Source organism: Flindersiella endophytica, from assembly GCF_054779015.1.
In genome coordinates, this window is sequence record NZ_BAAGYY010000009.1 from 1 (window position 1) to 54177 (window position 54177).

Annotated in this window: 58 protein-coding genes, 1 pseudogene and 1 riboswitch (1 of these 60 only partly in view); of the genes and pseudogenes, 26 read left to right on the top strand and 33 right to left on the bottom strand. The window is 69.9% G+C overall.

Annotation, left to right across the window (positions count from 1 at the left end; all coding sequences use genetic code 11):
• Positions 1–100 precede the first annotated feature (100 nt).
• Together ACYVF6_RS05285 and ACYVF6_RS05290 are read right to left on the bottom strand one after the other, a co-directional pair.
• Positions 101–901: an META domain-containing protein gene (locus ACYVF6_RS05285; RefSeq protein ID WP_460516404.1), complete on the bottom strand. Its 801-nt coding sequence runs from the start codon at positions 899–901 to the stop codon at positions 101–103.
• Between the two features lie 413 nt (positions 902–1314).
• On the bottom strand, positions 1315–2361 hold the full coding sequence (locus ACYVF6_RS05290) for a lysylphosphatidylglycerol synthase transmembrane domain-containing protein (RefSeq protein WP_460516407.1): 1047 nt from the start codon (positions 2359–2361) through the stop codon (positions 1315–1317).
• A 179-nt stretch (positions 2362–2540) separates the two neighbouring features.
• Between ACYVF6_RS05290 and ACYVF6_RS05295 the strand changes: the two genes are divergently transcribed.
• The 3 genes from ACYVF6_RS05295 (at position 2541) to ACYVF6_RS05305 (ending at position 6391) form a co-directional block, all read left to right on the top strand.
• The gene (locus ACYVF6_RS05295; RefSeq protein ID WP_460516410.1) at positions 2541–4799 is read left to right on the top strand and encodes a helicase-associated domain-containing protein; all 2259 of its coding nucleotides are present in this window, start codon (positions 2541–2543) and stop codon (positions 4797–4799) included.
• Positions 4800–4902: 103 nt separating this feature from the next.
• Positions 4903–5814 (top strand): DUF3152 domain-containing protein, encoded by a 912-nt coding sequence (locus ACYVF6_RS05300; RefSeq protein WP_460516412.1) that lies wholly within the window; start codon positions 4903–4905, stop codon positions 5812–5814.
• Positions 5815–5824: 10 nt separating this feature from the next.
• Positions 5825–6391, top strand: coding sequence for a GNAT family N-acetyltransferase (locus ACYVF6_RS05305; RefSeq protein ID WP_460516415.1), 567 nt, complete (start codon positions 5825–5827; stop codon positions 6389–6391).
• A gap of 15 nt (positions 6392–6406) precedes the next feature.
• On the opposite strand, the gene ACYVF6_RS05310 is transcribed toward ACYVF6_RS05305, so the two are convergent.
• The 4 genes from ACYVF6_RS05310 to ACYVF6_RS05325 are packed head-to-tail and all read right to left on the bottom strand — an operon-like array spanning position 6407 to position 9468.
• A complete protein-coding gene (locus ACYVF6_RS05310) occupies positions 6407–6850 on the bottom strand; it encodes a CBS domain-containing protein (RefSeq protein WP_460516418.1) in 444 nt (147 codons plus the stop codon).
• A 28-nt stretch (positions 6851–6878) separates the two neighbouring features.
• Positions 6879–8081: a sialidase family protein gene (locus tag ACYVF6_RS05315; RefSeq protein ID WP_460516421.1), complete on the bottom strand. Its 1203-nt coding sequence runs from the start codon at positions 8079–8081 to the stop codon at positions 6879–6881.
• 56 nt (positions 8082–8137) lie between these two features.
• Positions 8138–8950, bottom strand: a complete 813-nt coding sequence (locus ACYVF6_RS05320; RefSeq protein WP_460516424.1) for an HAD-IIA family hydrolase — start codon at positions 8948–8950, stop codon at positions 8138–8140.
• Positions 8951–9003: 53 nt separating this feature from the next.
• Entirely contained in the window at positions 9004–9468 is a 465-nt protein-coding gene (locus tag ACYVF6_RS05325) for a carboxymuconolactone decarboxylase family protein (protein WP_460516427.1), read from the bottom strand.
• 47 nt (positions 9469–9515) lie between these two features.
• Between ACYVF6_RS05325 and pdxR the strand changes: the two genes are divergently transcribed.
• Positions 9516–10919 (top strand): aminotransferase-like domain-containing protein, encoded by a 1404-nt coding sequence (gene pdxR, locus ACYVF6_RS05330; protein ID WP_460516429.1) that lies wholly within the window; start codon positions 9516–9518, stop codon positions 10917–10919.
• 49 nt (positions 10920–10968) lie between these two features.
• Here the strand turns inward: pdxR and ACYVF6_RS05335 are convergent, their stop codons facing one another.
• Positions 10969–11493: a GNAT family N-acetyltransferase gene (locus ACYVF6_RS05335; protein WP_460516432.1), complete on the bottom strand. Its 525-nt coding sequence runs from the start codon at positions 11491–11493 to the stop codon at positions 10969–10971.
• Between the two features lie 5 nt (positions 11494–11498).
• Entirely contained in the window at positions 11499–12257 is a 759-nt protein-coding gene (locus tag ACYVF6_RS05340; protein WP_460516435.1) for a class I SAM-dependent methyltransferase, read from the bottom strand.
• 75 nt (positions 12258–12332) lie between these two features.
• On the opposite strand from ACYVF6_RS05340, the gene ACYVF6_RS05345 reads away from it, so the two are divergent.
• Both ACYVF6_RS05345 and ACYVF6_RS05350 read left to right on the top strand, forming a co-directional pair.
• Positions 12333–12965, top strand: a complete 633-nt coding sequence (locus tag ACYVF6_RS05345; protein WP_460516438.1) for a CGNR zinc finger domain-containing protein — start codon at positions 12333–12335, stop codon at positions 12963–12965.
• Between the two features lie 22 nt (positions 12966–12987).
• Positions 12988–14646 (top strand): DEAD/DEAH box helicase, encoded by a 1659-nt coding sequence (locus ACYVF6_RS05350; RefSeq protein ID WP_460516441.1) that lies wholly within the window; start codon positions 12988–12990, stop codon positions 14644–14646.
• An 82-nt stretch (positions 14647–14728) separates the two neighbouring features.
• On the opposite strand, the gene ACYVF6_RS05355 is transcribed toward ACYVF6_RS05350, so the two are convergent.
• Entirely contained in the window at positions 14729–16102 is a 1374-nt protein-coding gene (locus ACYVF6_RS05355) for a bifunctional transcriptional activator/DNA repair enzyme AdaA (RefSeq protein WP_460516444.1), read from the bottom strand.
• A gap of 102 nt (positions 16103–16204) precedes the next feature.
• Between ACYVF6_RS05355 and ACYVF6_RS05360 the strand changes: the two genes are divergently transcribed.
• Positions 16205–16822, top strand: coding sequence for an alpha-ketoglutarate-dependent dioxygenase AlkB family protein (locus ACYVF6_RS05360; protein ID WP_460516447.1), 618 nt, complete (start codon positions 16205–16207; stop codon positions 16820–16822).
• 2 nt (positions 16823–16824) lie between these two features.
• Here the strand turns inward: ACYVF6_RS05360 and ACYVF6_RS05365 are convergent, their stop codons facing one another.
• Positions 16825–17409, bottom strand: a complete 585-nt coding sequence (locus tag ACYVF6_RS05365; RefSeq protein WP_460516450.1) for a TIGR03086 family metal-binding protein — start codon at positions 17407–17409, stop codon at positions 16825–16827.
• Positions 17410–17460: 51 nt separating this feature from the next.
• Here ACYVF6_RS05365 and ACYVF6_RS05370 point away from each other — a divergent pair, with 51 nt between their 5' ends.
• On the top strand, positions 17461–18225 hold the full coding sequence (locus tag ACYVF6_RS05370; protein WP_460516453.1) for a DUF6597 domain-containing transcriptional factor: 765 nt from the start codon (positions 17461–17463) through the stop codon (positions 18223–18225).
• A gap of 13 nt (positions 18226–18238) precedes the next feature.
• On the opposite strand, the gene ACYVF6_RS05375 is transcribed toward ACYVF6_RS05370, so the two are convergent.
• Both ACYVF6_RS05375 and ACYVF6_RS05380 read right to left on the bottom strand, forming a co-directional pair.
• Positions 18239–20059 (bottom strand): glycoside hydrolase domain-containing protein, encoded by a 1821-nt coding sequence (locus ACYVF6_RS05375; RefSeq protein WP_460516456.1) that lies wholly within the window; start codon positions 20057–20059, stop codon positions 18239–18241.
• Between the two features lie 41 nt (positions 20060–20100).
• Entirely contained in the window at positions 20101–20739 is a 639-nt protein-coding gene (locus tag ACYVF6_RS05380) for a TetR/AcrR family transcriptional regulator (protein WP_460516459.1), read from the bottom strand.
• Between the two features lie 63 nt (positions 20740–20802).
• Between ACYVF6_RS05380 and ACYVF6_RS05385 the strand changes: the two genes are divergently transcribed.
• The 4 genes from ACYVF6_RS05385 to ACYVF6_RS05400 all read left to right on the top strand — a co-directional run bounded on the left by ACYVF6_RS05385 (position 20803) and on the right by ACYVF6_RS05400 (position 25537).
• A complete protein-coding gene (locus ACYVF6_RS05385) occupies positions 20803–21786 on the top strand; it encodes a hypothetical protein (protein WP_460516462.1) in 984 nt (327 codons plus the stop codon).
• On the top strand, positions 21779–22753 hold the full coding sequence (locus tag ACYVF6_RS05390) for a methyltransferase family protein (protein WP_460516465.1): 975 nt from the start codon (positions 21779–21781) through the stop codon (positions 22751–22753). The genes ACYVF6_RS05385 and ACYVF6_RS05390 overlap by 8 nt, the downstream gene beginning before the upstream one ends.
• 89 nt (positions 22754–22842) lie before the next feature.
• Complete coding sequence (locus ACYVF6_RS05395; protein ID WP_460516468.1) at positions 22843–24795, top strand: HelD family protein; 1953 nt, start codon at positions 22843–22845, stop codon at positions 24793–24795.
• Between the two features lie 52 nt (positions 24796–24847).
• On the top strand, positions 24848–25537 hold the full coding sequence (locus tag ACYVF6_RS05400) for a DinB family protein (protein WP_460516470.1): 690 nt from the start codon (positions 24848–24850) through the stop codon (positions 25535–25537).
• On the opposite strand, the gene ACYVF6_RS05405 is transcribed toward ACYVF6_RS05400, so the two are convergent.
• Complete coding sequence (locus tag ACYVF6_RS05405) at positions 25527–26393, bottom strand: RNA polymerase sigma-70 factor (protein WP_460516473.1); 867 nt, start codon at positions 26391–26393, stop codon at positions 25527–25529. The genes ACYVF6_RS05400 and ACYVF6_RS05405 overlap by 11 nt on opposite strands.
• Positions 26394–26533: 140 nt before the next feature.
• Here ACYVF6_RS05405 and ACYVF6_RS05410 point away from each other — a divergent pair, with 140 nt between their 5' ends.
• Positions 26534–27019, top strand: coding sequence for a carboxymuconolactone decarboxylase family protein (locus tag ACYVF6_RS05410; protein ID WP_460516476.1), 486 nt, complete (start codon positions 26534–26536; stop codon positions 27017–27019).
• A gap of 37 nt (positions 27020–27056) precedes the next feature.
• On the opposite strand, the gene ACYVF6_RS05415 is transcribed toward ACYVF6_RS05410, so the two are convergent.
• Genes ACYVF6_RS05415 through ACYVF6_RS05425 form a run of 3 tightly spaced genes read right to left on the bottom strand, consistent with a single transcriptional unit; the run spans position 27057 to position 28941 of the window.
• A complete protein-coding gene (locus tag ACYVF6_RS05415; protein ID WP_460516479.1) occupies positions 27057–27944 on the bottom strand; it encodes a sigma-70 family RNA polymerase sigma factor family protein in 888 nt (295 codons plus the stop codon).
• Between the two features lie 20 nt (positions 27945–27964).
• Positions 27965–28186, bottom strand: coding sequence for a hypothetical protein (locus ACYVF6_RS05420; RefSeq protein WP_460516482.1), 222 nt, complete (start codon positions 28184–28186; stop codon positions 27965–27967).
• Positions 28187–28188: 2 nt separating this feature from the next.
• Positions 28189–28941, bottom strand: coding sequence for an SDR family oxidoreductase (locus ACYVF6_RS05425; protein WP_460516485.1), 753 nt, complete (start codon positions 28939–28941; stop codon positions 28189–28191).
• Positions 28942–29072: 131 nt separating this feature from the next.
• Here ACYVF6_RS05425 and ACYVF6_RS05430 point away from each other — a divergent pair, with 131 nt between their 5' ends.
• From ACYVF6_RS05430 to ACYVF6_RS05440, 3 genes are read left to right on the top strand one after another with little or no spacing between them, the layout of a single operon-like run.
• Positions 29073–30623, top strand: a complete 1551-nt coding sequence (locus ACYVF6_RS05430) for a beta-N-acetylhexosaminidase (protein WP_460516488.1) — start codon at positions 29073–29075, stop codon at positions 30621–30623.
• Positions 30624–30654: 31 nt separating this feature from the next.
• Complete coding sequence (locus ACYVF6_RS05435) at positions 30655–30894, top strand: class I SAM-dependent methyltransferase (RefSeq protein WP_460516491.1); 240 nt, start codon at positions 30655–30657, stop codon at positions 30892–30894.
• Entirely contained in the window at positions 30821–31435 is a 615-nt protein-coding gene (locus ACYVF6_RS05440; RefSeq protein ID WP_460516494.1) for a class I SAM-dependent methyltransferase, read from the top strand. The genes ACYVF6_RS05435 and ACYVF6_RS05440 overlap by 74 nt, the downstream gene beginning before the upstream one ends.
• A gap of 25 nt (positions 31436–31460) precedes the next feature.
• Here ACYVF6_RS05440 and ACYVF6_RS05445 read toward each other — a convergent pair whose 3' ends face one another.
• Positions 31461–32177, bottom strand: a complete 717-nt coding sequence (locus tag ACYVF6_RS05445; RefSeq protein WP_460516497.1) for a copper homeostasis protein CutC — start codon at positions 32175–32177, stop codon at positions 31461–31463.
• A 30-nt stretch (positions 32178–32207) separates the two neighbouring features.
• Between ACYVF6_RS05445 and ACYVF6_RS05450 the strand changes: the two genes are divergently transcribed.
• The 3 genes from ACYVF6_RS05450 (at position 32208) to ACYVF6_RS05460 (ending at position 33774) form a co-directional block, all read left to right on the top strand.
• Positions 32208–32567, top strand: coding sequence for a hypothetical protein (locus ACYVF6_RS05450; RefSeq protein WP_460519384.1), 360 nt, complete (start codon positions 32208–32210; stop codon positions 32565–32567).
• A 77-nt stretch (positions 32568–32644) separates the two neighbouring features.
• Entirely contained in the window at positions 32645–33487 is an 843-nt protein-coding gene (locus ACYVF6_RS05455) for an SRPBCC family protein (protein WP_460516500.1), read from the top strand.
• A complete protein-coding gene (locus ACYVF6_RS05460; protein WP_460516501.1) occupies positions 33478–33774 on the top strand; it encodes a Uma2 family endonuclease in 297 nt (98 codons plus the stop codon). Before ACYVF6_RS05455 ends, ACYVF6_RS05460 begins: the two co-directional genes overlap by 10 nt.
• A gap of 136 nt (positions 33775–33910) precedes the next feature.
• Here the strand turns inward: ACYVF6_RS05460 and ACYVF6_RS05465 are convergent, their stop codons facing one another.
• The gene (locus tag ACYVF6_RS05465; RefSeq protein ID WP_460516504.1) at positions 33911–35038 is read right to left on the bottom strand and encodes a dipeptidase; all 1128 of its coding nucleotides are present in this window, start codon (positions 35036–35038) and stop codon (positions 33911–33913) included.
• Between the two features lie 18 nt (positions 35039–35056).
• On the opposite strand from ACYVF6_RS05465, the gene ACYVF6_RS05470 reads away from it, so the two are divergent.
• Genes ACYVF6_RS05470 through ACYVF6_RS05480 form a run of 3 tightly spaced genes read left to right on the top strand, consistent with a single transcriptional unit; the run spans position 35057 to position 36919 of the window.
• Positions 35057–35872: a helix-turn-helix domain-containing protein gene (locus tag ACYVF6_RS05470; RefSeq protein WP_460516507.1), complete on the top strand. Its 816-nt coding sequence runs from the start codon at positions 35057–35059 to the stop codon at positions 35870–35872.
• A 4-nt stretch (positions 35873–35876) separates the two neighbouring features.
• Positions 35877–36182: a hypothetical protein gene (locus tag ACYVF6_RS05475; RefSeq protein WP_460516510.1), complete on the top strand. Its 306-nt coding sequence runs from the start codon at positions 35877–35879 to the stop codon at positions 36180–36182.
• A complete protein-coding gene (locus ACYVF6_RS05480) occupies positions 36179–36919 on the top strand; it encodes an SAM-dependent methyltransferase (RefSeq protein WP_460516513.1) in 741 nt (246 codons plus the stop codon). Before ACYVF6_RS05475 ends, ACYVF6_RS05480 begins: the two co-directional genes overlap by 4 nt.
• A 287-nt stretch (positions 36920–37206) precedes the next feature.
• On the opposite strand, the gene ACYVF6_RS05485 is transcribed toward ACYVF6_RS05480, so the two are convergent.
• Positions 37207–37644 carry a MarR family winged helix-turn-helix transcriptional regulator gene (locus ACYVF6_RS05485; RefSeq protein WP_460516516.1) on the bottom strand — a complete coding sequence of 146 codons (438 nt, stop codon included), beginning with the start codon at positions 37642–37644 and terminating at the stop codon, positions 37207–37209.
• Between the two features lie 93 nt (positions 37645–37737).
• On the opposite strand from ACYVF6_RS05485, the gene ACYVF6_RS05490 reads away from it, so the two are divergent.
• On the top strand, positions 37738–38169 hold the full coding sequence (locus tag ACYVF6_RS05490; RefSeq protein WP_460516519.1) for a GlcG/HbpS family heme-binding protein: 432 nt from the start codon (positions 37738–37740) through the stop codon (positions 38167–38169).
• Positions 38170–38256: 87 nt separating this feature from the next.
• Here ACYVF6_RS05490 and ACYVF6_RS05495 read toward each other — a convergent pair.
• The 6 genes and pseudogenes from ACYVF6_RS05495 to thrC form a co-directional block, all read right to left on the bottom strand.
• A pseudogene (locus ACYVF6_RS05495) lies at positions 38257–38733 on the bottom strand (transposase); the annotation flags it as partial.
• Positions 38734–38901: 168 nt separating this feature from the next.
• Positions 38902–40533 carry a chaperonin GroEL gene (gene groL, locus ACYVF6_RS05500; protein ID WP_460516522.1) on the bottom strand — a complete coding sequence of 544 codons (1632 nt, stop codon included), beginning with the start codon at positions 40531–40533 and terminating at the stop codon, positions 38902–38904.
• Positions 40534–40819: 286 nt separating this feature from the next.
• Positions 40820–41020: a cold-shock protein gene (locus tag ACYVF6_RS05505; RefSeq protein WP_460516525.1), complete on the bottom strand. Its 201-nt coding sequence runs from the start codon at positions 41018–41020 to the stop codon at positions 40820–40822.
• 396 nt (positions 41021–41416) lie between these two features.
• Positions 41417–43006 carry an alpha-amylase family protein gene (locus ACYVF6_RS05510; RefSeq protein WP_460516528.1) on the bottom strand — a complete coding sequence of 530 codons (1590 nt, stop codon included), beginning with the start codon at positions 43004–43006 and terminating at the stop codon, positions 41417–41419.
• On the bottom strand, positions 43007–43282 hold the full coding sequence (locus ACYVF6_RS05515; RefSeq protein WP_460516531.1) for a ubiquitin family protein: 276 nt from the start codon (positions 43280–43282) through the stop codon (positions 43007–43009).
• A complete protein-coding gene (gene thrC, locus ACYVF6_RS05520) occupies positions 43279–44574 on the bottom strand; it encodes a threonine synthase (RefSeq protein WP_460516534.1) in 1296 nt (431 codons plus the stop codon). Before thrC ends, ACYVF6_RS05515 begins: the two co-directional genes overlap by 4 nt.
• 11 nt (positions 44575–44585) lie before the next feature.
• Positions 44586–44736, bottom strand: a riboswitch (SAM riboswitch).
• Between the two features lie 232 nt (positions 44737–44968).
• On the opposite strand from thrC, the gene ACYVF6_RS05525 reads away from it, so the two are divergent.
• Positions 44969–46492 (top strand): hypothetical protein, encoded by a 1524-nt coding sequence (locus ACYVF6_RS05525; RefSeq protein WP_460516537.1) that lies wholly within the window; start codon positions 44969–44971, stop codon positions 46490–46492.
• Between the two features lie 41 nt (positions 46493–46533).
• Here the strand turns inward: ACYVF6_RS05525 and ACYVF6_RS05530 are convergent, their stop codons facing one another.
• The 6 genes from ACYVF6_RS05530 to ACYVF6_RS05555 all read right to left on the bottom strand — a co-directional run bounded on the left by ACYVF6_RS05530 (position 46534) and on the right by ACYVF6_RS05555 (position 50720).
• On the bottom strand, positions 46534–47340 hold the full coding sequence (locus ACYVF6_RS05530) for a hypothetical protein (RefSeq protein ID WP_460516539.1): 807 nt from the start codon (positions 47338–47340) through the stop codon (positions 46534–46536).
• Positions 47340–47927 carry a DUF4352 domain-containing protein gene (locus tag ACYVF6_RS05535; protein WP_460516542.1) on the bottom strand — a complete coding sequence of 196 codons (588 nt, stop codon included), beginning with the start codon at positions 47925–47927 and terminating at the stop codon, positions 47340–47342. Before ACYVF6_RS05535 ends, ACYVF6_RS05530 begins: the two co-directional genes overlap by 1 nt.
• On the bottom strand, positions 47924–48586 hold the full coding sequence (locus tag ACYVF6_RS05540; protein WP_460516544.1) for a hypothetical protein: 663 nt from the start codon (positions 48584–48586) through the stop codon (positions 47924–47926). Before ACYVF6_RS05540 ends, ACYVF6_RS05535 begins: the two co-directional genes overlap by 4 nt.
• A gap of 373 nt (positions 48587–48959) precedes the next feature.
• Positions 48960–50141 carry a serine hydrolase domain-containing protein gene (locus tag ACYVF6_RS05545; RefSeq protein ID WP_460516547.1) on the bottom strand — a complete coding sequence of 394 codons (1182 nt, stop codon included), beginning with the start codon at positions 50139–50141 and terminating at the stop codon, positions 48960–48962.
• Complete coding sequence (locus ACYVF6_RS05550) at positions 50141–50539, bottom strand: hypothetical protein (RefSeq protein ID WP_460516550.1); 399 nt, start codon at positions 50537–50539, stop codon at positions 50141–50143. Before ACYVF6_RS05550 ends, ACYVF6_RS05545 begins: the two co-directional genes overlap by 1 nt.
• Entirely contained in the window at positions 50526–50720 is a 195-nt protein-coding gene (locus ACYVF6_RS05555) for a helix-turn-helix transcriptional regulator (RefSeq protein ID WP_460516553.1), read from the bottom strand. The genes ACYVF6_RS05550 and ACYVF6_RS05555 overlap by 14 nt, the downstream gene beginning before the upstream one ends.
• Positions 50721–50856: 136 nt before the next feature.
• Here ACYVF6_RS05555 and ACYVF6_RS05560 point away from each other — a divergent pair, with 136 nt between their 5' ends.
• Positions 50857–52332: an alpha,alpha-trehalose-phosphate synthase (UDP-forming) gene (locus ACYVF6_RS05560; protein ID WP_460516556.1), complete on the top strand. Its 1476-nt coding sequence runs from the start codon at positions 50857–50859 to the stop codon at positions 52330–52332.
• Between the two features lie 13 nt (positions 52333–52345).
• Here the strand turns inward: ACYVF6_RS05560 and otsB are convergent, their stop codons facing one another.
• A complete protein-coding gene (gene otsB / locus ACYVF6_RS05565) occupies positions 52346–53182 on the bottom strand; it encodes a trehalose-phosphatase (RefSeq protein WP_460516559.1) in 837 nt (278 codons plus the stop codon).
• Positions 53179–53460, bottom strand: a complete 282-nt coding sequence (locus ACYVF6_RS05570; RefSeq protein WP_460519387.1) for a DUF3263 domain-containing protein — start codon at positions 53458–53460, stop codon at positions 53179–53181. The genes otsB and ACYVF6_RS05570 overlap by 4 nt, the downstream gene beginning before the upstream one ends.
• Positions 53461–53615: 155 nt before the next feature.
• Here ACYVF6_RS05570 and ACYVF6_RS05575 point away from each other — a divergent pair, with 155 nt between their 5' ends.
• Positions 53616–54177 carry the 5' portion of an amidase gene (locus ACYVF6_RS05575; RefSeq protein ID WP_460516562.1) on the top strand. Its footprint extends 869 nt past the window's final position, so only the first 562 of its 1431 coding nucleotides appear in the window; the start codon lies at positions 53616–53618; its stop codon lies off the right edge, out of view.

The window sequence follows — 54177 nt, forward strand, 5'->3', positions numbered from 1 at the left end:
AGAATGTGTGAGTTGGCGCTTCACATCCTGCCGACGGAGACCCGCCCCACTCCCTAGACCCCGCTCACCCAGCCGACACCAACCTCACGAACCGCAACAGCTAGGCCTTGTCGAGCCCGAGCCCTTTGCCGTTCGGGTTCTTCAGCTCCAGTGAGTTCGCGGTGGCTTCGTAGGTCACCGTGCCGGTCAGGACGTCGAGGACGTGAGCCTCGTCCGCCGCGGCTTCCTTCTGCGTACACGCCATCTTCGTCGCCATGATCGGCCCGAACGTGATGCGGTCGCCCGTCACCTTCGCGGAGCCGGAGAACTGGTTGCATCCGGTCCAGCCCGTGACCTTGCCGCCCTTGAACGTGAGGTACGGCTGCTGCTTGGCGCCCGGCAGGTAGTCCTTGTGGCTGGCCGTCTCCTTGTCGACGTAGGTGAAGACGAGCCACTTGGTGCCCTCCACCGCGGCATCCGGCGTGGCGACCTCCTTGTCGAGCAGGACCAGCTCGGTCTTGCCCGACGTCACGACCAGGTGGCCGGCGTCGAGCCGCCACGACGGCCCGGCCTGGAGCAGCCCGGCCAGCCAGGTGTCCTGGTTGTGGCGCGGCTGGTCGCAGCCCATGTCGGTGATCGCGAGGTCGGAGAGCGCGAGCTTGCCGTCGCCAGTGTCAACCGGAGCTTGCATCGTATTGCAGCCCGCGTCGGCGATCAGCCGGCCGTCCTTGGTGAACTGCACACTGATCTTGGTGTTGGGCGCCAGCGCGCGTGGCTTGCCGGCCTCGGTCACCTTGGTCGAGACGAACGCCCGGCCCGGCAGGTCACCGCCTCCAGACGTCGGAGACGAGGTGGTCTGCGTCCGGTCGCCGCAGCCGGAGACCACGATCGCCAGGCCTGCGAGCAGTGCGAGAGCTCCCACCTTGGTCCTCATACCCATGGGACGGTTACGCCCCCGCTGCGGGTTGCCTTCGCCTTTCCCGGCAACCCGGCGTCAACCCTCACACCGTTCGCGCGTGGACGCGTGGCGGGGGGCCGCGAATGACCACGTTAACCACGTATTTACGTGGTTAACGTGGTCATTCGCGCTCCGCCACGCCAGCAGGTGCTCCGCCACGCCAGCAGGTGCTCCGCCACGCCAGCAGGTGCTCCGCCACGCCAGCAGGTGCTCCGCCACGCCAGCAGGTGCTCCGCCACGCCAGCAGGTGCTTCGCCACGTCCCGGGGCGTGGTTAACCCGCCAATTACGTGGTTAACGTGGTCATTCGCGACCGGGTGGCGGATCAGGTCACGGGGAGGACGTGCTCGCCCGAGACGGTGAAGGTAAGAGCTGGGCTCAGAGTTGGCCGCGCCGGCGCAGGATGCCCGCGCAGACCAGGCCGGCCGGCACCTGCAGCCACAGCGTCAGGATCCGGTGGAGTGCCACCGCGGGCAGCGCGACCGTCAAGTCCATGCCGGCCGCGACCAGGCCGGCGACGAACGCCGCGTCCATCGTTCCGACACCGCCGGGTACGGGGATCGCGTTGCCGGCGGTGCTGCCGAACAGCAGCACCACGGCCGCCGCGAGGATGCCGATGTCGCCGCCGAACGCGTGCACCGAGGACCACAGCGTGCCGATCAGCGCCGCGGAGATCGCGAACGCACCCGCCAGGCTGATCGCGGCCTGCTTCGGGCGGCGGGCCATCGTGCGGATCGAGGTCGCGAGCTCGGACAGCAGGACCCGGGCCCGCGCCTCCAGCACCGGCCGGCGGCGTACGACGATCACGGCGATCGTGCCGGCCACCGCGAGCACAGCGCCCACGCCGGCGACGATCCAGCCGGTACGGCCGGACACGCCGGGCAGGTGCATGCCGGCCAGGATCGCGATCGGCGGCAGGAAGACGAGAGCGGACACCAGTTGCACGGCCTGCGCGACCGAGACGGTGCCGACCGAGGCCGCGCCACCGACGCCGGCCCGGCGGAGGTACTGCACGTTGACAGCCGACCCACCGATCGCCGCCGGCGACACCAGCCGCGCGACCGTACCGGCGGCCTGGGCGGCGTACGTCGGCCAGAAGCGGAGCCGGACCGGGCTCGCGCCCATCAGGTTCCAGGCGTTGCCGGCGAGGGTCAGGGCCGACATCACGACGGCGAGCGCGGCCCAGCCGAAGTGCAGCCGGGCCGTCCAGAGCGAGGGGTCGAACGCCTCGCGGTTGAGGTAGGCCAGCACGCCGACGCCTGCCAGGACACCGGAGACCAGCACGAGCTGCCGCGGGCGCCAGCCCGGCTTGGCGGACCGGTCGGACCGCTTCGAAGGGGCGTCGACGGTCCGCACGCGCTGTGGCGCAACCTCGGCCTGCCGGGCGTTCGGTACGGCCGGCCTGGTCAGTGCATCCGTCGACATCGGGTTCCCTTCTCGTTCCGCGCCAGCTTCGGGCACACACCTACCTTCTCGAACGCCGCCCGCGAGCGACATCCGGGAACGACCTCGTAGCCCCCTGGTACGGCCCCTCAGGGAGGTCCCCTACTACTGGTACGACTTAGGTCGCACGCTCCTTGAGCCCGCGCCCTAGTCTTGAAGGGATGCCCACGTCCGCTCCGCGCGCGACCACCTTGTCAGAGACGTTGCGCGCGTTCTCCGATGCCGAGCTCGTCGAGCTGTTCCGCGCGCGCTCCGACGTGGTGACCCCTCTTCCGTCCCACCTCGAGCAGTTGGCGGCCCGGGCGACCACGCGCAGCTCGCTCGCCCGCATCCTCGACCGGCTCGACCAGCGCGAGCTGGCCGTGCTCGAGGCCCTGGTCATCGCCGGTCCGGAGGCGTCCTTCAAGCGGGTGGCCGAGCTGCTGCCGCTGTCCGGCGCCGAGCTGCGCCGCGTGCTGACCCGGCTGCGCGGGCTGGCGCTGATCTGGGGCGACGGCGACGCGCTGGTCTCACCGCGGCTGCTCTCCGACCTGCTCGGGCCGTACCCCGCGGGCCTTGGCCCCGACTCCGCCGACGCGCCGCCCGCCGACCGGATCGGCGCGCTGCTCGAGGAGGCCGGCCCGCAGGCCCGCGAGGCCGCCGAGCTGCTGGCGTCCTCCCGTCCGCCCGCGGGCCGGGTCGAGCACGCCAAGCGCGAGGTCACCGTCGAGAGCGCCCGGACGCCGGTCGAACGGCTGCTGGCCCGCGGCCTGCTGGTCGCGCTCGACAACCACACGGTCGCGCTGCCCCGGCAGGTCGGCCTGTTCCTGCGCGGCGGCCGGCTCTACGACAAGGCCGACCTCGCCGCGCCCGACGTGCCCGGCACCACCCGCGACGCCGCGTTGATCGACCGGACGGCGGCCGGCACCGCGATGGAGCTGGTTCGCCGCGTCGAGCAGGTGCTGGACGACTTCGGCCAGGACGGGCTGCCGATCCTGCGCGCCGGCGGCCTCGGCGTGCGTGACCTGCGCAGGATCGCCGGCCGGCTCGGCGTCGACGAGGCCACGACCGCGTTCTACATCGAGATCGCCTACGCCGCCGAGCTGCTGTCGGCCACCGACGAGGTGTGGCTGCCGACCGCCGCCTACGACCGCTGGCTCGACCAGCCGACCGCGCGCCGGTGGGCCGTACTGGCGGCCGCCTGGCTGGGCACCCCACGCGCGGCCGCGCTCACCGGCACCCGCGACGAGAAGGACAAGCTGCGCTCGGTGCTGTCGGCCGAGCTGTCCCGCCCGGCGGCGCCGGAGCTGCGCCGGCTGGTGCTGGCCGCGCTGGAGTCGGCGGGCGCCACCTCACCCGACCAGGCCGCGGTGCTGGAACGGGTGCGCTGGACCCGGCCGCGGCGGATGACCGGCTTCGTGCAGGACTTCGTGGGCTGGACGCTGACCGAGGCGGCCGAGCTCGGCGCCAGCGGGCTGGGCGGGCTGGCGTCCACCGGCCGTGCGTTGCTCGCCGGCAGCGACCCGGCCGAGGCGCTCGAGCCCATGTTGCCGGAGCCGGTCGCCCACGTCCTGCTGCAGGCCGACCTGACCGCGGTCGCGCCGGGCCCGCTCACCCGCGAGCTGGCCCGCTCACTGGCCGAGATGGCCGACCCCGAGTCGCACGGCGGCGCGGCGGTCTACCGCTTCAGCCAGTCGTCGGTACGCCGTGCGCTCGACGCCGGGCGTTCGGCCGCGGAGCTGCACCGGCTGCTCGAACGTTCGTCCGTGACCCCGGTGCCCCAGCCGCTGTCGTATCTCATCGATGACGTCGCGAGGCGGCACGGCCACCTGCGGGCGGGGATCGCGACCGCGTACCTGCGCTGTGACGATGTCGCCACACTGGACGCCGTACTCGCCGACAAGTCCACGGCACCGCTCGGGCTGCGCCGGATCGCGCCGACGGTCGTGGTCGCGTGTACTCCCGTACGCGCGCTGGTCGACGAGCTGCGCGCGCTCGGCTACGAGCCGGTCGCGGAGTCGTCCGACGGCGGGCTCGTGCTCGAGACGCCGCGCATGGTGCGGGCGCTGGAGCGCGAGCGAGGGCCGGCGCCGCTCCGGGAGCCGGACGCCGACCTGCTGACGGCGGCGGTGCGAGCCGTCCGAGCGGGTGATCGTGCGCGGGCCAGCCGCCCGGAGGGCGTTGCGGTAGGCCAGCTCCGGCGCACCGCCTCGACCGAAACCGTCGAGATCCTGCGCGATGCGGTCGCGGCACACCGATCGGTCTGGCTCGGATACGCCGATCAGCACGGCGGAATCAGCGATCGGATCGTCGATCCGGTGCGGATCGAAGCCGGCTGGCTGACGGCATATGACCACACATCGGGCGAATCACGCACTTTCGCCTTGCATCGGATAACGGGCGCGGCCCCGATGGAAGGCGACGCACACCGAACTCCGTGATTCCGCACGGCTTGGCAGGTTGCTGCCCGGCTGATTAACTCCCTGTTAGGGGTTGGCCCCGGGCATTGATCAATTCGCCCGCTACCTCTAAGGTTCTTGACCGATGAGCCATTCCAGGTCCCGACGTAGCAGGCCGTCGGCGACGTCTACTCATCGACGTCACCGCGCGGGAGCGTCACGTCGGCACGACCGCAGGCAGGCCCGGGCGGCTCGTTCCCGCCGGGTCGTCCGCCGTCTGGTCACTGGGCTGGCATCCACGCTGACGTTGGCCGGCGCGATGATCGCCGCCTGGCTCGGGCTGGGCACCACCGCCGTGGGCGACGACCTGACCGCACTGGACCAGTCGACCGCGGGCGGCCTGCAGCGAAGCGACGCTGAGCGCGGGTCGCGAGGTACGCCTCGGGAACCGGTTACCGAAACGCCCACACCCTCCGCCACGACGCCCGACACCACGGTCGCGCCCGAGATCGTCGTTCCCGACAAGGGTTCCGGCCAGACGCGGGTGGCCAACGGTGGTGGCGCGGAGTTCGGGCAGGGCCGGCACATCAAGTACCGCGTCGAGGTCGAGCGCGAAGTGCCGTTCGATCCCGTCGAGGTCGCGAGCATGGTCGACCAGACCCTGCAGGATCCACGCAGCTGGGCGGCGAACGGGCTCGCCACGTTCGAACGCGTTGACGACGACTCCGCTGATCTTCGGATCATCATCGCTACGCCGAAGACCACTGACCAGCTGTGCGCCCCACTCGACACCGGCGGCGAGGTTTCCTGCCGTAACGGCGACCACGTGGCGCTGAACGCGAAACGCTGGGCGTACGGCGCGGAGGCGTACGGCAAGGACATCGTCAACTACCGCCGCTATCTGGTCAACCACGAGGTCGGGCACTTCCTCGGCTACAACCACGTCGGCTGCCCGGGTGCCGACGAGCCCGCGCCTGTGATGATGCAGCAGACTAAGGGAATCGGCACCTGCCGTACCAACGCCTGGCCGCTGCCGTCCGAACTCGCCGAACACTAACGAGCAATCGATGCAGGTCCGTCCCGCAAAGCTGGACGACGCGCCGGAGATGGGCCGCGTGTTCGTCGACTCGTTCCGGACGGGACACCGGGGTCAGATGCCTGAACATCTGCTGATGGATCGCACGTACGAGAAGTCCACCCGCGGCTGGGCCCGCTCCCTGCGCGAGATCGATCGGGGAGAACTACCCGGCGTCCGGATCGCCGTGGCCGTGGACGACGACTCCGGCGCGTTGCTGGGCGTGGGCATGTGCGGCCCGCCGCACCCGTGGGACGACGACGGGCCGGCCCGCCTCGCCGTGCCGACGGGCGAGGTGTGGGCGCTGTACGTCGCGCCCGAACACCAGCGCTGCGGCGCCGGCCGGGCGCTGGTCGAGCATCTGGCGGAGTTCCTGGCGACGCAGGGCGTCCGCCGGCTGATCATCGGAGTGCTGGTCGCGAACACAGCGGCCCGCGCCTTCTACGAGTCGCTCGGCGGCCACTTCATCGGCGTCCGCGACCACGTGGACGAGGACGTGGTGCTCGACGAGGCCGTCTACGAATGGCGCGACCTCACGTTCGGCACCGGATCAGGCTGACGACGGGCATGGCGCTCAGTCGCCGAGGGCCTGGGCCAGCAGGTGGGAGGTTGTGACGACGCCGATGACCCGGCCGTCCTCCACGATCGCGACCAGGGGGCAGCGCATCCTTGCCATCAGGGCCGCCAGCTCGAGCGTGGTGTCGTCGCCCTTCAGGACGGGCAGCTCGTGCGGGGTGTCGGGGAGCAGGTCGCCCACCGTACGGCCGTCGAGCTCCTTGACGATGCGGTCGGCGGCCTTCTCGTCCAGCACGCGGGCCAGCGACGGGTCGTCCTGGACGTACTTCGGGATCACGAAGCGCAGCACCTGCGATGCCGGCAGGATCGCCTTCGGGGAGCCGTCCGGCTTGGTCACGACGAGGCCCGACAGGCGATGCCGCCCGATCAGGCGGACCGCCTCCAGGGCGTCGGTCTCGACCGTCACCGTGGGGTAGTCCTCGAGGAGATCACGCGCGAGCATGCCGCCAGCCTACGACGCCGTCGGCCGATCACTCCCCGAACTGCAGCCGGGACCACCCCACCCCGTCCTGCGAGGTGTAGAAGCCGCCGGTGCTGCGCGCGACGTACCGTCCATAGCTTCGCGGGAACCCCGCGAACTCCGGCACGTTCGGCAGGTCGGCGAACGTGCGCCCGCCATCCTCGCTGATCCGGGTGCCGGCGCCCAGTGTGCCGACCAGCAGACGGTCCGGGCCGAGCAGGACGCCGCCTGACACCGAGCCCGGCCGCTGGTTCGGGTCGGCTGCCGGCCGGACGGTCTGCCAGGTGCGCCCGCTGTCGTGGCTCACGTACATCCGGCCGGTCCCAGGCCGGGCGCCCTGTTTCGTCGGCAGCAACGTCACGAAGACGTACGCCTCCTGCCCGGACCGGGTCACGACGCTGACGGAGATCACCTGTCCGGACTCCGAGCCGAGCCGATGGACCTTCCAGCTGTGCCCGTTGTCGCGGGTGATCGCGAGCGCCGGCGTGCGGTCGTCGACCGCTCCGGCGATCCACCAGCCGCCCACGGTGTCGCCGTCGGGCGAGGCCCACCAGATCTTCTGCAACGTGGGCTGGCTCTGCAGCGGCGCCGAGACGCCGGTACGCGGATCGATCGCGTGCACGCCGCAGCCGCCGGACCCGCAGACGTTACGCAGCACCGCGCCCGCCGGAATCGTCGGATACGTCAACCCTGCTTCGGCTTCGACCGGACGCCAGGTCCGGCCGGCATCCGTGCTGAACCACGTCCGCCCGTTGTCCTCGAGCGAAACCGCCTCGGCCCCGAACACGAACATCGAAGCAGAGAAGCCCTCGCCCTGCTTCAACCCAGGCGTCGGCAGCTTGCGGTACGCCCAGGCCCTGCCCCCGTTCGACGTCGAACGCAGGCCGTACCAGCACTGCCCGCCACCCGGCGCGCACCCGCCGGTCAGCGCGAACCCGTGCGCGCCGTCGGCGAACTGCACGTCGAGGATCTGGCTCTCGGTCGCTTTGGTGGCGGGATCGACCCACGGCCGGCCCAGCGACATCGGCTGCGCCCGGGCGGCGTACGTGGCCTCCGCCTCGTGTGCGTGATCGCCCTGGTCGCTGCCGAACTGGCCGGCGACCAGCCAGCCGACGGCGCCGACACCCGCGATGACCAGGAGAGCGAGCAACAGTGTCCGGGCCGGGCGTCGGGCCGGCGCGGCGGTGACGTCCTCGGACTCGGGCTCAGGCATACCGGCTCCTCGCTTCGGAGAGATCACACCAAAGCGACCGGCCGGTATTTCGGCTTTCAGCCTAAGACAATCCCGGGCAGCTCACCCAGGCTTTCCAGTACGTACGTCGGGTTCTCCGCCGCCGACTCAGCCGACTCAGCCGGCTCAGCCGACTCCGCCATCGTCCGGCTCGTGATGCCGGTCAGCACCAGCGCGCTGTCGACCCCGCCCACCGAGCCCATCGCGATGTCGGTGCCGAGCCGGTCTCCGACGATCAGCACGTCGCGACCCGGCAGTCCCAGCCGGTGCAGCGCCGCGGCCAGCATGGCGGGCGACGGCTTGCCCATCACGGCCTCGACCGTACGACCGGTCGTGGCCTCCAGCGCGGCGATGATGCCACCACAGTCGGGGATCTCGCCGCCGTCGACCGGGCAGGTCGGATCGGGGTTGGTCGCGATGAACCGCGCGCCCGCACGGATCGCCCGGAACGCCTCGACCCACTTGTCGTAGGTGAACGTACGGTCGAACGACGCGATCACGACGTCGGCCTGCTCGGCCTTGTGCACCAGCTTCGCGCCGGCCGCTGACAGCTCCTCGGACAGGTTCGTCTCGCCGAGCGCGAGCACCGAGGCGCCGGGAGCATGCGTTCGTACCCAGTCCGCCGTCACCGTGCCGGACGTCAGCACGTCGTCCGGCGTCGTGGGAATCCCCAAGCCGGTAAGCCGTTCGGCGTACGACTGCGGGCTGCGCAGCGGGTTGTTCGAGACGAACAGCAGTCGTACGCCCGCGGCCCGCAGTCGTTCCAAAGCCTCGACCGCGCCCGGCAGCGGCTGGCCAGAGAGGTAGACCGTGCCGTCCAGGTCACAGATCAGTCCGAGGTATCGCGCCACAATTCCCAGACCGTACGGTACGAGCGCAACCTCTGGCTGCCTCAGGTTGTGCCTCAGGTGTGGACAGGCAGCTTGAGCCGGCTCGTCACCGCTGTCCGGTTCAGGGCGTTCATCGCCGCGATCGCGAGCACGAGGTGCGAGAGCTCCTCGGTCTCGAAGTGCTGCTCGGCCTGCTTCCACACCTCGTCCGACACGTCCTGGGTCCGCGGCAGCTGCGTCATCGCCTCGGCCAGCTCCAGCGCCGCGCGCTCCTTGGGCGTGAAGAACGGCGCCTCCCGCCACGCCGCGACGGTGTACAGCCGGCGCGCGTCCTCGCCCGCCGCGATCGCGTCCCGGCTGTGCTTGTCGACGCAGTAGGAGCAGCCGTTGATCTGCGAGATCCGCAGCTTGACCAGATCGTGCAGCAACGGGTCGAGTCCCTCGCCGACGGCCGTCGCGAAGCCGAGCATCGCGGAGTACGCCTCGGGGGCGCCGCGTCGCAGGTCGATGCGCTGTTCTGGAATCACGTAGTCGCTCACGTCGGTCGAACCTACGACTAGCTGGACCAAACGTATGATCCAGATCGATGCCGGAAACTTGGACCAGATCCGTACGCCTGCACCTGGAGCTCGACCCCGCGGTGCGGCCGGCCAGGGCGCTCACCCAGGCGCTACGCCAGGCGATCACGACCGGTGTGGTCGCGGCGGGTACGCCGCTGCCGTCGACCCGCACGCTGGCCGGCGAGCTGGGGCTGGCGCGCGGCACGGTCGTCGAGGCGTACGACCAGCTCGCGGCCGAGGGCTACCTGCTGACCCGGCCGCGGGCAGGCACGCGAGTCGCGGCCGGTGTGACCGCTCCCGTACCGGCGCCTGCGTTGCCCTCGCTCGGCAACCCGCCGCGCCACGACTTCCGGCCGGTCAGCTCGGACGCGTCCGCGTTCCCGCGTACGGCCTGGTCAGCAGCCATGCGCGCGGCGATCCGCGACGCCACCGACGACGACCTGCGCTACGGCGACCCGCGGGGGCATCCGGAGCTGCGGGCCGCGCTCGCTTCGTACCTCGGCCGGGTCCGGGGCGTACGCACCGAACCGGACCGGATCCTCGTCTGTGGCGGGTACGCGCACGGGCTCGCGTTGCTGTGCAGGGTCTATCGGCGCAACGGCTGGTCCCGGATCGCGATCGAGGACCCGGGGTTCACGCACAACCGCCGGAGCGCGGAGTACGCCGGCCTCACGACCGTGCCCGTACCCATGGACGGCGACGGCCTGCGCGTCGACGCTCTCCCCTCTTCGGTGGACGCGACGGTCGTGACGCCCGCCCACCACCTGCCGCTCGGCGTGACGCTGGCACCCGCCAGCCGTACCGCGCTGGTGCGCTGGGCGGGCGCGACCGGCGGGCTGATCTGGGAGGACGACTACGACGGCGAGCTGCGCTACGACCGCCAGCCGATCGGCGCGCTGCAGGGCCTGGCTCCGGAGCGAGTCGTCTACCTGGGTACGGCGAGCAAGTCGCTGGCGCCCGTCCTCCGGCTGGGCTGGCTCGTCCTGCCGGCCGCCCTGGTCGACGCGGTTGTGGAGGAACGCCGGCAGGACGACCGCCACGCGCCGACGTTCGACCAGCTGGCGCTGGCCCGCCTGATCACCTCCGGCGGCCTCGACCGCCACCTGCGGCGGATGCGCCCCCGGTACCGCCGGCGCCGCGACCTGCTGATCTCCGCCATCCGCGACCGCGTACCGGCCATCACCGTCGAAGGAGTCGCGGCCGGTTACCACGCCCTGCTGCGCCTCCCCGCCACCACCGACGAGTCCGCGACCGTCGCCGCCCTGGCCAGGGCGGGGGTCGCCGTGCCAGGCCTGAGCGAGTACACGGCGAGCGGGCGCGCAGCCGAACCCGGGCTCCTGGTGGGGTACGGAACGCCACCACAACACCGCTACGCCGAAGCCCTCGACGCCCTGACCAACACCCTCGCCACCACGGTCAGGCGTTCGTGAGCACGCGTGCCGCCTTGCGAGGCCGGACGTTCGCATTGCCCACCGCGAGCTAGAGCCGCCGCATCATGGATACGCCGTCACGGTCGTCGCCGGGGGCTACGCGGATGCAGTTGGGGAGGCGGCCGACCTCGACGAAGCCGAGCTTGGCGTAGAACTCGCCGAGACCGAGTCCTTCGCGGTAGTCGAGGGTCAGGAACTCCATCCCGTGGTCGCGCGCCACGTCGGCGATGCCGTCGAGCAGGACGCGGCCGAAGCCGTTGCCCTGCTGCGCCGGATGCACCATCAGCGCGATCACCGTGGCCCAGTGGGACTGCTGCACCATGTCGTTCCACACGAGGTAGCCGAAACCCGCCAGCCGGTCGTCCGAACGCAGCACGACCAGCAGCCGCTTGCCGTCGTGGGCGGCGGCGATGCTCTGGTCGAGCTTCGGCGCCACGATCTCCGGCGTCACCTGGCCGACGAACCCCACCGCGCCGCCGGCGTTGGTTGCCTCGACCCAGCAGTCGAGCATCTCGGCGCGCAGGCGGTCGTCGATCCGCTCGACCGCCTCGATCTTGGTCTCCGTACTTCCCACGGCATTCACCGTACGGCCCCGAACGCGGCGTCGGTCAGGCCGCGCCAGACCAGGCCGACCTCGGAGTAGCCCGCGGCCCGCAGGAACCCGAGATGCCCGGACGCCAGCGGGAACGAGTCGCCGTGGGACGGGCCGCCGAAGATCTGGTCGCGTTCGGCCACGGCGTCGGCGAGTTCGGGCGTCGCGCGGGCGGCTTCCCACCAGCCCTCCCAGGTCAGGGCCGCACCCGCCGCGTAGAGCCGTTCGCGGTAGGCCTTCTGGAACGCGTCGAGCCGCTCCGACAGCTCCGGCAGCCCGTCGTCGGCCAGGTGGTCGGCGTTGCAGAACACGCCTCCGGGCCGCAGCAGCTCGCGGACCTCGGCGTACAACACCGCCAGCCGGTCGGCCGGCAGCCAGTGCAGCGCGGTCGCGGTCAGCACGGCGTCGAACGGCTGGTCGCCGGCCTGCGCCCTGACCGCATCCTGCCAGCCGGGAGCGGACAAGTCGGCCCGCACGATCGTCACGCGGTCGTCGCTCTCGAACGTACCGGTGGCGATCCGCAGCAGCGCGGGGTCGAAATCGAGCGCGACGCTGCGCGCACCGGGCAGGCGGTCCAGCAGGCGCCGGCTGATCGAGCCCGTACCGCAGGCGAGATCGAGTACGTACGGCTTCGACCCGCACTGCGCTTCCACCACGTCGAGCAGCGCCGTGAAACGCTCCTCGCGGTCGGGGAGGTATGCGGCCTGCTGTACGTCCCAGCTCCGCTGCCACTGTTCCCAGTCCATCGCCGGCTCCTTGAGTAATAGACACTGTGCTCGAATAGTCATTACACCATAGGGCACGTCAGGTAAGGTGCACAAGTGGACTTCCTCCGTTACGCCGAGCGGGCCGCGGACCTGGTCAACACCCCGCTCGAGGACGAAGACGACCTGGCGAACTTCCTGGCCGGACGCCCCTGGCTGGCCAAACGGATCGTCGCAAGGGATCTGGTGGCGCTACGCCGGCTGCAGCGCGAGGTGCGGGCGGTGTTCGAGCTGGCCCAGGCCGACTCCGAGGCCGAGGTCGCTCAGGGTGAACCCGGCCCCGAAGCCAGCGCCGAGCCCGGTGGTGAGCCCGGCACGGAGCCCGGCCCTCGCGGGCTGACCAACGAGCAGGAGATCGTCCGCCGGCTCAACGAGTTGCTCAAGCTGCACCCGGTCTCACCGTTCATCTCCGGCCACGACAAGCAGACCTGGCACCTTCACGTCGCCGAGCGTGAGTCGTCGGTGGCCGAGACGCTGGCCGCCGAGGGCCTGATGGGCATGGCCACGGTCGTGTGCGACCTCGGCACCGACCGGTTCGGCGTCTGCGCGGCCGCCCGGTGCACGAATGTGTTCGTCGACACATCACCGAACAGATCTCGGAGGTACTGTTCAGAGCGGTGTTCTTCGCGCGCGAACGTCGCCGCGTTCCGCGCCCGCCGGAAGGCCCATGCCGCGGCAGCCTCCTCATAAGTTCCACAAAGGGATTTGATCTGTGAACGACGGACCGCTCATCGTCCAGTCCGACAAGACCCTGCTCCTCGAAGTCGCCCATGCCGACGCCGACGACGCGCGGAAGGCGATCGCGCCGTTCGCCGAGCTCGAGCGCGCGCCCGAACACATCCACACGTACCGCCTCACTCCGCTCGGCCTGTGGAACGCCCGCGCCGCCGGGCACGACGCCGAGCAGGTGGTCGACACCCTGCTGCGCTACAGCCGGTTCGCCGTGCCCCACGCGCTGCTGGTCGACATCGCCGACACCATGTCGCGCTACGGCCGGCTGCGGCTGGAGAAGCACCCGGTCCACGGCCTCGTGCTGGTCGCGACCGACCGGCCCGTCCTCGAAGAGGTGCTGCGCAGCGCCAAGCTCAAGCCGATGCTCGGGGCGCGGATCGACCCGGACACCGTTGCCGTACACCCGTCGGAGCGTGGGCACGTCAAACAGGCGCTGCTGAAGCTCGGCTGGCCCGCCGAGGACACCGCGGGCTACGTCGACGGCGAGGCGCACGCGATCTCGCTCGACGAGGAAAGCTGGTCGCTGCGGCCGTACCAGTCGCAGGCCGCCGACGCGTTCTGGCACGGCGGGTCCGGCGTCGTCGTTCTGCCTTGTGGCGCTGGTAAAACGCTGGTCGGTGCGGCCGCGATGGCGCACGCGCAGGCGACGACACTGATCATGGTCACCAACACGGTCGCCGCGCGGCAGTGGAAGGACGAGCTGATCCGGCGTACGTCGCTGACCGAGGACGAGATCGGCGAATACTCCGGCACCAAGAAGGAGATCCGGCCGGTCACGATCGCGACGTACCAGGTGATGACGACCCGCCGGAAGGGCGCCTACACCCACCTGGAGCTGTTCGACGCGCGCGACTGGGGCCTGATCGTCTACGACGAGGTCCACCTGCTGCCGGCGCCGATCTTCCGGATGACGGCCGACCTGCAGGCGCGCCGGCGGCTCGGCCTGACCGCGACGCTGGTCCGCGAGGACGGACGCGAGGGCGACGTGTTCTCGCTGATCGGCCCGAAGCGCTACGACGCGCCGTGGAAGGACATCGAGGCGCAGGGCTGGATCGCACCGGCCGACTGCGTAGAGGTTCGCGTGACTTTGACGGACGCCGAGCGCATCGCGTACGCCACGGCCGAGCCCGAGGACCGCTACCGCCTGGCGTCGACGACCGACACCAAGGCGCGCGTGGTCGAGTGCCTGGCGCACCAGCACCAGGGCGAGCCGACGCTGGTGATCGGGCAGTACATCGACCAGCTCGACGATCTCGCGGCCCGGCTCGGTGCGCCGATCATCAAGGGCGAGACCACTGTGAAGGAACGGCAGCGGCTGTTCGAGGCCTTCCGTACCGGCGAGATCTCACTGCTCGTGGTGTCCAAGGTCGCCAACTTCTCGGTCGACCTGCCGGAGGCCGCGGTCGCGGTCCAGGTGTCCGGGACGTTCGGCTCTCGGCAGGAAGAAGCCCAGCGACTGGGGAGGCTGCTCCGCCCGAAGCACGACGGCCGTTCGGCACGCTTCTACGCCGTGGTCTCGCGCGACACGGTGGACCAGGACTTCGCGGCGCACCGGCAGCGCTTCCTGGCCGAACAGGGTTACGCCTACCGCATCGTCGACGCCGACGACATCCTGTCGGGCGAGCTGCCGCCGCTCTAAGCACCGAGGCCTCCCGAGACGTGCGCGGCCAGGACGTCGCCGCACACGCCGGCGGCGACTTCCGGGCGAGGAAAGGACGCGGCTACCGCATCGTCGATGGTTGCGGCGTCGTGCCGGTCTGGGCGTTCGGTGCCGCCGCGTCGTTGGCAAGGAGGTGGACGGCGGCCAGCGAGCGCCACGGGCGCCAGGCCTCGGCTGCCGCTGCACCGGCCAAATCAGCCGGGAACGCGTCGGGCTCGCCGAGGCGGACGGCCAGGCGTTGGACGGTCGCCGGCGGGAGGTCGGTGGCCGCGCCTACCGATGCGGCGAGCTCGTCCAAGCTGGCGGATCCGTCGAGCATCAGCTCGCCACTTGCGATCGCGGTCGCCAGCCGGTTCAAGCCGCCAGCGACCTCGGGCGGCAGGCCGAGCGGCCCAAGGTCTGCTGCCGCGACCGCTTCGGCGGAAGGGAACGCGTGCGTCAACCCCGCCGGCAGCCCCGGCACCGAGGGCCCCGCCAGCTCCGCCAGCCGGCCGAGGATCGCACGGCAATCGCTGGCGTCGCAGGCCTGGAAGACAACCGCTCGGACGCAGGCCTCGAATGATCCCCAGCTGCCGAGCGCCCGCAGTCCCGGCCTGGCCCGGATCAACGGACCGATGACCGGATCGCTTGCCAGGCTGGTCTCCGTCGGGTCGATGTCGAGGCCGAACATCCGCCGCACCCGCTCGACGACGTGGATGAGCCCTTCCCAGTAAGGCAGATGGGCACGCAGCAGCAGGTGATCGGCATCCCAGCGGGTGATCTCGAGCAGGCCCGGGTCGCCGTCGAGAGCGATCGTGCGGCGGTACGTGCCGTCGTCGTCGACCACCTCGACGCCCGGAACGGCTTCCGCGGCCAGTCCGCCGAGCGCGTCCCAGTCGTACGGTCCGCTGACCGGCAGCCGGAGCGTCAGCCCGCCGTCGGCCGCGAGCCGGTCGGCGCGCCGGCGCCGGCCGCGCAGCTCCTGCGGCGTCGCCCGGAAGACCTCCCGGATCGTCCGGTTGAACTGCCGCAGGCTGCCGAACCCCGAAGCGAACGCGATGTCGACGACCGCCAGATCGGTGTCGTCCAGCAGCCGGCGGGCGAAGTGCGCGCGCCTGGACCGCGCGAGCTGGTCCGGCGTAAGCCCGAGGTAGTCCTGGAACAGCCGGCGCAGATGCCTGCTCGACAGCCCGAGCCTGCGGCCGAGCTCGGCTTCGGAGCCGTCGTCGAGCGCGCCGGCGATGATCAGCTGGATCGCCCGGCAGACCAGCTCGGGCGCGTCCCACGGCAGTGAGCCGGCGATGCGGTACGGCCGGCAGCGCAGGCAGGCGCGGAAGCCGGCAGCCTCCGCCGCCGCGGCCAGCGTGAACGTGCGGACGTTCTCGGCCAGCGGCTTCGCGCCGCAGCCCGGCCGGCAGTAGATGCCGGTCGTCACCACCGCGGAGTACGTCGTCATGTCGCTCGACCGTATGCCGCCCGGCGGCCGGCGACCAGTGCCGTTGGAACTGTGTCCGAATCTGACCGGCCGCACGACCGGCGCCGACCTATACCTGAACGCATGGACGAAGCAACGCAGCTCGATCTCTTCGCCGGCGGCGACCTCGCACTCGACCGGACGTTCGCGACCGCGCAACGTATTCAGCTCGACGACAGGTCGTGGATCGAGCACGTACCCGCCTGGCTGAGCGGGCAGGATCTCCTGCTCCGGTCGCTGATCGAGAAGGCGGCATGGGAGCAGCGCACCCGGCGGATCGCGGACCAGGACAGGATCGAGCCACGGTTGACCGCGGAGTACACCGACCTCGGCCAGGCGCCGGACGAGATGCTGCGGACGATGGTCGCCGCACTGTCGGAGCACTACGGCGTGCCGTACGACGGGCTGTGGATCAACTACTACCGCGACCACCGCGACAGCACGAGCTGGCACGGCGACTGGGCGACCTGCCGGCGTACGGAGTGCGTCGTGCCGGTGCTCAGCCTCGGCGCGACCCGGCGGTTCCTGATCAAGCCTCGATCCGGCGGGCGCAGTGTCGTACTGAAACCCGCCGGCGGCGACCTGATCGTGATGGGCGGCCGGTGCCAGCGGGACTGGGTGCACAGCGTGCCGAAGCAGGCCACGCCGGCCGGGCCGCGGATCAGCGTGAACATCTCGAGCCGGTACCAAGCCCAGCGTTGACGTCAGGCAGTCCAGCCCGGGTCGCGGCCGGAGAGGGCGAGCATGCGGTCCAGCGGCGACGCGGACTCCGGTACGGCGACCGGCTCGGCGTACACGCCCATCTGCCGGCCCACCTCCGCGCTCTTGGCGACCTCACCGTGGAGGTACTCGGCGAGCTCGTCGTCCCAGACCGGCTGCTGCCCGGTCGCCCGGGCAAGGTCCCAGCCGTGTACGACCAGCTCGCCGACCACCATGCCGCCGATCAGGTCGGCCGGCAGCTCCATCGGCCCGCCGAGGTGCGCGACGCCCTCCCACGCGTCCGGCCGGCTCCACGCGTCGACGACGTTCGCCAGGTGGGCCAGGAGCGCGGCCTGCCAGTCGCCCGCTGTCGTCAGGTCCACGTCAGCTTCGGACTCGGCAGGCGGCGGCACGGTCTCCTTGCGACCGGCGCCGACCAGCGACGGGCCCCAGAACAGCAGGTGGTTGACCAGCTTGCGGACGTCGAACTCCGTGCACGGCGTCGGCAAGTCGAGCTGGTCCGGCTTGACGTGGCCGGCGATCTCACGCAGGACGTCGGCCGCACGGGCCATAAACTGGGCGTTGGACATGGACAGCATGGGTGACATGGACAGAGCCAAACACACCACGCGGCGGGTGTCTTGAACAAACGCGACAGCCGCGAGCTGGGTGGCGCCTGGACCAAGTTCCAGGTGCATTCGTTCCCCCCGCCCGCGCCGGATCTGGCGCTGTACGTCGACCACTACTGGGTCGTCACCTGGGACTACGCCGAGCCGTACGACCAGAAGATCGTGTCGTACCCGCGCGTGAACCTGACGTTCCGCGACGGCCGGGGCTTCCTGGCCGGGGTGACGAGCAAGGCCCAGATCCGTGTGCTGCAAGGCAGAAGCGGCGTGTTCGGCGTGCAGTTCCGGCCGGGTGGCTTCCGGCCGTTCCTGCGCAGGCCCGTCTCGACGATCACCGACCAGGTGCTGGACCCGCGCGACGTGCTCGAGCCCGAATCGCCGGAGCTCGCCGGGCCGCTCGGGCTGCCGAGCATCGAGGACGTCGAGGCCTACCTCCGTGCCTGCCGGCCGTCACCGGATCCGAAGGCTGAGGAAGCCGCCGACCTCGTGGCCCGGATCGCGTCGAAGCCCGACCTGACCCGCGTCGACGCGATCGCGAACGAGGCCGGCACGAGCGTACGGTCGCTGCAGCGGCTGTTCGCCGACTACGTAGGCATCGGCCCGAAGTGGGTGATCCGCCGCTACCGCCTGCACGAGGTGACCGAGCGCCTGGCCAACGGAGCCCAGATCGACTGGGCGGAGCTGGCGGCCGACCTGGGCTACGCCGACCAGGCCCACTTCGCCCGCGACTTCAAGTCGATGTTCGGAGAGTCGCCGACTTGGTACGCCGAGCGTTACTGAAGCCGCCTCCCGCTCAACTGCAGCGCGGGATCACCTTGGTGAACGTCGGCCGGCCAGGGCTCGCGGTGTAGTGGTCGGAGACCCACAGCTTGCGGCCCAGCCGGTCCCAGATGTTGTTGCCCTTGACCGGGTCGCCCGGGCCCTGGCACTGGATGTAGGCCAGCCCGCCGAGCGGGATCGTGCTCTGGATCGCCGCCGCCAGGCCCGGCAACGCGCGTACCCGCAGCACCTGCGTCTCGACCTGGAACGCATGACTGCAGCCCGGAGCTGAGACCTTGCGCGGGTTCGCGACGTACTCCTCGCTGACGAAACTGCCGTCGGACAGGCGCGACCACACGTTCGTGGTGCCGACGCGCTGGCCGATGGTCCGGCAGATCACGTCGAGCGTGCCGCCGGCCGGGCGGGTGCCCATCGAGGGGTAGCTGGTGCTCGGGCCGCTGCGAGTGCGCAACGGCTGCTTCGCGTCGACCTTGAAACGGTAGCGAGCCGAGGCCAGCGGGGCGTCGATGACGTTGCTGTCGATCTCGATCTTGCGGCCGCCCCACTTCTCGATGTGCGGACCGCGATGTTGCTTGGCACGTTGGTGAATCGACCAGTGCGAGCCGTCGACGTTGCGTTCGCTCAGGCTCGACTTCTTGTCCCAGCGGGCGGTCCAGATCGCGTCGGGCCGGACGAACGACTTGGAGGCGTACGCGCCGGAGAGGTGCTTGATACCGGAGCTCGCGCTGGAGTAGACGCCGGAGAGATATCCGAGCTCGTGCAGGCGTTTCGTCCACGCGCCGAGGAACGACAACACGACCTTGCGGCAGCCTGCGTTGGTGTCGTCGTAGCCCTCGATGTCGTTGTAGAGCGTGCTTCCCGGCGACATGCCGAAGTGCTTGGCGCGCTTGACCGCGTCGTCGGCGGCGGCCCGGCCCTGGCCGGCGGCGTCCTTGGAACGGATCCTGCCGAGGTCCTTCTGGTGTACGCAGGGCGCCTGCCGTCCGACGTAGATCGGCAGCATCCGCCAGCCGTCCTCGGCAGCCGTGCGAACCCAGCCGGCGTTGAGGTTTCCGTCGGCGCAGGCGCGGTTGACGCCGCCGATGTAGACGCCGACGACGCGGTACGGCGACTTCAGCCAGGCACGCATCGTCGACTTGGAGGGGGCCGTGCAGGTGTCGAAGCCGTAACCGGTGTACTGCGTCGCGGTGCCGCCAACGGCCTTGCCGCCTTGGGTCTTCGCGGACAGACCGGGCTGGGTCGGCTCAGTTGGCTCAGTTGGCTGGGTCGGCTGGGCCGGTTGGCTCGGCAGCTCCGAACTGGGGAACGTGTCGGGTTTCGCCTTGGGTGTGAAGCGCTGTGGGCCGCGGTAGGTCGCCTGGCCGATGGCCTGGTCGACCAGTTCGGGACGCTCGCCGTAGCTCGCGGTGACCATCAGGCCGGTCCCGGACAGGACCGTGCTCGCCCGGTCGTCCGCACCGGCGCGGCTCGTGATCGACCGCTTCTCACCGATGGCGGCTGTCGAGAAGCCGCCTGCGGCAGTGGCCGGCGCGCGCTGGACGAGGATCGCTTCCGTACGGCCGAACGCCCTTGCCGGGCAGCGTTGCTCGTCGCCTGGCGTACCGAGGTAGATGGCGTTCTGGTCGAATCTGACGCAGGTACGGGGATCTCGGCTGAGATCGTGCACCTGCCAGCCGGCCGGCACGGGCAAGTTCAAGCCCTGATAGCTGACCGTGCGTGTCGTTGAGGTTTCGGCCGTGGCGATGTTGGAGCTCGCCAACAGCACAACGGACAGTCCGGCTGCTGCGAGAGCCCGGAACAGCCGTGCGGGGATGTGCTTCGACGGAGTACGCATGACGGAACGGTTTGTTTCCGGCCGCGCACCGATAGAAACATCTAACGACTGGTCTTACGTCGTCCGGGGAGTCGCATCGTCAGCAGTTTCGCCCTCGGCGCGAGGCGCCGCGCCAGCCCGAAGAGCGACTCCGTACGCGTGCGATCCTCGTCGAGAACGGTGAAGAGGTTGACGCCGAGATAGAACGTCACGGCGGCGTTCGCCAGGTCCTTCGGCGGCACCAGCCGGCCGAACGGAGTGCCGCCGACGACACGTTCGAGCTGAGCTTCGACCAGCTTCAGCCACGGCTCGGTCCTGGCGACGATCTGCTTGCGCAGCTCGACCTTCTCGCGCGCGACGGAGGCGGCGACCAGCTCACTCGTGACGGCGATGTGCCCGCCCTCGAGGTCGGCGCGGTAGACCTCGGTGCCGACCTCGACCAGCTCCTCGAGCGTCTTGGCCTGCTCGGCGAGCGGCAGATAGGCGGCCATCCGCTCCTCCGACCCCTTGTCGAGAGCGGCGAGCAGCAGCGCGTCGACGCTGCCGAAGTGATAGAAGACCAACGCCGAATTGACCTCCGCGGCCCGGGCGATCGTCCGCGCGGAAGTGCCGGCATACCCGAGCTCACGCAAACACACCGTCGCGGCGACCACCAGCCGGGCGCGGGTCTCTTCTCCGGACAGCTTCGATCCCTTGGCCATGGCTGTTAATGCTACGGTTTAATCGAGTGATTAAACTAGGCGCTCAAAGGGAGGAGACGGGCGATGGCAGACGAGGCGCACGAGCCAGAGCAAGAGCCGGCGGAAGCAGCGGCCAGGGGGCGGCGCTGGTGGCGGTACTGGTGGCGGCACACGCTCGTAGCCAGCCTGGTGGCGTTGTTCGCGGCCTTCCTGCTCTTCCGGATCCTCCACGCCGGCGGGCTCGAGCAGAGCGCCGCGTTCTACGTCGGGCTGCCGGCGGTGATCGCGATCACGGTGGCAGTGACTGCACGGCCGCGGGGTGCGGTCGGCACCGCCGTCGTCGCCACCACGATCGGGCTCATGCTGGCCGGGCCGCTGCTCGGCGAGGGCGTGATCTGCCTGGTCTTCTCGGCCCCGCTCTTCTACCTCATCGCCGTCTTCGTCGGTCTGATCATTGAAGCGGCTCGCAAGGCCGGTCATCGTGGAGTCGCGGCCGTCGCGATCGTTCCGGTGCTGCTGATGTGTCTCGAGGGCGTCAGCCCGGAGACCTCGATGCCACGCGGCGAGACCGCCGTCTCCGAACGGATCGTCGCCCAGGCCGGTCCGGCCGACATCCAGGCAGCGCTGGCACGAACACCGACGTACGGCCGGCCCACCTCGACGTTCCTCCGCGTCGGCTTCCCACAGCCGCTCCACGCCACGGGCCAGGGCCTGGACCCCGGCGACGAACGGTTCGTCACGTTCACACCGCGCCGCTCACTCGGTATCGGCGCGCAGCCGACGCCCAGGTCGATGCGCCTGCGCGTGACCGAGAGCCGGCCCGGCAGGGTGGTTTTCACGATCGTCCAGGACAGTACGGCCGCTCGCTGGCTCGACTTCGACACCGCCGAAGTCACCTGGCGCGCCAAGAGCCCCACCAGCACAACCGTCCGCTGGACGCTGCGCTACCACCGCACGTTCGACCCCGCGTGGTACTTCGGCCCGCTCCAGCGCTACGGCATGGCCCGCGTCGCCGACTACCTCAACGTCACCATTACCGACCCAGGCACCAAGCCCGCAGATGCGTGACCCGGCCCTGATCCGCGCGGTCGCGTTCTTCGCGCCGCTGCTTGCGACGCTCGCCCTCGCCGCGAGCAGGCGCCGCAGTCGCCCCAGTCGCCGCAAGCTGGAGGACCCCGAGCTCGCCGCCGTCATCGTCGCCACCACATGGAACGTCCTCGCGTTGTTCGCGCTCAACCAGCTCGCGATCCGCCTCGGCTGGTGGACGTTCGACGCCGACGGCGCGATGGCCGCCGGCATCCCCGTCGACCTCTGGCTCGGCTGGTCGCTGCTCTGGGGCGCCGTCCCCGCCCTCGCCCCGACCAGGTTCAACCTCGCAGGCGTCGCCGCCGGACTCGGCCTGCTCGACCTCGCCGTCATGCCACTCGCCCAACCGGTCGTCCACCTCGGCGACGACTGGCTCACCGGCGAGCTCATCGGCATCCTCGCCGCGCTGGTCCCCGCCCAGCTCCTCGCCCGCTGGACGATCGCCCGCCGCCGGCTCTGGCTCCGCGTCGCCGCCCAGGCCGGACTCGCGGCCGGCCTGATGTTCGGCCTCCCGCTCTACCTGCTCGACGTCGACCCGGCTCGCCTGCTCCCGCTCGCGCCCGCCCTCGCCGCGCCGGCGGCGCTCGGCCTGGCAGCGGTCTGGGAGTTCGCCAGGCGCGGCCACGGCACACCCCTGCCGTACGACCCGCCGCGAAAGCTCGTCACCACCGGACCGTACGCATGGGTCCGCAACCCCATGCAGCTGTCGATGACGCTGATCTACCTCGTCCTCGCGATCGGCCTCGCCGACGCCAGGCTGCTCGTCGCCGCGGGATTCGCCTTCTGTTACGGCGCCGGGCTGGCCGGCTGGCACGAAGGCGACCGTCTCCGGGCGGAGCACGGCGACCGCTGGCGTGCCTACCAGGCCACGGTCCGTCCCTGGCTGCCGAAGGTGCCGCGGACTGTGCCACGGACTAAACCCGTGGAAGCCGGTCCCCTGCGCCGGTAAGGTAGCTCCTTGTGCCTGGAGATGATCCCGACCCAGTCCTCCTCGCAGAGCGAGCGCATCTGACCAGCTCACGGGCCGCCCTGCAGCGCATGCGGGAACGGACTCAAAACCTCGATCCCAACGCAGGCGGCAACGCCGTCTCGAACGAATACCTCAAGGCCAGCCTCTACTGGCGGGCCAAAGCCCTCGAAGACGATCCGACCGTCGCCCTGTTCTTCGGCCGGCTCGACTACGTCCCCGGCTCCGGGCCGTGGGGCGAGCTGTTCTACATCGGCCGCCGCCACGTCACCGACGCGGACGGCGAGCCCATGGTCGTCGACTGGCGCGCCGACGTCTCCGTGCCGTTCTACCGCGCCAACCAAGCGACCCCCATGGGTGTCAAGCTGCGTCGCCGCTTCGGCTACCAGCACGGCGAGCTCACGGCGTTCGAGGACGAGCACCTCACCGACCCGGCCGAGGCCGCCCACGCGAGCCACATCCTGGAAGCCGAGATCGAGCGGCCGCGCGTCGGCCCGATGCGCGACATCGTGGCCACCATCCAGCCGGAGCAGGACGAGATCGTCCGGTCCGGCATCGCCGGAACGGTCGTCGTGCAAGGCGCACCCGGCACCGGCAAGACCGCGGTCGGCCTGCACCGGGCCGCGTACCTCCTCTACACCCACCGCGACCAGCTCCGCCGTCAAGGCGTGCTTGTCATCGGCCCGAACGACTCGTTCCTGCGCTACATCGGCGACGTGCTGCCGGCGCTCGGCGAGATCGAGGCCCGTCAAACCACGGTCGCCGAACTCCTCGGCAAGACACAGATCCGTGGAGAAGACCCCGCCGACGTCGCCACGCTCAAAGGCGATGCGCGGATGGCCACCGTGCTCCACCGCGCGGTCTGGTCCCACCTCGCCGAGCCCACCGAAGGCCTGATCGTGCCGCGCGGGTCGCGGCGTTTCCGCATCCCGGCGTACGAGGCGGCCGAACTGCTGGAGGGCATCCGCAACCGTGGCGTCCGTTACGGCGCCGGTCGCGCGATGCTGCCGCAGCGGCTGGCGCACGCGATCCTGCTGCGCATGGAGGCCGACGGTGACTCGCCCGACGACCGCGTGCAGAACGCCGTCGCGCGCAGCCGCCCGGTGAAGGTGTACGCCGACACGCTGTGGCCGGTCGTCGACCCGGCCAAGCTGCTGTTCCGCCTGCTCACCGAGCCGGAGTTCCTCGCCACGCAGGCCGACAGCATCCTGAGCGAGGAAGAGCAGGCGCTCCTGCTCTGGCCGAAGCCGCCGCGCTCGCCGGGCACCGCCCGCTGGTCGCTGGCCGACGCGGCGCTGATCGACGAGCTCACCGACGTCATCGACCGGATGCCGAGCCTCGGCCACGTCGTACTCGACGAGGCACAGGACCTGTCGCCGATGCAGCTGCGCGCGGTGGGCCGCCGCTGCTCCACGGGATCGGCGACCGTACTCGGCGACCTCGCGCAGGCGACCACCCCGTGGGCCGTACGCGACTGGGCGTTCGCGATGGAGCAGCTCGGCAAGCCGGACGCCCATCTGGAGGAGCTGACGCTGGGCTTCCGCGTGCCGGCCGACGTGATCGAGTACGCCGCGCGCCTGCTGCCCACGATCGCGCCCAGCCTCACGCCGCCGACGTCGGTCCGGCGCACCCGCGGTGACCTGGTGATCAGCGCGACCGCCGACTGGGTGGGCACCGGGGTCGCCGCCGTCCGCGAGATGCTGGACCGGCCGGGGTCGGTCGGGCTGATCGCGGCCGACGAGCAGGTGAAGAAGCTGCGCCTCGGCCTGGAGGAGGCCGGCATCGACTACTCCGTCCTCGGCGACGCCGACGACGTGGACGCCCGGCTGGACGTCGTGCCGGCGTCGCTGGCCAAGGGCCTGGAGTTCGACCACGTGGTGCTCGTCGAGCCGGCCGGAATCGTCGCGGGCGAAGCCGACGAGCCGACCGGACTGCGCCGGCTGTACGTCTGCCTGACCCGCGCCGTGACCTCGCTGGCGATCGTCCACAGCCTGCCGCTGCCCGGACAGCTCGACAGAGCCTGAATCGATAGGGTCGCGTCGAGGGGGCGAAGCGGGCGGATCAGGAGGGCTTGCCTTGGAACCACTGCACCACCGCGTCGCGCAGGCAGCGGCGGCCGACGCGTACACCGAGCTGAACCGGTTGATCACGTCGCTCGGTCCAGGCGACTTCTACCGGCCGACCCGCTGCTCCGGCTGGGTCGTGGCAGACCTGATCTTCCACCTGTTGCTGGACGCCCGGCGGGCGCTGGTCGCGTTCTCCAGCACGCCGAAGGGCGAGCCCGACCTCAACTACCTGACGTACTGGCTCGACCATGCCCGCACCCGCACGGCCGCGGGCGCCGACGAGCACTCCCGCTTCGTCCGGGTCTCGGCGTCGGCATACCCCGAGCCGAAGCACCTGGTCTACGACTGGGACGTGACGGCCCGCGCAGTGCTGCAGGTGATCGAGTTCGCTCCGGGAGCCCGGGTGATCGCGACCCAGCGGCACCTGATGACGATCACCGACCTGCTGAGCACGCTCGCCGTCGAAGCCGTGATCCATCACTTCGACATGTTGCTCGACCTGCCGGGCAAGCCGATCCCACGGCCGGGCGCCATCCAGCACACCTCCGAGGTGCTGTCCGCCCTGCTCGGCAACGAGGCCGAACGTCCAGAGTGGAACGACCACACCTGGATCCTGAAGGCCACCGGCAGGGAGAGGCTGCAGCCGCCGGAACAGCGGATCCTCGGCGAGCACGTCGACCGCTTCCCGCTCATCGGCTGAGCACGGTCTCCTGGTCCATGCGCGACAGCTTCTCCGGGTTGCGAACGGCGTAGAGCCCGGTGATCAGGCCGTCCTCGATGTGGACGGCCAGGACAGAGTCGATCTCGCCGTCCAGGCGCACGATCAGCGCGGGCCGCCCGTTGACCTGCGTGGGCTCCAGCGCCGCGGCGATCCGGGACCGGGCCAGCACGCTGGCCACCTCGTCGGCCCCGGAGATCGGCGCCAGCGCGGCCTGCTTGACGCCGCCGCCGTCGGTCAGCAGGACGACGTCCGGCGCGAGGATGTCGAGCAGGGGTTGCAGGTCGCCCGTTCCGACCGCCCGCCGGAACGCCTCGAGTGCGCCACGGGTCTCGGCCGGCGACACGACCGTACGTGGCCGCCGGGCCGCGACGTGGGACCGCGCTCGGTGCGCGATCTGACGGACCGCGGCCGGATTCTTGTCCACAGCCTCCGCGATCTCGTCGTACTCGAGCGCGAACACCTCACGCAGCACGAACACCGCCCGCTCGATCGGCTTCAGCGTCTCCAGCACCAGCAGCATCGCCATCGACACGCTGTCGGCCAGCTCGACGTCCTCGGCCACGTCGGGCGCTGTCAGCAACGGCTCAGGCAGCCAGGGCCCGACGTACGACTCCTTGCGCCGGCCGAGCGTACGCAGCCGGCTCAGTGCCTGCCGCGTGGTGACCCGGATCAGGTACGCCCGCCGGTCCCGCACCTCGCCGAGGTCGACACTTACCCAGCGCAGCCAGGTCTCCTGCAGCACGTCCTCCGCGTCGGCCGCCGAACCGAGCATCTCGTAAGCGACGGTGAACAGCAGGTTGCGGTGGGCGACGAACGCCTCGGTGGCTGGATCCATGTGCACTAGACGCCAGTCTCCCCGGCCCTGTGACAACTCCTGCCCGTGGCTCAGGTCACAGCGCCGGACCGGTCACAGCGCCCGCCCCGCAGGCATCTGGTGGTCGTTCGGTACGACACCACGATGTGAAGGACAGCCTGATGGAACCCCGTTTCAACCTGATGGACAACGAACTCGGTGCCAAGTTCGCGAAGCGGTTGGCCAACGCCAGCTTGGTGATCACGCAGTCGACGCTGCCGAAGCCGACGCAGGAGTTGGTACAGCTGCGGGCCAGCCAGATCAACGGCTGCGGCTGGTGCGTCGACGCCCACGCCAAGGACGCCGCGGCCGCCGGTGAGACCTCGACCCGGCTCAACCTGGTCACCGCTTGGCGCGAGTCGACCGTGTTCACCGCGGCCGAACGGGCGGCGCTGGCGCTCGCCGAGGAGGGCACCCGGTTCGCCGACGCCAGCACCCGCGTGTCCGACGAAACCTGGGCCGAGGTACGCGAGCACTACGACGACGACCAGATCGCGGCCCTGGTCTCGCTGGTCGCCCAGATCAACGCCGCCAACCGGCTCGCCGTGATCCTGCGGCTCAAGGGCGGTTCGTACGAGCCCGGACAGTTCGCCGGCTTCACCGACTGACCCAACCGAGTCCGGCACTGCCGCGCCTGGTCCAGGATCACCCGGTCCGGGCCGGGCCGGCGGCGCCGAGTTTGGCGGGGTTCAACAACCAGAGCAGCTGGCCGATGCCGTCCTCGGTCACGTCGACGGTGATGACGCCGGACAGCACGCCGTCGCGGCGGAGCAGAGCGGCCGGCTGCCCGTTCACCGTGCCCCACTCGATCTCGACGCCGACCCAGTACTGCGGCCAGTACGCCTTGATCACGTTCGCCACCTTGCGCCTGCCCACCAACGGCATGCGGGTGGCCCGCGCTACGCCGCCACCGTCGGAGTAGCTGACCACGTCCGCCGCGAGCACCTTCTCCAGCTCGGCCAGGTCGCCGGACCGGGCGGCGCCGACGAACGCGGTCAGCAGCCGGCGCTGCTCGGCTCCGGTCACCGTCGCACGCCGCCCGGACACCAGGTGCTTGCGGGCCCGGCTGACGAGCTGCCGCGCGCCCGCGTCACTGACCTGCACGATCTCGGCGATCTCGGCGTATGGGTAGTCGAACGCCTCGCGCAGCACGTACGCCGCGCGCTCGGTCGGAGTGAGGCGCTCCAGCAGGAGCAGCACCGCCAGACTGAGCGCCTCACCGCGTTCGGCACCGAGGTAGGGGTCGGCGGAGGTGTCGACCGGCTCGGGGAGCCACGGCCCGATGTAGGTCTCGCGCCGGACTCGCGCCGACTGCAGGGTGTTGATCGCCAGCCGGGTGACCGTCGTCGCCAGGAACGCCGCCGGATCGTCGACCGTGCCACGGTCGTAGGACTGCCAGCGCAGCCAGGCGTCCTGGAGCAGGTCCTCGGCCTCGGTGGCGCTGCCGAGCATGCGATAGGCGATGCCGAACAGCCGCGGCCGTACTCGCGAGAAGACGGCCGCGGCTTCGTCGAGGTCGTCCAGATTCGCCACCTCGACAGCTTTTCACCTGCTCAGACAGGTTTGTCGCCAGGGTGCTCCATGGTCTCCACGGCGTCGAGCAGGCTGCGCAGCCCGACCTCCTCGCGTTCGACGTCGGTCGGGTCGAACAGCCACTCGGTCGCCGGCAGCTCGGCCTCGGTCTCCGGGTGAGACGCCTCGGCCAGGCCGATCTCTTCCTGGACCTCGATCTCCAGGCCGCGCAGGACCTCATCGCCTCCGTCAGGTGTGCTCATCGTCACTTCCCTTCGTTTTGGGTCAGCCATTCGGCGTAGGTGACCTCGCCGAGAACCGCGGCGCCGATCGGCACCAGGCTCTGCCGCGTCACCTCGGACCCGAAGTAGAGCGCGTGCTCGTCGGTCACCACCTCGCGCGGATCGCCCAAGCCGGCCAGCGCGTTCCGGAAGAACTCGTCCATCTGGTATCGCTCCGGCCCGGCGATCTCGACCCTGCCGTTCAAGGGCGCCTCCATCGCCACCTTGGCGACGTTCCTGGCGACGTCGACGCCCGCGATCGGCTGGAAGTACACCGACGCGATCCGGACCTTCCCGTCCACGGTGGAGGTGTCGGCGATGCTGCGGACGAACTCGTGGAACTGCGTCGCGTGCACGATCGAGAACGGGATCGACGACTTCTCGATCAGGCTCTCCTGCGCGAGCTTCGCCCGGAAGTAGCCGTTCTCCGGCAGCCGGTCGGTTCCGACGATCGACAACGCGACGTGGTGCCCCACGCCGGCCTCGGCCTCCGCGGCGAGCAGGTTGCCGGTCGAGGTCTCGAAGAACTTCAGGACGGCGCTGTCCTCGAACGACGGGGAGTTCGACACGTCGATCACCACGGCCGCACCGGTCAGGACCTCGGCCAGGCCTTTGCCGGTGAGCGTGTCGACGCCGGTGTTCGGCGAGGCCGGAACCGCCTCGTGGCCGTGCTCGCCCAGCATCGTGACGAGCTTCGACCCGATCATGCCGGTGCCGCCGATAACCACGATCTTCATGACAACCCTCTCTGCCCACTGTCTGCCGGGGCCTGATCGCCGTCCGGTCACCAGCTAGGACCGGACAGCCCCGCGACCTGTGACAGCCCTACCTCTGGATCGGCGGCAGAGTTATCTGTTAGGTTCCCTGCATGATAATCCCGAAGCCTCGGAAACTCGAACGCCGAGACGGTGCGTTCGCGCTGACCGCGACCACCACGCTGTACGCCGACCAGGCATCCACGCAGGCCGCCAACGCGCTGCGCACGACGCTCGGCCCGGCGACCGGCTTCAGCTTCGAGCCCGCCGCCGACGCGGGCTCCGCCGGCATCTCGCTGACGGTCGACGCCGACCGCTTCGGCCCGGAGGCCTACAGCCTCACCGTCACCCCGGACAAGATCGAGATCATCGGTGGCGACGCGGCCGGCGCCTTCTACGGCGTGCAGAGCCTGCGCCAGTTGCTGCCGGCCGAGGCGTTCTCCGCCACCCGGGTCGAGCGCGACTGGACCGTTCCCGCCGTCGAGATCGAGGACCAGCCGGCGTACGGCTGGCGCGGCTCGATGCTCGACGTCGGCCGGCACTTCATGCCGAAGGACTTCGTGCTGAAGTTCATCGACCTGCTCGCACTGCACAAGCTGAACGTCCTGCACTTCCACCTCACCGAGGACCAGGGCTGGCGGCTCGAGATCGAGAAGTACCCGAAGCTCACCGAGGTCGGCGCCTGGCGCGGGGAGACGCTGGTCGGACACGGCCGGCAGTCCGAGGCCGAGGCGACTTACGACGGTAAGCGGCACGGCGGCTTCTACACCAAGGCCGAGATCCGCGAGATCGTCGCGTACGCGACCGAGCGCTTCGTCACGGTCGTACCCGAGATCGACATGCCGGGCCACATGGTCGCGGCGATCACGGCGTACCCGGAGCTCGGCAACGGCACCGGGCCGTACTCCGTGCGTACCCGCTGGGGCATCGCCGACCAGGTGCTGAACGTCGAAGAGCCGACCGTGCAGTTCTGCCGCGACGTGCTGGCGGAGGTCGTCGAGCTGTTCCCGGCGCCGTACGTCCACACCGGTGGCGACGAGTGCCCGCGTGGCGAGTGGGAGGCCAGTGCGGCGGCCCAGCGCCGGATCGCGGAGCTCGGCCTCTCGAGCGCCGAGGATCTGCAGCCGTGGTTCAGCCAGCAGATGGCCGAGTTCCTGGCCGGCAAGGGCCGCCGGATGGTCGGCTGGGACGAGGTACTCGAGGGCGGTGGCCCGTCGGCACTGCCCGACGATGTCGTCGTGATGTCGTGGCGTGGCGAGAAGGGCGGCATCGAGGCGGCCGAGGGTGGGCTCGACGTGGTGATGAGCCCGAACACCTACCTCTACTTCGACTACTACCAGGCCGAAGGAGACGGCGAGCCGCTCGCGATCGGCAGCCTGATCCCGTTGTCGAAGGTGTACGAGTACCAGGTCGTGCCCGCGGGCCTGTCGGACGAGGCCGCGGCGCACATCCTCGGCTCGCAGTGCAACGTGTGGACGGAGTACATGCCGACGCCGGAGCACGTGGAGTACATGTGGGCGCCGCGGGCGCTGGCGTTCGCCGAGGCGGTGTGGCGCGACCCGTCGGCCGCGGTCGACCCGTTCGAGACGTTCGTCGCCGAGCGGCTGCGGCCGCACCTGGCCCGGCTCGACGCTCTGGATGTGAACTACCGGAAACTGGACTGACGCTCCCGTTTCGCGGCCTACGCTTCGCTGTATGAAGGACGTGTGGGCCGTGGGCGGCGCCTACGAGGCCTACGTCGGGCGGTGGAGCCGAACCGTGGCACCGGAGTTCGTCGGCAAGCTCGGCCTGCCCGGTGGGCTGCGCTGGCTGGACGTCGGCTGTGGCACGGGCGCGCTCACCGCGGCCGTGCTCGCGGCCGGTGCTCCCGAACGTGTCGTGGGGCGTCGACCCGTCATCAGGTTTTCTCGAGGAAGCTCGCTCGCGGATCGTTGACCCGCGGGCGAGCTTCGTTTCCGGCAGCGCCGACGCGCTGCCGGATGGTGAGTTCGACGTCGTGGTCAGCGGGCTCGCGCTGAACTTCATGCCGTCGCCGGCCGATGCGGTCGCTGGATTCGCGAGGGCCGTCGCGCCGGGCGGAACGGTCGCGGCGTATGTGTGGGACTACGCCGAGGGCATGGTCATGATGCGGCTGTTCTGGGACGCCGCTGTCGCGCTCGATCCGGCGGCCGCCGACCTGGACGAAGGGCTGCGCTTCCCGTTGTGCCGGCCGGAAGGGCTACGGCAGCTGTGGGCTGGCGCCGGGCTCGGCGAGGTCGCCGTCGAGGCGATCGACGTGCCGACGGTGTTCACCGGATTCGACGACTACTGGACGCCGTTCCTGGGCGGGCAGGGCTCAGCGCCCACCTACGTCGCGACGCTGCCGGAGGACCGCAAGGCCGCGCTGCGGGAACGGCTCCGCGCTCGGGTTCCCGCCGAGTCCGACGGAACGATCCGGCTGACCGCGCGAGCCTGGGCCGTCCGCGGAACAGCCTGACCGGCCGCTCAGCCGAACACTCCGATCAGTCGGCGGCGCGGGACACCTCTTCGTCGACGAGCGTGCGCCACGAGCGGACGTAACCCGCGTCGACGTAAGCCTTCCACGAGCCGTCCGGGCGCACGGCCGTGCCGACGTGGTACGCGCGTACGCCGGCCTGCGCCAGCCACGGCACGTGCTCGGCGCGCAATCCGCCGCCCGCCATGATCAGGTCAGCTGCCAGCCGGTCGGAACGCGCCCGGGTGACCAGCGCGTCGACGCCGGAGCCGGCGCCACGAGCCGAGCCGCCCGTCAGCACGTTGTCGAGCCCGGCACCCACCATCGGCTTCAGCGCGGTCCAGGCCTGGTCAGCGTCCAGGGCGTGATCGATGGCGCGGTGGAACGTCCACGGCAAGTCGCGTAGCCCTTCGGCCAGCCGAAGCGTAACGTCGACATCGATTTCGAGCGTCGGCGTGAGGAAGCCGAACACGAAGCCGTCGGCGCCGGCATGGCTGTATTCCTCCGCCAGCAGCACAAGACGATTCAGATCCGAAGGAGTCGTACTGAAACCCTCGTTGATCCGCAACATCACCCGCATCGGCAGGTCAGTCTCCCGGCGGATCTCCGCGATCACCCGCGGCTCCGGCGACAGCCCGTCGGCGTCCATCGACGTGACCACTTCCAGGCGGTCGGCGCCGCCCTCCGCAGCGGCTGCCGCATCCGCCGGGCCAAGAGCGATGATCTCGAGCAAGGCGCGCGTCATACCCCGAAGCCTGCCAGGAACCGCAACGTGATGGTCGATGACCCGCTGATGGGTGCGCGTGCGCTCGTACTCCATGATCTGCAGGCCTGCGGTTTCGCCGATCCACGTGGCGTGTCGATCCTGGAGGACGCCGTCGCGGAACGCCGCTGGTGGGTGCAGGAGTGGCCGGAAGGCGCCGACTACGTCGCCGGCCAGCTCGCGCAGGATGTCCAGGATGCGTTGTTCGACGCGGTTGGACGCTGGCCACTTTGCCATTCCTGCGATGCGGTCGAACCGCACGAACTACGGATCAACCCCGATCTGGGCGCCGATCCGCACTGGGTCTGCGAGCGTTCCGGGATGTCCGTCGCACAACTCGGCAAGCTCTACCACAAGCCGTCAAGCATCTGATCTCCCGATTTCGGCTTGACATACCAGCACTGACGCGGTGAAAGTCCAACCAGGGCCACAACGCAAGGGGCCGCGTCATGACCCAGAACCGCTTCACCATCCGTGCGCACATTGCGGCCGCACCGGCGGACGTCTACCGGGCGCTGGTCGATCCGATGGCACTGACTCGCTGGTTCGCCGAACGAGCCGACGTGTCCATGCCAGACGGACATTACGAGTTTTGGGGACGCTTCACCCCAAACGGCAAACGTCACCGGCAGCGCTTGCTCGCCTACGATCCGGACCGCCTGCTCCGGCTCGCCTGGTTGATCGGCGACCGCGAACGCCTGTGTGAGCTGGCGTTGGAGGCACATGGTGAGGGCACGAGCCTCTATCTCGTCCAGGACGATCCGCCACCATGGGAGTTCGACGCCGCCAACCTGAGCGACTTCTGGTTCCTGTCGACCGCGAACCTCGCCAACTACTGCGAAGGCCTCGACCTGGCCGACCGCCACGACTTCACCACGTCGTACCGCGGCGTGGGCCGCGCGGAGATCGTCATCCGCGCGCCGGCGGAGCAGGTCTTCGGCGCGCTGGTCGAGACCGAGCAGCTCGACCGGTGGATCGCGGGCAAGGCCGTGGTCGAGCCGTGGGTCGGCGGCCGCTACGAGTTCGGCTGGGACCACGGGCCGGCGCGCATCGTCGACTTCGCGGCGAATCGGGTGCTTGCGTACAGCTGGCGGATCGAGGGCCGGCCGGACACCCAGGTGCGCTGGGACCTGGTCGAGACGTCGTACGGCGCGGTGAAGGTCACGATCACGCATTCGGGCTTCGGCGACTACTCTGCCGAGGGGTATCAGATCGGGTGGCAGAACTTCCTGATCGAGCTCAAGCGCATGCACGAGCTCGGCCACGCCTGGCGCCGCATCGAATGGGACTGATCTGGCCCATAGACTGCGCACTGCTCGTCGTTGAGATCGTCTCGCCTGGTTCGGAGACCACCGACACCGTGGACAAGCCCGCGGAGTACGCCAAATGCGGCATACCGCACTATTGGATCGTGCGCGTGGACATGACCGGCGTCTCGGTCATCGAGCGCTACCGGCTCGACGAGGCGTCCAGGTCCTACAAGCACCTCGGCACGTTCATGAAGGACGAAGCAGGCAGCAAACCCGAGGTTACGAACCCCATCAAGATCGAGATCGACTGGGCGCAGCTCGAGTATTAGCACGGCGCGGGGCGTCTGACGTCTGCAGGACCAGCAACGCGACGTCGATGTGGCCGATGTAGTGCATCAGGCCGCGGCCGGGCGGAGCCGTCGAGGTGGCAGTGCAGCTCGACCCGGCCGGCGCGTGCGCCGTCGCTCACGCCGCGGCCGCCACCGCTTCGGCGGCGCGCAAGGCCCGCAGGATGTTGCCGTTCGCGAGCTTCGCGAGGTCGTCCTCCGACCAGCCGCGCTCGAGCAGGGCCGCGAACAGCAGAGGGTAGCCCGACACGTCGTCCATGCCCTCCGGGAAGACGTCCGTGCCGTCGTAGTCGCCGCCCAGGCCGATGTGGTCGATGCCGGCCACCTCCCGGACGTGCTCGACATGTGCGACCACGTCGGAGACCGTTCCGCTCGGCTTCGGGTGGTCGCGCATCCAGTCCTTGGTGAACGGGAAGAACGCCTGCAGGTCGTGCGGATCGATGCCGACCTCGCGTGCCGCCGCAGCCGCTTCCGAACGCCACTCGGCCGACTCCGGGCAGACGAACTCGGGTACGAACGTCACCATGCACACGCCGCCGTTCGCCGGCAACGAGCGCAGGACGTCGTCGGGCACGTTACGGGGTACGTCGCACACCGCGCGTGCGGACGAGTGCGAGAAGATCACCGGCGCCGACGTGCACGCCAGAGCGGCCCGCATCGTGTCGGCCGAGACGTGCGAGAGGTCGACCAGCATGCCGATCCGGTTCATCTCGGCGACCACGGACTCGCCGAACGACGACAGGCCCCCGAGCTTCGGCTCGTCGGTCGCGGAGTCGGCCCACGGCACGTTGTCGTTGTGCGTCAATGTCATGTAGCGCACGCCGAGCTCGTACATCATCCGCAGCGTTCCGAGCGAGCTGTCGATCGAGTGCCCACCCTCCATCCCCAGCAGGGAGGCGATCCGGCCGCCGTCCATCGCGTGCACGACGTCGTCGGCCGTACCCGCCAGCGCGAACGTGTCGGGATAGCGCCGCACCATCGCGTGTACGAAGTCGATCTGCTCGAGCGTCGCGGAGACCGCCTTGTCACCCTGCAGCCGGCTCGGCACGAACACCGACCAGAACTGCCCGCCCACGCCGCCGGCCCGCAACCGCGGGATGTCGGTCTGCGTGGTCGGCACCGGCTGGGTGAGGTCGAGCCGGTCGAGGTCGTAGGCCACCTGCTGCCGGAACTCCCACGGCAGGTCGTTGTGACCGTCGATCAGCGGATGGGCTGCCAGGATCGTCTTCGCGCGCTCAATGCTCACAAGGGTTTATCTTTCCTTATGCGCACCACTCGACGGCTGGCCGTTGGCGGCGGCTTCGCGATCGACGAGCTCCGCATCGTCCGCGACACCTCGGCATGGACCAAACCGGAGCCGCTGGCGACGCAGCGCCTGGTATTCGTCCGCCGAGGCGTCTTCCGGCTCCGGCTCGGCGGCTGGGATGGCGTCGCGGACCCGATGCTGGCCTACGCCGGCCAGCCCGGCGACGAGCACAGCATCGCCCACCGGCCCGGCGTCGAGGACGTGTGCACCGTGATCACGCTCGCGGACCGCTACACCCACTCCTACTCCGATGCCCGTGGCCCGATCCGTACGACGGCGAGGAGCTGGCTGGCGCACCGGGTGCTCGTCGCTCGGGCCCGAAACGGTGCCGAGGAGTTCGAACTGGCCGAGCGCGTTGCCGTGCTCGCGGCCGACCTGCTGCGGCAGCCGCCGCGTCCAGCCGCGGTTGACGCCGCGCACCGGCGCCTCGCCCACGCCGCACGCGAACGGCTGGCCGCCGATCCGGCGACGCTCACCCTCGACGCACTGGCCCGGGACGTCGGCGCGTCCCGCTCACATCTCAGCCGCGTCTTCCGCCGGGTGACCGGCGAAACGCTGACCAGGTTCCGGAACCGGCTGCGCGTACGCCTGGCTCTTGACCGGATCGAGGCCGGCGAGACCGACCTCGCGCGGCTGGCGGCCGACCTCGGCTTCGCCGACCACGCGCACCTCACGCGTACGGTCCGCGCCGAGACGGGCGTACCGCCGCGCGGCGTACGTCAGCTGTTGAGCACGGATCTTCAAGCCGGTAGGGATCTTCCGCTGCGAGGCTGACGGCATGATCTGCCGAATCTGGAGCGCCCGGACCAGCAGCCGGGCCGCCGCCGACAGCTACCAGCGCATCTTCGAGACCTCGGTCGTCGCCGACCTTCGCGGTATCGACGGCTTCCGGGGCGCGTACCTGCTGCGCGACGACCTCGAGCTGCGCACGCTGACGATGTTCGACTCACTCGACGCCATCCGCGCCTTCGCCGGCGACCACTACGAGCAGGCGCACGTCACCCCGCAGGCGCAGGCGGTGCTGGCGGACTACGACCGAGAGGTCCGGCACTTCGACGCGATCTGGTTAGCTGCTTCGTCGTGAGCGCACTGCATGACCTCGTCCGCCCGGACATCTACCCTCGCTCGGCGGGATACGACCCCGCGTGGCTGCTGAACCTCGACATGGGGCCGAATCCGCTGTGGCTGCTCGAAGACCTGGCGGGCGACCTCGACCTCCGCCCTGGCATGCGCGTGCTCGACCTCGGCTCGGGCAAGGGCGCGACGTCGGTGTTCCTCGCCAGGGAGTTCTGCGTCGAGGTGGTCGCGGCCGACCTTTGGGTGCCGCCCGAGGAGGCGAACGCGGTGTTCGCCGAGGCCAGCGTCTCCGACCGGGTTCAAGCCGTACGGGCGGAGGCGCACGCGCTCCCGTTCGAGCCCGAGTCGTTCGACGCGGTCGTGAGCATCGACTCCTACGAGTACTTCGGAACGGCCGACGGCTACCTGCCGTACCTCACGGGCTTCCTGCGTCCCGGCGGGCAACTCGGGATCGCGACGCCAGGGATGACGAAGGAGATCCGCGAGCTGGGCTACATCCCGGAGCACATCAAGGCCCTCGTCGGCTGGGAGGCGATCGCCTGGCACACCGCCGAATGGTGGCGGTTCCACTGGGAGATCACCGAACTGGTCACCGTGACCTCGGCCCGGCTACAGGCCCACGGCTGGGACGACTGGCTGCTGTGGGCCTGCGCCGGAGCCCACCAGCCGACGATCGCGATGCTCGAAGCCGACCAGGGCGAATACCTCTCGTTCGCGATCCTGGCTGCTCGGAAGTCTGCGTAGGAATGGCTCTGCCGACGGGCTTTCCTCGGCCATCCGGCCACGCTAGGACGCCCAGTACCGCCAGTACTCGCCGTCGATCATCTTTCCGACGCGGCGGCGAGCAATTGTCGAATCCTGTGGATCGGATGACGTTTTGGCGAGGGCAGCGATGATGGGTGGCTCTGGCCGAGTGCTGTGGGCCAATCGGCGCGGATCGTGGGTCGTCCCCTTGTGGTAGCGGGCGGGCGACCGAATTGAGCCCGGGCAGCGGCGATCGGATCGCGGTCCATGCGACGCGGTGTGCTTGGTCAGCCCATCACGCGGGTGAGCATGTCGACCAACAGCCTGCGCTCCTCGTCGGACAACAGGCCGAACACGTCGTTTTGGACGCCGGACACCGCGGTGTCCAATGCGACCATCCGCCTCCGTCCGGCCGCCGTCAATGTGATGAGGTTCCGCCGGCGGTCGTCCGGGTCTGGCGCGCGCTGGATGTGCCCTTGCTCGGCGAGCTCGGCGAGCATCGCGTGCATGTCGCTCTGGTCGATGCCGCAGCGCTGGCCGATCCGTGCCTGGCTCTGCGGCCCGAACTCCTCGAGTGCGGCGAGGATCGCGAAGTGGTAGGCGTGTGCGCCGACAGCCGTCATCGCCTCCGCGATGAGCCGGTGTGTGCGCGCCGACGTCTTGCTGATCAGCCAGCTCGGCTTGCCGCGCAGCCGGGCCGGCGCTTCCTGCGCCTCCACCTCCATGACGGCAGTCTAGCCAATCCCTTGGCTCGTCCCACGATTCGCGCTACCCTTGGTCCGTCCAAGATTGGTTCATCCAAGGAATTGGGGTAGACGATGCCGCTCACCCAGCAGGAAGCCCGAGACCTCAGCACCCGCATCCAGCAGCACGCGACCGCGATCGGTGCCCGGCTGTCGGTCGCGATTGCCGACGAAGGCGGCCACCTCCGCCTCATGGACCGCATGGACGGCGCACCGCCGCTGTCCGCGCGCGTCGCCCCGGAGAAAGCGACGAGCATCGCCTTGCTGGGTCGCCACGGTGCCGACCTCATCAAGCTCCAGCAAACCTGGCCGGCCCTCTTTGCCCAGCTCTCCCAGATCGCCGGGACGCCAATCGTCGCAGGCGCCGGCGCCCGCGTGATCCGACGCGGCGACGCCGTCATCGGGGCCGTCGCCGTCAGCGGCAGCACGCCCCAGCAGGACGACGAGTGCGTCGATTTCGCACTCGGCCTCGCCCCGAGAGCTGCAGCACGTCCCGAAGCGGGATGACATCACCAATCGCATGCCATCCGCACGATGACCGGCCTCATATCGCTCACGGTGGGGCTTGTCCTCACGGCCCTGGGGTCCTCGCGACCAGCACCTTTGCTCGCGTGTCTGCGGGAAGACTTCACCTAACGCGCCCCAGAACCCCAGCGCCCCGTCGCCGACGGCCAGCACAGGCCCGACCATGCCCCGCCGACAGCAGTCCCGCAGCAGATCGCCCACGACTCGGTTGACTCCCGGTAGCCATCGGCCAGCGCGACCAGTTCCTTGCGGCCATCAGCACGCACACCGATCATCACCAGCAGGCACAGCTTCCGTTCACCGGCGTCCGGGTCGGTGCGCTTGTCGTTGACCCGCGGCGCGGTCACCGCGATTACCCCGGCCGACGTGAGTACCTCGCGGGGCTGGTGGTAGCCGTTGCGCACGACCAGGCGGTGGCCGTGCTCGTCCCGCTCGTCAGCGAACGCGGCGATATAGGCGTCGACCTCGGCCCGGCAGGACTTCGGCCAGTATCCGGCGGGCGCCCTCACCGACGATCTGGTCGATCAACGATGACTCGCCCGCGATCGGCCGGTCGTTGTCACCGGATGCGGGGTGCCCGCGCGTATCGAGGACGACTGCTCATCACTGCTTCCCGTACGCATGCGCAGAGGAAGCTTCCTCAAGCTCAACAGAAATGACGAAAGGGCGGCTCCCGGAGAACCAGGAGCCGCCCTTCGTCGTGAAGGGGAGGACTTAGAAGTCCATGCCGCCACCGTCGGGCATGCCGCCGCCCGCCGGTGCCTTCTCCTTCTCGGGCTTGTCCACGATGACCGCTTCGGTCGTCAGGAACAGGGCCGCGATGGAAGCGGCGTTCTGGAGCGCGGAACGCACGACCTTCGTGGGGTCGGGCACGCCCGCCGCCAGCATGTCGACGTACTCGCCGGTCGCGGCGTTGAGGCCGTGACCCGCGGGCAGGTTGCGCACCTTCTCCACCACGACGCCGCCCTCGAGACCGGCGTTGGCGGCGATCTGCTTCAGCGGCGCCTCCAGACCGACCTTGATGATGTTGGCGCCGGTCGCCTCGTCGCCGGACAGGTCCAGCTTCTCGAACGCGGTCGTGCTGGCCTGCAGCAGAGCGACGCCACCACCGGCGACGATGCCCTCCTCGACGGCAGCCTTGGCCGCGCGCACGGCGTCCTCGATGCGGTGCTTGCGCTCCTTCAGCTCGACCTCGGTGGCCGCGCCGACCTTGATCACCGCGACGCCGCCGGCCAGCTTGGCCAGCCGCTCCTGCAGCTTCTCGCGGTCGTAGTCGGAGTCGCTCTTGTCGATCTCGGTGCGGATCTGGTTGGTCCGCCCCGCGATCTCGTCAGCGTCACCGGAGCCGTCGACGATGGTCGTCTCATCCTTGGTCACGACGACCCGGCGGGCGCTGCCCAGCAGGTCGAGCGTGGCGTTCTCGAGCTTGAGGCCGACGTCCTCGGAGATCACCTGGCCACCGGTCAGGATGGCGATGTCGCCGAGCATGGCCTTACGGCGGTCGCCGAAGCCGGGCGCCTTCACCGCGACGGACTTGAACGTGCCGCGGATCTTGTTGACGATCAGCGTCGCCAGCGCCTCACCCTCGACGTCCTCGGCGATGATCAGCAGCGGCTTGCCCGACTGCATGACCTTCTCCAGGACCGGCAGCAGGTCCTTGACCGCCGAGATCTTGCTGTTGACCACGAGGATGTAGGGGTCGTCGAGGACGGCCTCCATCTGCTCGGAGTCGGTGACGAAGTAAGGAGCGATGTAACCTTTGTCGAAGCGCATGCCCTCGGTGAGCTCGAGCTCGAGACCGAAGGTGTTGCTCTCCTCGACGGTGATGACGCCTTCCTTGCCAACCTTGTCCATCGCCTCGGCGATGATCTCGCCGACGCTGGTGTCGCCGCCCGCGGAGATCTCGGCGACCGAGGCGATCTGCTCCTTGGTCTCGACATCCTTGGCGGCCAGAGCCAGCTGCTCGGACACGGCGGCGACCGCCGCCTCGATGCCGCGCTTCAGGCTCATCGGGTTGGCGCCGGCGGCAACGTTACGCAGACCCTCGCGCACCAGTGCCTGGGCGAGAACGGTCGCGGTGGTCGTGCCGTCACCGGCCACGTCATCGGTCTTGGTGGCAACTTCCTTGACGAGCGCGGCCCCGGTCTTCTCCCACGGGTCCTCGAGCTCGATCTCCTTCGCAATGGAAACGCCGTCGTTGGTGATCGTCGGCGCGCCCCACTTTTTCTCGAGGACGACGTTGCGGCCCTTCGGACCGAGCGTCACCTTCACGGCGTCGGCGAGGGCGTTCATGCCCCGCTCGAGACCGCGCCGGGCGTCCTCGTCGAACGCAATGATCTTGGGCATCTAGCTAGATCCTCCCAATCGGGTGGATTTGGTGTGGCCGGCTCGACGCCCGCGACGGACGGCGCCCACTCCTTCGAGCGCCTCGTCGAACCAACCGGAACGGTTGTCACTCGCGACCTTCGAGTGCTAACACGTGTTTAGCACTCGACCGGTGAGAGTGCAAGCCGAAAGCCACCCCTGAGGCGTCGCGCCGCACATACGACGAGGGTCCGGATGGCCTGGGAACCATCCGGACCCTCGTTCGGCCCGTAGTCCAACTAGCGGGATACCGCTTTCTCGCGGTCAATCACGCGGGACGGACGTTGTGTGCCTCGAGGCCCTTCGGCCCCTCGACCACGTCGAACTCGACGGCCTGGCCGTCGTTGAGCGACTTGTATCCGTCCATCACGATCTTCGACCAGTGGCAGAACACATCGTTGCCACCCTCGACGGCGATGAACCCGTAGCCCTTCTCGGCGTTGAACCACTTCACAGTGCCCTGCGTCATGACCTCTCCTCAAGGCCGATCGGGTGTCAGACCCGCTCCCTTTCAGCGGGTCCGGGTCGTGCTTCTGCCGCACCCGTCCCCAAGGGGAGGTGTTGCGATCACCCGCGCGGTCGTCGCCCCCCGTGGTCGAACGGCACCGCGCGGTCATGCCGACCGCCCCCGACCTTAACTGTTTTGGATGCTTCTGTGGAGGGGTTGCCATGATCATTTCGTCCGAGTACGGACCGAGTGGCCTGGGTTGATTACCGTACGTGCGCGAACGTGCGAGGTGTTCAGCCCGCAGTAGTCGAGTTGTGTTTTCGCGGCTCCAAGCCCAATGCCACAAGGCCATACGCGTCGGTAACTCACTGCGAACAGTTCAGATGCTGAAATGCCTGTAACCCCGTCGAAACCGATCTATAACGCCGAGGCGCCGAACGGTTCGAGCCAGTCGTACGACACCGTTTCAGTGCCTGCTCCAGCACCCGTACACCACTGCGTCGGCGCGGTCGTCCGCAGCCAGTCGACGGGCTCCAGGCCGCCCGCGTCGCCGCCGGAGAGCGCGAGCCGGACCGCGGCACGCAGGTCGGCGTCGACCTCCGGCGTACGTGAAGCCGGGTCGACCGAGACGAACAACGCCGTGCCCGAGCGCGCCACCAGGTCGAGGAACTGCCGGTTCTTGGCCCACGGCGTCTGCGGCGTGCACGGCACACAGTCGGCGTCCACAGCGAAGAACGAGCCGTGCTGCGCCAGCCGGAACGCCAGCGTGTTGACGCCCATCCGCCGCGTGCGCTCCCACTCGCGGCCGGAGGTGTCGTCACCGGTGCGCTGCACCTCGACCAGCCCTGCCGCCAGGTGCCCGACGGTGTTGCAGCCGATCACCACCGCGGATCCCGCCGCCGAGCGGATCGTGCGGTAGAGGCCGAGCAGGATCTCCGCGTTGGTCAGGCTCCGATCGGCGTACGACCAGCCGGGCTCGGTCATCGCGAGACCCATGTCCGGGCCCCAGCGCGCGAACATGTCGTAGGTCGAGAAGTCGTGCTTGACCAGCTCGAAGCCCCAGCCCACCAGGCGGGAGACGTCCTGGCCGATCGTCTCGAGGTTGCCGGCGAGCGTGAGATCCAGGGGCTTCTCGCGGACGCTGCACGGTCCGGAGCGCAGCCGCGCCGGGTCGTCGACGAACGAGAGCGCCGCCGGCCGCATCCAGATGCCCGGCCGCGCGCCGCGCTCGGCGACCGCGGCGGCGAGACCCGGCAGATCGTCGAACAGCCCCGGCACGCCCTGCGTCCACGGGCCGCCCGGGCACACGCCGCCCTCGCTCCAGCCGGCGTCGACCACGCAGTACGGCCGGACGGCATGCCCGTCGGCGTACTCCACGATCGTGTCGGCGTCGCGGATCACCTGCTCGGGACCGAAGTCGACACCGTAGGCGTAGTACCAGTTGTTGCACCCGACCACGGGATCGCCGACCGGCAAGGGATCGGAGCACATGGCGGCGTTCAGCGCGCGCTGTGTGTCGTACGGATGCTCGCCGTCGACGCTCACGACCGTCGCGGCGGCGAGCGTCCGGTCGCCCAGCAGGACGGGCGATCCGCCGTTTCGTACGTCCAGCCACAAGGAGAACCCGGCCTCGTCGACCGTCCACGCGCAGAACGTCGACGGCCGTACCCGCACGCCCACGCCGCGGGTCGAGCCGGCCGCCGCGTCGTGCACGAGAAAGCTCCACGGCAGCACGCGTTCCGGCTGTACGTGCCGCCACTGCAGGTCGCCGTACGAACGTTCCCAGGCGTCGCCCAGGATCAGCGCACCCTCCGGCGGCGGAGCCGACCAGCGCAGGACGACCCGCGACAACGGGCCGGAGGACGCGAGCGCGATCTCCAGCCCGGAATCGCCCGCGGACAAGGCGATCTCGGTCGCACCGGCTGTGAAACGGTCGCCATCCCGCCGGGCAGCGCGCAGCACATCACCGGCGTCCTCGACCACGAACGCCGCGTCGGGAAACCGCACTCAGCCGCCCGCGACCGCGGGGATCACCGAGACCTGCGTGCCGTCGGGCGTCGGCGTCTCCAGGCCGGACGCGAACCGCACGTCCTCCTCACCGACGTAGACGTTGACGAATCGGCGCAGCTTGCCGGCGTCGTCGAGTACGCGTGCCCGGATGCCCGGGTGCTCCTTCTCCAGCGATTCGAGCACCTCGGCCAGCGTTACACCCTCGGCGGTCACCTCGGAGGCACCGCCGGTGTAGGTGCGCAGGATCGTCGGGATCCGGACCTGGACGCTCATGCCAAACCTGCCTTCGTGAACTCTTCGTACGTCGGACGAATGGTGGCCGTGGGGCCGACCGAGCCGGAGATCGCGTCGAGCGTCTTCAACCCGTCGCCGGAGTTGATGATCACGGTCTCGGCCTCCGGGTCGAGCTGCCCGGTCTCGACCAGCTTCTTCAGCGTCGCGACGGTAACACCGCCGGCGGTCTCGCCGAAGATGCCTTCGGTCCTGGCCAGCAGCTGGATGCCCTCGACCACCTCGGCGTCGCTGACGTCCTCGACCGTGCCACCGGTGCGGCGGCAGACGTCGAGGACGTAGGGCCCGTCGGCCGGGTTGCCGATCGCCAGCGACTTCGCGACCGTGTCGGGCTTCACCGGAGCCACGACGTCGTGGCCCGCGCGGAACGCCTGCGCGACCGGCGAGCAGCCCGTGGCCTGCGCGCCGAAAATCTTGTACGGAGTCTCGTCGATCAGGCCGAGCTCGCTGAGCTCCCGCAGGCCCTTGTCGATCTTCACCAGCTGGGCGCCGGACGCGATCGGGACGACGACCTGCTGCGGCGCGCGCCAGCCGAGCTGCTCGGCGATCTCGTAGCCGAGCGTCTTGGAGCCCTCGGCGTAGTAGGGCCGCACGTTGACGTTGACGAACGCCCAGGACTCTTCCTCACCGGCGATCTCGCTCGCGAGCCGGTTGACGTCGTCGTAGGTGCCCTCGATCGCCACGAGCGTGCCACCGTAGATCGCCGAGGCCAGCACCTTGGGCTGCTCGAGGTTGCTGGGGATCATCACGACGCTGCGGATGCCGGCGCGGGCGGCGGCCGCGGCGGTGGCGTTGGCGAGGTTGCCGGTGGACGGGCAGGCGAGCACCTGGAAGCCGAGCTCGCGGGCCGCGGTCAGCGCGACGGCGACCACGCGGTCCTTGAACGAGTGGGTGGGGTTGCCGGAGTCGTCCTTGATCCACAGCTTCGAAAGGCCGAGCTCGGCGGCCAGCCGGTCGGCCTTGACGAGCCGGGTGAAGCCGGGCTCGGTGTTCGGGAACGTCGCGACGTCGGCGGGAACGGGCAGCAAGGGCTGGTAGCGCCAGATGTTACGCGGGCCGGCCTCGATCTGCTCGCGGGTGATCTTCGGGTAGTCGTAGGCGACTTCGAGCGGACCGAAGCACTCCGTACAGGCGTAGTGCGGGCCGAGCGTCGTGGTCGCGCCGCACTCGCGGCAGCGGAGCTCGGTGGCATTGCCGAACGCGCCCTCGCGCGGGGTGAACTGGCTGGGCAGCGTCTGGCCGCCGGAAACTGTCTCGGCGTAAGTGGTTGTCATGCGAGGCCTTCCCCTCATCTCTCCCGACGGGGATCTCCCGTGACGGGCCGGAGTTGGCACCGTGCCGCCGCGGGCCTCGCAAAGACGCGAGTGACGCACGCGGGCGGCTGGCCGGTTGCCGGGGCTTCATAGGGCCGGTCCCTCTGCCCCTCTGGATGAGTTGCTTATTCAGTTGTGGGGCGCCGGTTGTGGTCCAGCACCTCAACGACATTAGCTGACGCATCTCATATGTCGTTATGCGCGCCCGGTATCCGAGACAGCGATGTCACCCACTGGTCATGGCGAGCAGCGGCTCGTGGTCGTGGCGGGCCTGTCGTAGACAATTTACAGTCGGCTCACGGTTGGCTTGCCCTCGCGTGGCGGTCCACACCAAATCCTGGATACCATCCGCGGAATGCAAGCCTCGTCGGCCGTGATGCTGCCAGTTCGGGCAGCCGGGCTCCTGGGACGCTACTGGGCGCCACTGATCTTCTGGTTCGCGCTCGGCTACATCGTGCACGACTTGGTCCTGCGCGGTTCGGCCTGGCTGTCCTACCGCAACGTCTGGCTCGGCTTCGGCGGCCTGTCGGTCAGCGTGCTGGTCATGCTGGCCGCGACCATCCTGATGTTCCAGTCGATGCGTCCCGGCCTCACGATGCTCCGGAACAAGGACGGCGAGGTGCCGAACCCCGCGGAGGCCCTCGAGCCGACCGGCCGGCGCCCGATGGTCGACGCGATCGCCGAGAGCATCCTGCCGTTCCTGGTGTTCTACGGCGCCTGGGGACTCTTCACCGAGGAAGTCCAGATGTGGGGCCGGCAGGCGGTCAACCAGGACCTCACCCAGGGCATGGACGTGATGTCCGAGCTCGGTGCGGCCACCGGCGCCCGCGCACTGATCCCACTGCTGATCGCCGTCGGGTCGTGGCTCGTCCGCGCGTTGTTCGAGACGATCTACAACCGGCGTGGCGGACGGCTGCTCGGCCTGGTGACGGCGTTCTTCGAGGCCAACTTCATGTTCTTCAGCGTGTTCACGGTCTACGCGCTGATCTCCAACTGGTTCGCCTGGCTCGCGGGACGGATGTTCTGGGCGAACGCCGAGCGGGGCATCGTCGACATGATCGCGCAACTGGTCGGGCTGGTGCCGGGACTGTCCTTGGAGAAGCTGGGACAGGCGTGGGCGTGGCTCACGCAGTGGAACGCCGAGCTCTCCGACGACTTCCTGCAGCCGCTGCTGTGGCTCACGATCGCGGGCGCCGTCTACGGCTTCGAGATGGCCCGGGACGAGCAGCTGTTCACGCGGCTCTCGCAGCGGACCGGCCGGCTGGCGGAGCTGTTCACCCGTGAGTGGCGCGACAAGTGGACACCGCTGGTCAACGGCATCCGGCTGATCTTCCGGGCAGGCCTGCTGTTCTACCTCACGTTCTGCCTGCTCTACCTGCTGACCGGCGTGCTCTCCGGCTGGATCGCGATCGGCGTGAAGTACCTCATCGGGCCGCATCCGTGGAGCTGGTGGTGGCCGTGGCTCGGGCCGGTCGACCTGCTGGAGCAGGGCATCCACGAGGTCCTGCGGATCGCGCTGCTGGCGGCGGCGTTCGGCATGGCGCTCGAGCGCGGTGTGGCGCGGAGCCAGGCGAAGGGAAAGCGGCGGGCGTACAAGCCTGCTGTGACCGCCAAGGACGCCGAAAACCCGGCGGCGCCGGTGCCGGCCGGTGTGGGCACCGGTGGATCGGGAACGCCCGCCGCGCGGCCCGGTGGAGGTGGCGCCCCGGCCGGCGGACCTGCCCGGCCCGGTGGCGTTGCCGGAAACCCTTGGCCGGGTGAACGTCCACCGGGTGGAGGCGGACGGCCTGCCCGGCCCGACGCGCAACCACGGCCCCAGGGCGGCGGCGCCGATGGCGGCCCAGCCGGCGGTACGAGCGGCTGGCCGGGCCGGCCCTGATGCCTGGGTAACGGCCGCCGGCAGGGCCGCTGCTTGCGTGGCTAGCGGGTGAACTCGAGCACGCCCTCCGTGCCCAGCTTCACCTGGGCCCGGATCTCGCCCGCCGCGTCCTTCGGGACGACGAAGGCCGCCTTCACCGTCTGGGTCTGGCCCGCGGGAATCGGCACCTCCTCGTACTCCCCCTTCTTGCGCGCACACGAGTCGGCCGCCAGCGCGTCCCACAGCCGGGGCTGATTGTCGACAGCCTGGAACCTGCAGTACTGGATCGCCTTGCCGTCCTTGGCCGTCCGGGGCGTCACCTCGATCGTCGCCATCACCAGGCGCGTTCCCCGCGGCAGCTTCCCCAACAGCTCCTTGGGCGCCGCGTCGATCTCCATCTTCGTCAGCTTCCAGGTCGCACCCTTGTAGGTGCCCGACCCGCCCTTGGACACCACCACGGCCGGCTTGGCGTACTCGCCGTTCAGGATGTTGTCCTTGGCCTCGACCCAGTACTCGAACCCAACGATCAGAGGCAGCAGAACAACCAGCATCAGCATGTACGGCCAGTGCCGCTGCCGGCGTGGCCGCTTCGGCTTGGCCGGCTGCAGGTCGGACTGCTCCGGCGGCGCCTGGCGTAGTGGCTGGCCGGCCTGTGGGTACGGCTGCCTGCCGGGATACGGCTGACCCGGACCTGGCCGGCCGGGATACGGGCCCTGCTGTCCGGGGTAGCCGGGTTGCCCTGGGTGCGGCTGCCGACCTGGGTACGGCTGTGCCGGTTGGCCGGGCTGTCCCGGTTGGCCGGGCTGACCCGGTTGGCCGGGCTGTCCGGGGTGGTACGGCGGGCGGTCCTGCCGCGGCGGTTCGTGCATCAGCCGTACCTCACCTTGGGCAGCCTGATCTGCTTCGGGGACTTCTTCAGCAGCTCGGCGGCCTTCGCGTCGTCGAGCCCCAGGTCGACGAGAGCGGCCGGGCCGAGCCGGATGTCTTCGGTCACGCTTCGGCCGAGGCGAAGCTTCGCGCCCGCGAGCCGGTCCGCCGGCAGCTCGAACACCAGCATGCCCCGGCGGGCGATGCCCGGCTGGATCTGGTCCTCGGTGATCACGCCACCGGTGAACCGGTCGGACGCGCGGTACTCGTAGCCGCCACCGGTTTCGAGCCTCGCGTCGTCGTACGCCACCGGACGCCAGTCGCCGACGATCGTGGCGTCGATCACCAGGAAGATGTCCTTGGTGACCTGGCCTCCGTTCGAGCCGAACGTGTCAGCGCTCGTCAGCGTCTTCGTGGTCTGGACCTTGTGCACCGTCAGCTCGAACCCGCCGGTGTCGACGGTCTCGCCGAGCTTCCCGCGCGTGATGATCTGCGCGACCTGCTGGTTGCTGGTGGGCGCGAACCGCCCGGCGGCCAGGATCCCGGCGATCAGTACGAGCCCGAGCAGGATCCACAGGAGACGCTTCACTTGGGCGCCTCCAGCACGGTCATGTCGACCCTCGCCGCCACCGTGTCGTCGATGGACGGGCGCCAGTCGAAGCTCGGGTCGAGGAAGCCCGCGGAGTATTCCCAGGTGAGGAACGAGACCTCGACATGCGACGGCCACTTCTGCTGCTTGGGGAGGGCGTAGACGACGAGCACGCGCCGCGGCATGCCCGGGTGCAGCTGGGCGAACTGGCGGTCCTTCTCATAGACCACGCCGCTGCGGTACTGCACGGACTTGGAGTCGATGCCCTTCACGACGAACCCGTCGGGATACTTCAACCGCATGCTCTGCTGCAGCTCGGAGTTGAACCGTTCGCTTTCCTTGGCTGTCACCGTCGCTTCGAGCTCGACGGCGAGGAAGCGGCCCTTGTCGGCCCACTTGGGGTTCTGCGTCGGGTCGACGTCGTAGCGCCAGACCCGGAGCGGCTTGATGTCGAAGCGCTTCGTGTCGATCGTGTCACCGGCCCGGGCCAACGGTGGCTGCTGCACCGGCGCCGGCCGGAACCCGCCGAACGCCGCGACCAGCGCGAGCCCGAGGGCGAGCTCGAGCACGATCACGCCGGCGACGATCAGACGGCGCACGCGAAGGGAACGCCGGGCGTTCTCCCGCGGTGGCGACGGCCGTGCAGTCGTTTGGGACACGCCGACGGATATTACGGGGAATCGGCCCGGGATGGTACGCCGGAGGGATCCTGGTGGGGTGCGGTATGCGGTGCGGTCGATCGTCAACGTGGTGAATCTCGCCACGCCACTCGGCCTGCTCGCCGGGCTGGCCGGCCGGGCGAGGTTCAGCCTGGGCCCACGCGGCCTGATCCTGGCCACCTCGCACCGCCTGCCGTATCCACCGAACGCCGCGTTCACGATCGGCAACGTGATCGTGACGCGCTACAGCCGCGAGCAGCTGGATCGCCGCCCGCGGCTGCTGGCGCACGAGGAACGACACGTCTGGCAGTACGTCTGCTGCCTCGGCCTGCCGATGATCGTGCTCTATTTCCTCGCCTGTGGCTGGTCGTGGCTACGGGTGCGCGACGTCGCCACCCGGAACGTCTTCGAGCGCCTCGCGGGTCTCGTCGACGGCGGATATGCCGGCGGTATCCCCGCAGAGGGCGACCGCACCGACCTGCGTGACCAGCGAGCTCGGAGCGCCGTTGTCGTCGAGGATCCAGGCGTTGCCGACGGCCGCGGTCTGGATGCTGCCGTCAGCGGTGCTGAACGCCGAGCTGAGGTAGCCGAAGACGATCCCGTCGTGTCCCCAGACGAAGCCGCCAGGAGCACAGGCGAGCGGTAGCTTGACCAGCCCCATCGCGTACTGGCCGTTCGGGCCGGGCTCGGTCATCTCGGCGAACATCCGCTTCGACAGCAGCTTGCCGTGGAACAGCGCGCGCATGAACGTCGTCTCGTCCTGGACCGTCGAGATCACCGCGCCGGCGGACCAGACCCAGCTCATGGAGTAGACCGTCGTGTCGTACGGCGGCTCGCCGTCGGCCGGCAGGTAGCCGGACAGGTGGCGCCCGAAGATCACCGGGTTGTACGCCGGGAACGACGTGTCGCGCAGCTTCAGCGGGCCGAAGATCCGCCGCTGCAGCTCGACCTGAACCGGGTTGTGCGTGACGCGCTCGATGACCAGGCCGGCGAGGACGTAGTTGGTGTTGGAGTACTCGTACTGCTTGCCGGGCTCGGCCCGCGGCTCGGTGTTCGTGAGCGCGATCTCGACCAGCTTCTCGGGCTCGAAGTAGTGGAAGCGGTTGAACTCGTACCCGTACGGCGGCGACGCGACCTTCGTGTCGGTGTGGAAGCCGCTGGTCTGGTTGAGCAGGTGGCGCACGGTGATCCGCTCGTCGAGCCCGAGGCCGGGCAGCAGCCGGCTCACCGGGTCGTCGAGGCCGACCCTGCCTTCCTGGACGAGCTGCAGCATGACGACCGCGACCATCGTCTTGGTGTTGCTGCCGATCCGGTACCGGTCGGTCGCGGCGGCGGCGCGGCCGGTCTCGAGGTCGGCCTGGCCGCGGGCCACGGCAGTGAAGCCCGCGTCCGTACGCCGGGCCACGATCGCGCCCGGGGCGCCGGCCTCGACCACCCGGCCCGCCAGACCGGTGAGCGCCTCGCGGTCGGTCGCGGCGGCCGCCGGGGCGGCAGGGGCCAGAGGGGCAACAGCCACGAGCGACAGCACGAGGGGGAGCAGGAGCAGGCGGCGCATCAGGACCTCCGGTTCAGCACGAGCAGGCAAACCACGTAGGTGACGCCCGCGACGAAGGCGAGGAAGACGTACGGGCCGCCGTCGCCGCCGCGGGCCAGCTCGTAGACCCCGCCACCGATGATGAACACCGCGAGGATGTTGAGCGTGTAGAGCGCCGCGCGCTGGTGGATGTCGACGTTGCGTTCCTCGTGAACGTCGTCGGCGAGGAGGGCGCCGGTGTCGCTGAACCTCGACACGATCGCCAGGACCGCCGCGAACCCGAACGTGATGGCCAGGCAGGCGACGCCGAGCCACACCCGGTCGCTCAGGACGGACGCCACGCACATGGCGATGCCCCCAACAGGCGCCGCGGCGATCGCCGGCCAGTTGATCTTTCGGCGGGTCTTACTCGTCGACATGGAAAACCTCCTCGACTGACAGTCCGAAGTAGCGCGCCAGCTTGATCGCCAGCGGCAGGGACGGGCTGTACCTACCGGTCTCGATGGCGTTCACGGTCTGCCGGGAGACGCCCATCGCACCGCCGAGGTCGGACTGGGAGAGCCCGCGGGCGCGACGTAGCTCCCGGACGTCGTTTCGCATGATGTCAAGGGTGCTTTACATCGGATCGGATGTCAAGTTACCTTTACACAAGTACATGATCGTCTGAACAGTCCGCGGTTCCCGCTGGGTGGAGAGGATTCCCTGGCGGCCGGGGTCGGGTCTACGCTTGGGCCGCATGGCGTCCGGTATGCCCGAAGCAGGCGAGATGGAGATCCTGCTGGCTTCCAACCGCGGCCCCACCTCATTCACCCGCGACGATGACGGCACCCTCGGTGCCCGGCCGGGCGCAGGTGGCCTGGTCAGCGCGCTTTCCGGGCTACCCGCGCAAGCCCGTACGGTCTGGGTCTGCGCGGCTCTCTCCGACGCCGACCGCGCCGCCGTCCGGGCCGCCCCCGACGGCCGCCTTGACCGCGTGGCGCAGCACAAGGGCTGGGACCTCGGCCAGACGCCCGTACGCATGCTCGACATCGAACCGCTGACGTTCCACCGCGCCTACAACGGCATCGCCAACTCGACGCTGTGGTTCGTCCATCACCTGCTGTTCGACACCGCGAACCGCCCGTTGTTCGACGGCCATTTCCGGCGCGAGTGGGCGTCCTACAGCCACTACAACCAGGCCTTCGCCCAGGCGATCACCGAGGAGGCGGCGACCGGCGCCAAGGTCGTCGTCCAGGACTACCACCTGACGCTGACCCCCCAACTGATCCGTGAGAGCCGCCCAGACCTGCGGATCGGCCACTTCTCGCACACGCCCTGGGCTCCGCCCGACTACTTCCGGCTGCTCCCCGACGACGTCGCCGTCGCCCTCCTGGAGGGCCTTCTTTCCGCCGACCACGTGGGCTTCCTGGCCAAACGCTGGGCCACCAGCTTCCTCGCCTGCTGCGAGTCCGTCCTCGGCGCGAACGTCGACTACGCCCAGCGCCAGGTCACCTACGCCGGCCGCACCACCGACGTCGGGGTGCATCCGCTGGGCCTGGACGCCGACACGTTCCGCAAGCGGATCGACGAGGCCGATGTCCGCTCCCGGATGGCGGGACTCCGCGGCCTGGTCGGTGGCCGCCGGCTGCTGATCCGAGTCGACCGCGCGGAGCTGTCCAAGAACATCGTGCGCGGCCTGCTGGCCTACCGCGACCTGTTACGCAAGCATCCCGAGTGGCAGGGCCGGGTCGTCCATCTCGTGCTGGCGTACCCGAGCCGTCACGACCTGCCGGAGTACCGCGAGTACGCCGCCTCGGTGCAACGCGTCGCCGACGACATCATCGACGAGTTCGCCAGCCCTGACTGGGATCCGCTGATCCTCGCGGTCGACGACGACCTCCCCCGATCGCTCGCGGCGTACCGGCTGGCCGACGTCGCGGTCGTCAACCCCGTACGCGACGGCATGAACCTCGTCGCCAAGGAAGTGTCGATCGCCTGTGACGGCGGCTGTGCGCTGATCCTGTCCCGTGAGGCAGGCGCCGCCGACGAACTGGGCGAGAACGCCTTGCTGGTAAACCCGTTCGACATCGAAGCCACGACCGAAGCCATGCACCAAGCGCTGTCGATGGGTCCGGACGAACGCCAGCGCCGATGCACCCAGCTGTCGACGGCCGCGGCGGCCTATCCGCCCGCGCGCTGGCTCAGCGATCAGCTCGACGCCTTGTCCGGTTGAGGTACCGGCGGTTTCAGCGCTCCAGCTGGTCGGCGAGCGCGTCGAGGAAAGCGGCAACACCCGGCACGCCGTCGACGACGAGATCCGCGCGTTCCGCCACGGCCGTCACCTCGTCGGAGCCGGAGCAGATCAGCAGGCCTCTGACTTTTCCTTCTGTACGCAAGGATTCCACTGCCGAGAAGGCCGGTAGGTCGCCGAGGTCGTCGCCTGCGTAGGTCACGACCGATGCGCCGGTCTCCTCGACCAGCGACCGCACCGCCGTGCCCTTGTCGATGCCCGGCGCCCGGAGCTCGAGGACCAGCCGGCCCGGCTCCGCAGCGAGGCCGTGCAACTCTGCCAGCTCGGTCAACGGCCTTGTCAGCAAGGCCAGTGCGCCTTCCGGGTCAGCCGCCGGGCGAGTGTGCACGACCAGCGCGTGCCCCTTGTCCTCGACGCTGATGCCCTCCGGTGCCGGCACGGCGGCCAGGACATCGGGCAGCTCACGCCGCACGCCGGCGACACCTGGATGTGGTTCGGGAGTGCGGATCTCGCCCGTCGGCGAGTCCATTCGCTCCAGGCCGTACTGTCCGATGATCCGCAGACCCGCGAGCGCGGGCTGGTCGGCGAAACCGCCAAGCCGGACGACGACCGCCGCGGGCCGACCGGTCACGATCGCGACCGCGCCGACGAGCGGAGTGATCCGGGCCAGCGCGGCCACCGCAGCCGGATGAACGTAGGCCTGCTCGGGATCGCGCACGATCGGAGACAGGACACCGTCGAAATCGAAAGCCAGTAAAGCCTTCCTCGGGCTGGCGCCGAGAGCCGCGAGGGCCTCGGCGCCAGCCGTCGTGTGAGGTTCAGGCAGGCTCACGCGCTGGTTCCGTGCCTCCGCACCGAACGTGCCCGCTGCCGGCTGGAACGCAGCCTGCGCAGCCGCTTCACCAGGAGCGGGTCCTTGGCGAGCGCCTCGGGGCGATCGATGAGCGCGTTGAGGATCTGGTAGTAACGGGTCGCGGACATTCCGAACTGGTCGCGAATGGCTTGTTCCTTCGCCCCCGCGTATTTCCACCACTGTCGTTCGAACGCGAGGATCTGCTGGTCACGCTCGGCAAGACCAGCCTCAGGGTCCGGGGTCGTACCCGGGGAAATACAGTCACTCTCGACCGCAGGGTCCGCTACGGTGTCCGTCACTTCCACCCCTTTCGCTTTTGGGTGTTCCTGCGATCCGACCAATCGTAGTGCAGCGAACCACAGCTTTGTCATTCATCGGCTTGTTCGTGTCCGGCGTCGGAGAGGATGGTCCGATGATGGCCGAATCTCCAGCGTCGTCCGCGACACAGGCGGTACGCACCGCACTCGCCCGGATCGACGAAGCCGACCGTACGGGACCGAACCTGCACGCTGTGCTGTCGCCCAACCCCGGCGCCGGACGCGACGCCGAACTGCTCGACTCCGAACGCGAAGCAGGTCGTGTCCGTAGCCCACTGCACGGAGTACCCCTCCTGGTCAAGGACAACATCGACGTCGCCGGGCTGGCGACGACCGCCGGCTCGCTCGCACTGGCGGACAACGTAGTGACGCGCGACGCGACGCTGGTCACCCGCCTGCGTTCGGCCGGCGCGGTCATCGTCGGGAAGGCCAACCTCTCGGAGTGGGCCAACTTCCGTTCGACCAGGTCATCGTCTGGTTGGAGCGCACTGGGCGGGCTGTGCCGCAACCCGTACGCACTGGATCGTTCGGCGGGCGGATCATCAGCGGGCTCGGCGGTCGCGGTCGCCGCCGGCATGGTTCCGCTGGCCGTCGGCACCGAGACTGACGGCTCGATCACCTGCCCAGCCGCGCTGTGCGGTGTCGTCGGCATCAAGC

Excerpts from the sequence above, each read along its gene's own strand:
- ACYVF6_RS05550 (WP_460516550.1), bottom strand. The coding sequence starts at position 50,539 with ATGTCGACGAGTAAGACCCGCCGAAAGATCAACTGGCCGGCGATCGCC.
- ACYVF6_RS05310 (WP_460516418.1), bottom strand. The coding sequence starts at position 6,850 with ATGCTCGCGCGTGATCTCCTCGAGGACTACCCCACGGTGACGGTCGAG.
- ACYVF6_RS05425 (WP_460516485.1), bottom strand. The coding sequence starts at position 28,941 with ATGAAGATCGTGGTTATCGGCGGCACCGGCATGATCGGGTCGAAGCTC.
- ACYVF6_RS05340 (WP_460516435.1), bottom strand. The coding sequence starts at position 12,257 with ATGGACTGGGAACAGTGGCAGCGGAGCTGGGACGTACAGCAGGCCGCA.
- ACYVF6_RS05525 (WP_460516537.1), top strand. The coding sequence starts at position 44,969 with ATGCAAGCCTCGTCGGCCGTGATGCTGCCAGTTCGGGCAGCCGGGCTC.
- ACYVF6_RS05450 (WP_460519384.1), top strand. The coding sequence starts at position 32,208 with ATGGTCGATGACCCGCTGATGGGTGCGCGTGCGCTCGTACTCCATGAT.
- ACYVF6_RS05435 (WP_460516491.1), top strand. The coding sequence starts at position 30,655 with ATGAAGGACGTGTGGGCCGTGGGCGGCGCCTACGAGGCCTACGTCGGG.
- ACYVF6_RS05305 (WP_460516415.1), top strand. The coding sequence starts at position 5,825 with ATGCAGGTCCGTCCCGCAAAGCTGGACGACGCGCCGGAGATGGGCCGC.
- ACYVF6_RS05420 (WP_460516482.1), bottom strand. The coding sequence starts at position 28,186 with ATGAGCACACCTGACGGAGGCGATGAGGTCCTGCGCGGCCTGGAGATC.
- thrC (WP_460516534.1), bottom strand. The coding sequence starts at position 44,574 with ATGACAACCACTTACGCCGAGACAGTTTCCGGCGGCCAGACGCTGCCC.
- ACYVF6_RS05485 (WP_460516516.1), bottom strand. The coding sequence starts at position 37,644 with ATGGAGGTGGAGGCGCAGGAAGCGCCGGCCCGGCTGCGCGGCAAGCCG.
- ACYVF6_RS05475 (WP_460516510.1), top strand. The coding sequence starts at position 35,877 with ATGATCTGCCGAATCTGGAGCGCCCGGACCAGCAGCCGGGCCGCCGCC.
- ACYVF6_RS05445 (WP_460516497.1), bottom strand. The coding sequence starts at position 32,177 with ATGACGCGCGCCTTGCTCGAGATCATCGCTCTTGGCCCGGCGGATGCG.
- ACYVF6_RS05375 (WP_460516456.1), bottom strand. The coding sequence starts at position 20,059 with ATGCGTACTCCGTCGAAGCACATCCCCGCACGGCTGTTCCGGGCTCTC.
- ACYVF6_RS05355 (WP_460516444.1), bottom strand. The coding sequence starts at position 16,102 with ATGACGACGTACTCCGCGGTGGTGACGACCGGCATCTACTGCCGGCCG.
- ACYVF6_RS05300 (WP_460516412.1), top strand. The coding sequence starts at position 4,903 with ATGAGCCATTCCAGGTCCCGACGTAGCAGGCCGTCGGCGACGTCTACT.
- ACYVF6_RS05290 (WP_460516407.1), bottom strand. The coding sequence starts at position 2,361 with ATGTCGACGGATGCACTGACCAGGCCGGCCGTACCGAACGCCCGGCAG.
- ACYVF6_RS05430 (WP_460516488.1), top strand. The coding sequence starts at position 29,073 with ATGATAATCCCGAAGCCTCGGAAACTCGAACGCCGAGACGGTGCGTTC.
- ACYVF6_RS05405 (WP_460516473.1), bottom strand. The coding sequence starts at position 26,393 with ATGGATCCAGCCACCGAGGCGTTCGTCGCCCACCGCAACCTGCTGTTC.
- groL (WP_460516522.1), bottom strand. The coding sequence starts at position 40,533 with ATGCCCAAGATCATTGCGTTCGACGAGGACGCCCGGCGCGGTCTCGAG.
- ACYVF6_RS05315 (WP_460516421.1), bottom strand. The coding sequence starts at position 8,081 with ATGCCTGAGCCCGAGTCCGAGGACGTCACCGCCGCGCCGGCCCGACGC.
- ACYVF6_RS05555 (WP_460516553.1), bottom strand. The coding sequence starts at position 50,720 with ATGCGAAACGACGTCCGGGAGCTACGTCGCGCCCGCGGGCTCTCCCAG.
- ACYVF6_RS05490 (WP_460516519.1), top strand. The coding sequence starts at position 37,738 with ATGCCGCTCACCCAGCAGGAAGCCCGAGACCTCAGCACCCGCATCCAG.
- ACYVF6_RS05390 (WP_460516465.1), top strand. The coding sequence starts at position 21,779 with ATGCGTGACCCGGCCCTGATCCGCGCGGTCGCGTTCTTCGCGCCGCTG.
- ACYVF6_RS05380 (WP_460516459.1), bottom strand. The coding sequence starts at position 20,739 with ATGGCCAAGGGATCGAAGCTGTCCGGAGAAGAGACCCGCGCCCGGCTG.
- ACYVF6_RS05360 (WP_460516447.1), top strand. The coding sequence starts at position 16,205 with ATGGACGAAGCAACGCAGCTCGATCTCTTCGCCGGCGGCGACCTCGCA.
- ACYVF6_RS05560 (WP_460516556.1), top strand. The coding sequence starts at position 50,857 with ATGGCGTCCGGTATGCCCGAAGCAGGCGAGATGGAGATCCTGCTGGCT.
- ACYVF6_RS05395 (WP_460516468.1), top strand. The coding sequence starts at position 22,843 with ATGCGGGAACGGACTCAAAACCTCGATCCCAACGCAGGCGGCAACGCC.
- ACYVF6_RS05515 (WP_460516531.1), bottom strand. The coding sequence starts at position 43,282 with ATGAGCGTCCAGGTCCGGATCCCGACGATCCTGCGCACCTACACCGGC.
- ACYVF6_RS05295 (WP_460516410.1), top strand. The coding sequence starts at position 2,541 with ATGCCCACGTCCGCTCCGCGCGCGACCACCTTGTCAGAGACGTTGCGC.
- ACYVF6_RS05455 (WP_460516500.1), top strand. The coding sequence starts at position 32,645 with ATGACCCAGAACCGCTTCACCATCCGTGCGCACATTGCGGCCGCACCG.
- ACYVF6_RS05505 (WP_460516525.1), bottom strand. The coding sequence starts at position 41,020 with ATGACGCAGGGCACTGTGAAGTGGTTCAACGCCGAGAAGGGCTACGGG.
- ACYVF6_RS05545 (WP_460516547.1), bottom strand. The coding sequence starts at position 50,141 with ATGCGCCGCCTGCTCCTGCTCCCCCTCGTGCTGTCGCTCGTGGCTGTT.
- pdxR (WP_460516429.1), top strand. The coding sequence starts at position 9,516 with ATGCCGGAAACTTGGACCAGATCCGTACGCCTGCACCTGGAGCTCGAC.
- ACYVF6_RS05530 (WP_460516539.1), bottom strand. The coding sequence starts at position 47,340 with ATGCACGAACCGCCGCGGCAGGACCGCCCGCCGTACCACCCCGGACAG.
- ACYVF6_RS05460 (WP_460516501.1), top strand. The coding sequence starts at position 33,478 with ATGGGACTGATCTGGCCCATAGACTGCGCACTGCTCGTCGTTGAGATC.
- ACYVF6_RS05365 (WP_460516450.1), bottom strand. The coding sequence starts at position 17,409 with ATGTCCAACGCCCAGTTTATGGCCCGTGCGGCCGACGTCCTGCGTGAG.
- ACYVF6_RS05385 (WP_460516462.1), top strand. The coding sequence starts at position 20,803 with ATGGCAGACGAGGCGCACGAGCCAGAGCAAGAGCCGGCGGAAGCAGCG.
- ACYVF6_RS05470 (WP_460516507.1), top strand. The coding sequence starts at position 35,057 with ATGCGCACCACTCGACGGCTGGCCGTTGGCGGCGGCTTCGCGATCGAC.
- ACYVF6_RS05410 (WP_460516476.1), top strand. The coding sequence starts at position 26,534 with ATGGAACCCCGTTTCAACCTGATGGACAACGAACTCGGTGCCAAGTTC.